Below are 57671 nucleotides of genomic sequence, written 5' to 3' on the forward strand. Positions count from 1 at the left end.
GTCTTTCTGTACGTATTTCTGCACTGCTTTGAGCTATTTCTTTTTTTGCTTTTTTTGCCTTAATCGTACTTTGTTTTACTTCTCTTTTCATATCAGAAATAATACGTCCCATTACTTTATTTGTACTGGCAGCATCTTTTTCACCATATGCCGTTTTGAATTGTTCGTGTTTTTCCTTAAAAGCTGCTAATTCCTGAATATCTCTTTCCAGATTTTTTTTCCCTTCCTGTATTTGCTTTGAATTTTGAGCTGCCTCTCTGGCATTTTGTGCATTAGTGACACTTATACAAAAAAAGGCAAGCGTAAGTAGCGTAATTATTTTCCTCATAATTATTGATATTAGTTAGACATGGGTTGACTCACTAGGTGAGATAATACTACTCCTGATCAAGCTCCAGCGCTGAAACATTTATAACTTACAAATCGTTTACCGAAAAACCAGGGGTAGTTTTCTCAATAAATTTAAGTCAATTTTACTATATATCAACTATTTAGAGCTTAATTAAAATGATTCTTAAATAGAGGTCTCTTTTTTTGTCTATTATACGAGTAAGACCTTGGATATAAACAAAGGTTTAATTAAGAAAGGGGAAAAAACTATTTGGAAATTTGATTTACATATTTCCCCATTACGATTGCAGTAATGACGACCAAATACATTTGTCCCATTAACCCTATTAAAATAGCTGCTTTTCTGGCCAGTTCTGTCAAAGGAACAATATCTCCATACCCAATAGTTAATAAAGTGATGTAGCTGTAATACATCATTTTTTCTGTAAGAGTTTTTGTAGCTATTTCTCCTGCAATATTATCATTAAAAGATCCTGGTATCACCATCTCTATGGATAAACAGATAAAAAAACCTATTAAACCTAAGGAAATATAACCGCTAATAAGACCGAGAATCACATTTTTACTAATGACAGCAGCATTCCATACCTGTTTGATCATTTCTATAGTTACTACAATATAAAAAAGAAAATATGCTCCTAATCTGACAAAATTGATCGTTTGACTATTTTGGTTTTTTATCATATTAAATCCAAAAACGAGCCCGGTCACGATAAGTAGGATCAGGAAGAACCACATCGTTTTTTTTCTTTTGGAAATTAAAATGATTCCGGCTGATAGATTAATTAAAAATAATATGGGAGATAATACGAGTTCAAAAAACACTGCAGGAACGACTAAGGAACCAAATAAAATTGCAATCTGACTAAAAAAGAAATTCTCAAATCTATATTTATATAATTTTTCCCACATATGGATACAAAATATGATATATTCTTATTGTTGTAAAAATACTACTTTCATTTTCATTCGCTCTTTTATTTTAGTGAGATCATTGACATAATATTTCTTTTTTCTTCATTGTATTTAAAAGTGCTTCTACATAGTTCCACAAAGTAGTAGATCCTGTATTCATATGTTCAATTTTGGCATAGATGGTATCATAAGGAACCGAGTACTCTACCCAACTCCCTCCGTCGTTAGATTCATTTTGTAAGACTGGCTGCAATCGATCAATTGCTTTTGCAAATGCAGCTTCCTTAGTTTGCCCGTATTCAAATTCTTTCCATAAGCTTATTAATTCTAATGCCTGATCCCGTGGCAATATTGAAAATATTCGAGTTGCTGCTCGTAATTCTTCTTCTGTATTATTGTGATTTTTTGTAGTATCGAATAAAAAAATATCACCAGCATCAATTTCTACCAGATCATGTATCAAGACCATTTTTAATACTTTCAACACATCTATTTCTTCATTTGCATGCTCTGCCAGTATTAACGTCATAAGTGCCAAATGCCAGCTGTGCTCTGCATCATTTTCATGTCGGTTACTGGCAAATAATTTTGTTTTTCTTGTAATATATTTTAATTGATCAATTTCCTTAATAAATGCAATCTGCTGTTTCAATCGTGTCATTCTTTTTGGTTTTTATTTATTTTTGATTGCAAATAAAACAATACAACCTTTTTTACAACAAGGACATTTGTCCGATAACACTATGTTACAAGAAAATCAAGACCTCATTTCATATATCTCCTTACTACAGAAAGAACATACTGAAATTAGTCTGGATTTAATCCCTCCAAAAAAAAATATTATAGAAGCCGGGAGGATGCAGCATAATGTTTTTATCCAAAAAGAAGGCATAACTAAATGTGTTCAGCTATTAGAGAATGGAACTGAATTTATTCAGGATTTTTTTGGTGTTGGAGGGTTATATGGAGAGATTGAATTGATCCATAATTCAGTTAGTAAATGTGCTGTTATTACCATTACAGATACATCTGTATATCGCATTCCTAAATCCCTTTTCTTAGAATTATTAGATCGCAATAGCGCATTTAATCGACTCATTATCGAAAGCCTGACTAAAAAAATTAGTTTTAAAGCAGATAGGCATTCTTTTCACCAATCACATCGCCTTTTTGACAATATTGTAAGGTTACAAAGTAACTTTCCATTATTCGATAGTAAAATATCCAAAGCTGACATTGCCAATTATTTAGGAATCACTCCTCGTAGCCTTACCCGAGTTCTATCTCAATTGTCTTCTGATAAATAAATTTCTATCTATAACTTTCCAACAACCATAGATGTAATAGCAACGGCATACATGTTTTAGTGCTGAAATACAATGGACATACAAAATAAAAGCCCTTATCCACAGATAAAGGCTTTTCAATCCTTACTAATCTATATTCCATATAGACTGAGAACATATCACATATGTTCTGATAATTAAAAATCGAACTTTGGGCAAAAAAAGGTGATTTTAATGGTCGGCAAGTAATACATATGAATTACTCGATACAGGAGAAACGCTGTAGGTTTTAACATTTCTCAATTTTTCTAAGTGTTTTTCAGCTTCCATAAAAGCTGTTTGCATAGCACTCAAATTAGAATTTTTCTTTACGGTGATTATTTTAGAGATAATATCTCCATTGGTATGCTCTATCGTCATTTTCCATCGTTTTACAGAATGAAAATTTTTAGAACTACTCTCCTTCTTCGTCTTCCCTTTTTCTCGTTCTAGCATCTCATGTTTCTCTGTATCTAATACTCGATTATTTTCTGAAGCTGCAGTCGCATAAAAACCTAAAAACAGCATAATTACAAATAGGAGTTTCATTTTAGTTGATGTTTTGATTTGTATGCTACGAATATACATATATATTTTTAATATTCAAATATTTCTTTAATAAAAATTTACTTGATTAATAAAAATTTATATGTATATTTGATCCTATGATTAATAAGAAGCTAAAAAAGCTCCTTAAAAAGAGTAAAGGAGCTAAGACGGTATATGGTATTTCAAAAGCTTTGGGGATAAGTCCTCAAGCCGGTGATTATGTTGTAAAGAAGAAAGATTTAGAAAGAGACTTCAAGAGATTAAAGGCAATTGCCGAATATATGGAAGTGGATATAAAGGAAATTATAGGATAATATGGGATGAACATTTACCCTTCAATTCAATTACTTCAAGTATATGTGTTCCGAGGTTTACTGAGAAATTAATATTTATTTTTTATCTACTTCCTGGTATAATTATTTATAACGGAATAGCTTATTTACTTTTATTGACAAAATATACACCTGTTAATAAGACAAAAGCTGCTACAGAAGATTGCATAGTGATTTGTTCGTTAAGAAAGTACCACCCCAGAAATAATGCTATCACGGGATTGACATAGGCTGCGGTTGCTACTTTTTCTGCGGATACATTTTTCAGCAAATAATTAAATGATGTAAAGGCTATAATACTTCCTAATGTGATAAGACCAAACATCGCCCAGGCTATGGATTGTTTCCAGATCAAGGGAGAGGTCCAGGATTCTCCAAAAAAGAAGCTTGTCAGCAATAATCCGCCTCCACCTAGAAGCATTTGGTATCCTGTATTAATCAAGAAATTAGAAGGTAATTCGACCTTAGCGACGTACAGACTCCCGTAGCTCCAGCTAATCACACAGGTAAAAATCATAAAAATAGGGATCCATGTTCCCTCCTGCTGAGTCAAACGGTCCTGGCTTACCAGAATATACATACCTATTATCCCCATTGCAATACCAATTAATGACATCGGTTTTATTTTTGAACGGTACAGTATCCGCATCAAAATTAAAACAACCAAAGGTTGTGAAGCAACCTCCAAAGCAGCCAAACCACTATCTACATATTTTAAGGCCCAGACCAGGACACCATTTCCATATGTGAGAAATAAGAAACCAGCCACCGTACAATGTAATAACTGCTTCTTACTTATAGCGAGAGAAACTCCTATGAGTTTTGCTAATAACAACAAAGAGATACCCGCAGTAATAAAACGGAATGCTGCTAAATAAAATGGTGGAATTTCTTCTACAATTACCTTATTTAATATATAGGTTGCTCCCCAGCATATATATACTGCAAAAAAAGCAAAAACGATTAATAAAGTATTTTGATAAACTTTCACTATTTATTTACGTAAATATTAGTTCGTTCGTTTTTTGAGAATTGATATAGCAAAAATAAGATTCTTTCAGACTATATAACTACTCCAGTTTATAGTTATTATGTAGGCCGGATTGGTTCTAAATATAGAACCAAAACCTGACCTTATTTTATCAAATAAACAGGAAGTAATATAAAACCTTACTTTGTGTAAGTTAATAAATGAGAAGTTATATTACTACAATGTTAATTATTGAAAATCAATAAATTACATTAAAAATATCATGGTTTTACAAACTATTTTTTATACATTTAATATAAATAAATACCACACTAGTAATAAGATATCTTGGGTACTTATTTATACAATTTTTTAAAACTTTCATTAACTTTTTAAAGCACAAAATAATATGTCTACAACTGTTTTAAGTCAGGAAGAAAAAAAAGCCTTTGTTTTGCCTCCAATTCACACTAAAGTAGGAGAACCTTTTTCTATTACTTTGGAAGATAATCCATCTACAGGATTTACACAAGCCTTGACAAAATTGCCAGCGCATATTGCGCTTATCGAAGATAAATATTTCCCGTCTAGTTCACATTTATTAGGAGCTCCGGGAACTAGAAAATTTACATTTGTTGCTCTGGAAACAGGAGAGGGTACTATAGCATTTAACAGTATCAAGTTTACACACCCTAAACCAACGGTAGCACCAAGAAACCCTATGCAAGAACGATTTGTTATTGTATCATAAAAATATCAGGGATTAATTAATTACCCCAATGCTTTATCTTTTAATAACAGGTGTTATATGTATGATATAACACCTGTTTTCTTTTTGTGTATATGGATTTTTATGACATTTGATAAGTATTCTACACTATTTGATATGTGTACGTTTCTTTAGTAAACAAGTATTCATGTTTATAATATAAAAGAGTGTAATTCTGTGTATCGATATCAATTTATCGATATTCGAGAAAGGTCTATTTTATAAACAAATACTCATCGTTAATATAGAATTTATTGAACGGTTATAGATTTTATGTTGCCTAATGGTATACTAAAGCTTATAGACAGCTACTTTATAGCTACTTTCTCATGGTGTTCTTTGTGTAAAAGATGCTATGATGACACCAATAGCTATAAAAGTAAAACTATGTGCGTTTTTTAAAATTCACTGTATGTTATGTGCTACTTATACATAGAGAGTAAAGAGGGTATAATGATTTATAAAATAGAACCTTCTGTTTGTTTCTGTTTTTAAAAACTACTTAGTTGATTAATTCTTCCTTTAAGTAACTCCAACTGAATATCTTTAAAGAATCTACGCTCATTCTTTTTGGTACTCATTATATTATCAATTTCACTGACATGGGACAATCCTAACGCATGACCTATTTCATGTGCTGTAGTATTGGTATACAAAAATTTATCTGTTATCAATACTCTGTCCTCTCCTCCTATTCCAGCAATTGCAAGAATGTTATCTCTTTTAATAATAAAAATACTCAGCTTTCCTTTTTTATGAAAAGAAGCGGTTTGATCTAAAAACACTTCTGTTTCTTTATACCTATTATCTCTGAGGTTAAACAATTCATCATTTATAAAATCTCTTGATTCGCCCTGTATCAATTCAATATTATACTTGTGAAAATACCCTTCGTTTAAATAATTCAAAAACTGGACTTCATCTAACTTATACATTGCATTGGTATAAAACCCTCCTGATGGTAGAACATATATAATATCAACTATTAATTTGTTTTCTATATTCTCCATTTGTATCAATTCTGTGGTTGATACATTCTCTTCTCCTTTACTACATGATAATAATAGTATTCCAATAAAAATTAATGATAATGTCTTCATAATGTAAGCTTGTTAATAGAAATTTCGGCATGGTGATTAAAATTTTGTACTTATAATAATTTTACTCATTCGTCATCAGTCATCAACATAGCCATACATCTTTTTCCCTTAACTTTACTAGAAGGCAATACTATGTCCCCACAAAAAATATTTTTTTTTGCGTATTTAAAATTGACCGTACGTATTATACAACCTTGTTATATCATGCGCTGACATGATACAAAACAATAGCTGATAATGATCCTGTTAATGTGGATACGAAATATTGGAGGGGGTATTATGTAAAGTAATAATATATCATTTGGGGAAATTACACATCTCAAAATCAATGACTCAAAATGTACGTAATTTGGATATATTTATTTTAGAGAAATTATCGTACTATGTAGAGTAATTACAATCTAAAGAGTACGTAAATAACATCTCAACTTTTAAAAAAATGAAGTGAAATAAGGTTTTCATAATGTGGTTTATTAGTAATTAGTATGTACGTGGTTTTATTCTATCTATAAATATGTTAAAAAATGGAGTACCAATAACTAAGAACCTAAACGTATGATTTTTGTGATATTTAAATATACAAAAAATCCATAAATAAAACAATATATAATTTATTGTTTTTTAGATAAATAACACTGTTCCTACGGTTAATAACCAAAAACAGACTATTAATGGTAAATAGCCTGTTTTTAATTAATAATTTTATACTAGTATTACTTTATTATAAAGGGTTTAATTATTTTTTTCCCTTTTGATGTTATTTCTAAGAAGTATATTCCTTCCGAGAATGCTTCGAGTATAATTTTATAGTTCGTAAATTTTTCTCTTTTTATTATTTTTCCTCTTGAGTTATATATTATATAAGATGTATTTCTGTCCAGTTTCTGAGATGTTTTTATATATAATGTATTATTAGTTATTGGATTCGGGTAAATTGTAATATCGGCTGTTGTATCAACCGGGATACTTCCTCCCTTTACAGCACTACTTAATGATGCCGAATTAATAGTGATCGGATAATCTTCGACCTCTCCATATGCGAATGTTTCGCATGCGGATGCCTGTCCATTATATTTCATAGCAACACGCATTCTGGTATTTCCTAATAAAGCCGTGGTCGGTATGGTAAAATTATATGAATGATTTGTACCATCTGATACATTTGCAGAAACAATCTCTTCTATGTTGTCAAATGTTCCGTTTTGATCAAAATCGATCCAAACATTCCAGTATTCTCTGTATGAGCGCCCTGTAAAACCAGCACTTAGAACGATTGTATTGGCTCCGGTTGTAACGGTTCCTATTTGATTTTCGAAATAAGCATACCCTCCATTAGCTCCGGTTGCATTAGAAATTCCTCCTATTTGTACTAAATCGATAAATTCATAATTAATATTGTTTCCTTTCGCATCGCAATAAATCAAAGAAGGTTCTGAGGTAGTAACCGATATCGTATTGCTTTTTTCTGAAACATTACCTGCTGCATCCATCGCTTTTACATAAAAAGAATATGAAGTATTTGCTGATAAACCAGTTATACTGTAATTTACATTTGTTGTTGTTGCTTCTGCTACATCATTTTTGAAAATAGTATACCCTGTCACTCCAATATTATCTGTAGAGGGCTGCCAGCTTAATTGTACTGATTCATGTGTAATGGCAGAAGATGATAAATTTGCAGGAACGCTGGGAGCTGTTATATCTGGAGTAACAGATTTTATATTAATATTATCTATCGCAATATCACTTCGCCAATTGGCACCTGTTTTTCCTCTGAATTGAATTTTAATTACGCTTCCTGCATAAGAAGTTAAGTCAATATTAGCTTGTTTCCAGGAATTTCCCTGATTTCCATTTTTACTCCATAGAGAAGAATAGGTACTTCCATCATCTGTACTAACCAGTAATTCCAAATCTCCAATAGCTCCTCCATACATATGGTATCCAAATTCTAAGGAAACTCCATTTAATGTTGACAGGTCTATACATGGGCTTGTCAATAAAGCTACTTTATTAGGACTCCCCGGAGGAGTAACATTCACAGAGGCCTCTGTATACATATAATAATTTCCGTCTTGCGCCGCAGAGGGTCCCGTGGAAGCCGAAGGGGTTCCTCCTGAATCTCTTGTCCAATCAATATCATCTCCTGTGCTATTTTCCCATACTCCCAATCCATTCTCGAAACTTTCCTGGTAAGGAAAAGTATGTATACCTGTACAGGCAGCTACTGATGTAGTCATAAACATGACAGAAGCACTATACGGTGAACTTATTCCTCCCTCGCAATTCACTCGTACCTGAACCTCATAAGAAGTTTCTGGTAGTAAATTAGTAATTGTAATTTCTGCTACAGTACTATTTTTAATTGTCCAGACCGTCGTCCCCTCTTTTCTATAACGCAGGTCATATGTTGCATCTGACGAAGCATTCCATTGAATGGTAGCAGCTGAGGATTGGATATTAGTAACTGTTATCCCATCAGGAGCTGTTGCATTTAAAGGGGTTAATTGCACATTTTTGATCGTTTTGCTTCCATCTGCAACCTGAACTCCTGTTACGGTAAGCGACTCATAGCACGGAGCTTCATATAATATACTGTACGTACCTGCTTTTATCAACCTGTAATAATCACCTCCCGGAAGTTCTGTCGGAACCCAGGAATCAAAACCTTCTTTTCCTATAATAGTTACCTTTGCAGCAATCGGCTCATTGGTGACTACATCCGTTACAGTTCCATGAATTCCATTTGTTACTTGTTTTAGAAAAGCGATAAGCGCTTCTTTATTGTAATTCCAGAAATTGACTAACTGACTGGCAGGAGGTGTTTTATTTGTAGATAATTCTACTGTTACCTCTCTCCCTTTTTTGAAATAAATCTGATAATCCTGTCTTCCCCCTTGTACTTCATACCAATTATATCCATTTGTTATTCCATTATTGCGATCATCAAAATAACCAGCCGGACTATCAGCCTGACAATGATCTCTATATTCTTCCGAAATATGCAAAAAATAATCTTTGTCAGGATGTGGGGCGGCATAAGTATCCCATGGATAATTAATTAATTCAATTCCTCCATGAAAATTGGCCGATAAGACAAAATGTTTTGAATCTGCAAAATTCATAAAAGCTATGGTTTCTGTCTGATAACTATTTCCATCAGGATGAGGACCATCTTCCGGATCAGGATAATTTCTATTGAGATCAACATTATTAGCATTCCCCCGAATTGCATTTGCTACAGAAGAATTATCCGGACTGTTTCTAAATGTTCCATCTGGATTCGCTAATGGGTTTATCCATACTTCAGTAGTATCTAATAATGTTTTTATTTCTGCATGTCTGGGATGTGAAGTATCGGTATATGCTTGTAGTAAGAAATCAATAAGATTGAGCATCATTGGATATCCTGCTATTTCATCTCCATGCATAGAAGAAGTGTACATTACTCTGGGTTCTTGCTCATTTGCATTGACATTATCAGATAATTTTACAAATAATAATGACTTGTCACCTTCAGTAGTACTTCCTATATTAACAACCTTACATAAATTTGGATTCGCTTGTGCAAAATTATTCATCATTCCCTCATAAGCTGCATAGGTTGGATATGCTGTTAGAGGGAAGGTTGCTGCTTTGGCCTTAACACTGGAAAGCATTTTTCTTTCTCCAATTTCATTATCCGCTTTAGTTACATAAAATTGTATTTTCTTTGTTAAAAAAGCATCGTATTGTTTTTGATTTGCCATTACTTTTACTACGTTAGTTTCTTCATCAAAATGAACAATAGATAATCCTTTGGTATACGATCTCAGTGTTGATTTTTCCTTAATTTTAAAAGACAGGATAACCTCTCCTTTTTTACTTAGATAATTTTCGGCTAATTTGTTGTAGTTCGTTTGTGCTGATACATACATACAGCATGTAAGCCACACAAACACGGCTAAAAGTGTTTTTGCCTTCATAGTTTTAAGAGTGTTTAGAAGTTTGTTGGTTTTATAAAAATCTATTAATTAATAGATTACTCATACAATGTAGTGTATTTTTTGTAGGAATTCAACTAAACACTACTTGTTAAATTAATTTTTAGACCTATTCAAAATACTTTTACCTTATATATTAATCCGATAATCGAGTGTTCTTACTACAGAATATATTTCAAAATTAACATTCATTCTTCGTGTAATATTTCTGTATAAATACCTGGTTTGTTTCTGTAGACTACTTTCTTTATTCGCTTTTTTATACTAAAAAAGCAGTACTAAAACAGTACTGCTTCTATATATATAATTATGTAATGTGCATTAAATTATTGCTGCTTCTAATTCATTGATTTTAGTATTTAAAATACTCATTATTTCTTCGTTAATTATTTTTCCATCGACAAAATTAGTATGAAATGACGGGATTGCTAAATCTGCTATAATATTTCCTCCTAAATGAGGAAAAGTAGTTTTTGCAGCTTGTAATACTGTAGCTCCCCCTCTACCACCTGGAGATGTTGATAAAAGTAACATCGGTTTATTTTTCCATACTTCTTTATGAATTCTGGATAACCAGTCAAAAGCATTTTTAAACCCTACAGCGTATGATCCATTGTGTTCTGCCAGCGAAATTACTATTGCATCAGCAGATTCTATCGTCCTATTCAGACGTACAGCCTCCTCGGGAATTCCTTGTTCTGTTTCCGTATCAATACTGTATAATGGCAATTCAAAATCATTCAAATCAACTACAGTAGTTGTAGCTGATGTAATTAAATTAGCTGCGTATGTTGCCAGTGTTTTATTTATCGAATTTTTACTATTACTTCCTCCTATTGCGATGATATTCTTCATTTAGTTTCCTTTTAATTTAATTATTAACTCTTTTAGCTTATTTGCTTCTTCTTTACTTAGATTTGTACTCATAGGCATATGAAAATCATTTACTTTTTTATCGAGCTTTTCCAAAAGTGCCAACCCTTTTTCTGTAATAACAATATCCATTTTTCTTCGATCTTCAGAACATAATTCTCTTCTGACTAAACCTCTAGAACTTAGTTTATCAACAATTCTTGTAACATTGCTAGACCGTTGGATCATATTTTCTAATATTTGATTCACTGATAAAGGAGTACCTCCAGCACCTCTTAATATTCTCAATACATTAAACTGAGGCTCATATATCTGATATTCCTTAAGTTCCCGGGAAATCTGATCTGTAAACCAATGCCCTGTTCTGATAATTTCTATTACCGCATTGAAATATTCATTCATAATACCTACATTATTTGTAGGTACAAATATAAAATTAAATTTTATGTAATTCTTTTTTTAATAACTATTTAACGTTTTTTAAAAAGCTTGAAATTAATGAGTTTCCCTTCTTTTTTGACCAAGAAAAAAGAAACCAAAGCTCCAAATATACCAAAGACAAAAGTAACTACAGAGTTAATAATAGCAAATGGATACGCTACAATGTTCTCTGCTTCTTTTTGCGGATCTAAACTTATCAAGAAATTCCAATAATCCACTGCTAAGCTATCATCTACGAAATAAACGATACTATCTAAAATAAAATAGATCAATATACTAATTCCTAAAACTAAAAATATTGCATTTCTTCGCTTACACCTTTTTGAAAATTGTTGCTTGAGCTGGTAAAAAAAAGGATTTAACCGCACGTAATTAATTAAAACAGTTAAGACTACTAAATATACTCCTGCAATAACAGACAGCAAGACTAATTCCCTGGTATTTAATCCGTTGATTTGCCATAAAAAGGTAGTTAAAAATGTCAGAGAAAACAAAGAAACACCGACCAGGATTCCTGTTTCAATAACATATACTAATTGTTTACTGATTTTATTTTTTTTCATGTCATTTTTTGGTTTAATGTTTTTAAAATAGATTTCGTGATCTTATCAAACCTCATATTTGTAGAGTTATCTAATACGACTACACACGCATTGGTTTTATGATTCTTAAGAATCAAAGAATTAGACGCTAACCAACTCCCGTTATGCCAGCTAACATCTCCAGCTAATACCCAACCGAAGCCGTAGTTTGATGGGGATCCGTTAGCTAGTACAGGAGCAATAAAGGCTTCTTTCATTTCTGAGGAATTCAACAAGTTATTTTTAGTCCAGATAGTGCTCCATTTTTCCATATCCGAAATACTGGAAAAAACGGCCCCATCTCCTGCTACACCATCAATCCAATTAGGAGTTATCTCTATTGGTTTACTTTTTAGAAAAGCTTCAAATCCTTTTGCTTTATCTTTTTCAAAATGTTCATCTGCTTCTGATAGTAAATTCCAAACTCTTGTTTCTTCTAAACCCAATGGCTGAAAAATAACATGCTTCATGTACTTCTCAAAAGAGTGTTTGGATACAATTTCTATTATTCTTGCTAAAACAATATAATTGGTATTGTTATAATAATATTCTTCTAGCGGATTTTTTATAATGTGATCCGGATATTGACATAGTAACTCGACCGCATCTTTTAATGACAAAACATACGAGGCTGTTTTTTTCTTTTTCTTTGCTAATTTTATATAATCAGCCCGTATCCCTGATGTCTGATTCAAAAGATGTCTGATAGTAACTTTAGGATAAGGAAAATCAGGAATGATTTGAGTTACACGTGTATCATAACTCAAATCATGTTTTTTAATCAACACCATAATCCCGAATGCTGTAAATTGTTTGGATACAGAAGCTAACCTAAACCTGGAATGCAGATGTAATTTTTCTTTTTTTAAATAAGATGTAAAACCAACTGCTTTTCTTAATAATGCCTCTCCTCGATCAACAATTAATATAGCACCATTAAATTTCTTTTCTTCAGTTAGTAAATCCAACCAATCCGAAATAGCCTCTACTACATCTTTTTCTTTTTTATGAAGCAACTTAGGTATATATAGTTCGTATACCCACAATATCCTAATTAATAACCCTATAAGAGCTATAACTAAGAGGATGATAAGAAAAATATTCATTAATATTTAAGGATTTGTTTTGAGTTTAGCTGTTAGTTTAATCTTACACCATTCGATAGTAGTATCAATCCACTTTAATAATTTGTCCCACTCCTTATTTGATAAGAAAAATCCTTGTAATAAGATAAATACAATTTGAAAATCATAAAGCATCATAAATATGCCTATCCCCGAGTGTAATAATATAGAACATACCATCATAGGATATTTGGTTTTCTTGAACCAGATAAGGAATGGATAGATCAGTTCTATCAAAATAGTTCCATAGGTAGACAGTGTAACAAATACTCCGCTTTGTACCAAGATGGAATTCCAGGAAGTTCCCTGAAAACGTTCAGACCCTAATACGTAATAAGTAGCCACTCCATTAAACCATACATCCGCATGAATTTTATGTACTGCTGAAACAAAATACACCAAACAGAAATGAGCACATAAAGAGTATCCAGCCAGATTCGATATAAAATTGGAGAACTTTTTAGCTTCTTCGTTTTTAAACTGCAATGGTTTTATACTAAACCGATTATACGAATCGATAAATATATAGTACAATACGACAAACTTCATAAGATTATCTCCCCCATTAAGTGTCAACCAGGCAAAGTTTTGAATGAGTTCTAAATGGATAAATAGTAAAATGGCAGTATATCTTTTTCCGATACCAAACAGAAAAAGAAGAATAACCAGAATATAAGAGAACATAAAGATCTCGAAATATTCCCTCATGACACCTGTATCTAGATTAAAATAATCTAATATAGCTGCTGGATCAGGATGTAAGAACGAATCTCCTTTATATAAAAGACCATTAAAATTCCATGTAATAATAATGTCTTTTAATAAGTAAAGCCCTATAAAAACCCTAAAAAAAGGCGCATAAAAGCTAAATCTATTTTCTTGACTAAATTGATTTATAAAGTTTTTCATTTTCTTTCAATTGTAAATTTATCACTCTTAAACACCAAACTCTCTTCATGTCCTGTGGGGGAATTCAATTTATTTCTATCTGCGAATTTTGGCATATCAATTTGTGTCATTTCAATTCTGACATAATAATTATTGATATCAATATGATTCTTCGCAGCTACAAAAACAGCATAGTTTTTTAATGTTTGAAAATTGGTTGTTGTCTGGGTATAAATCCTTCCCTTTTCTATTCTGATTTCATCAGTTACCTCTTCCATCTCTCCTACATCTTGTTGATAACTCAATGACTCATTAACAGCTACCAATCCATCAGATACACTATGCAATGAACTGGAGAGTACATAATCTAGTATATCTTCTGCTGAATTAAAAGGTGCTTTAGATGTTTTCATTCGCTGTAAAGGAGCGATAACCTCAAATGTTTTTGTGTCTGTAGAGTCTGATTTATTTTCAAAAACATAGTACAACCGATCATTGTACTTTGGCGGGGGAGCAAAGAACCCCCACTTTTGATACAAAAAGGTATCAAAAAATTCTTGCCCTTCTAGAAAGGATATTTTTATATAATTATCGGGTCCTACAAATAAAAGGGTTACTCCCCAATAGATTGCAAGACATCCTATTGCTATGTAAGAAAAAAAGTGTCTCATATCGTATGAGTATTATTGTTAGTAAACTTCCCCGTTGTATGATACGAGGTATTATATAAGAAATGAATATAAATTTCGAGAGAAATCCCGAACTATTTCACATCTTTACTATTGAGTAAAAACAAGCGGCTGTTAAAAAAACAGCCACCTGTCGTAGTCTTCAACAAATTATCCTAAAGAATGGATTTTTTGCTTTTTAAACACTTTTAGATCCTTAACATAATTGTTTTTGTGATCATTAACATTATCATATGCAAACATAATGTAAGTAGATGCTTGCATGATTACTTGCTCAATTCCTGGCAATTGTACTCTTGCTACCTCTCTGGTATACACAATAGCTCTACGTGTAGCTCTCGCCGTGAAACGCAATGCTGCTGCAAGAATCGCTGCTTGCTCAGGATTTTGATCATCAGCAGAAACATACGTAATAGTGTCTGCTGAGCCATAAAGATCATCACCTCCATTACTAAAGCTCATGAAGATGAACGCCATGGCTATCAATCCAATAGCCCCAAATGATTTGATTTTTTTCATGATTGAAAAAATTTAAAATGTGATTCCTACTCTATTAAAGGCTTTTCGGATTCCGCCTTAAATCAGATTGATATTAAGTTAAGTAGAGTAATATGCTTGCTATAGAGACATGATTAGGGGAGTAATTATGTCTATCAGGTAAGTAGGTTTATTTACTATGTCTCGAACTAAGAAAGTTCAATTCTTTATTTCAATGATAAGAGGTATAAAATTAAACTTAACTCTTTGATTTTAAAAACACCAAAACCTCAATTTTTATATGTAATATCCTTATTTTTAAAGTTTTACGTATTCAAAAAGCTTGTAAACATTGATAAAAAACAAAATATTAACCCTTTATTTTTAAAAAAAATAATTTTTCGGGTAGGGTATTTTCTTTTTCGGCTGTTATATCTGATAATTATTTATCAAAATGAAAAACAAAAACAAAAAATATGTATTGCGTACCCCTTAATAGGTGTCATTGTTTATTATAAAAATGTATCGTAAAAACATCCTGCACCCATTAGTAAGTATATGTTAAGTGAATCTCTATTTCTAAAAAACTAATTAGATAAATCACAAACTCATTTTAATTAAGCTTAACTATAAATTATGAAAAAAGTCGTATTTATTTTAGTCGTATTACTAGGACTACAAACGCAAGCTTCTAATGATAAGTATCGTTTATCATTGAGAGGCAATCCAGCCACTTCCATTGTTATAGGATGGAACCAGATTTCGGGTAGTAACCCTACAGTTTATTACGGGACTACAGACCACGGAACAAATTATGCTAATTACCCCAATTCCAAAACACCTGACCGAACTGTTTCATACAAAAGTATGAACAATAACTTTGCACGCTTAACAGGGCTACAACCTAATACTGCATATTATTTTGTCATCAGAGATAGCCAGGGAACCAGTGAACGTTTTTGGTTCAAAACGGCACCTTCTGATAACAGTCGATTATCTTTTATTGCCGGAGGGGATTCCAGAAATAACAGGACTCCAAGAAAAAATGCTAACAGGCTTGTTGCCAAACTAAAACCTCATGCTGTGCTCTTTGGAGGAGATATGACCAATAGAGACAGTAGCAGAGAGTGGGTTGAATGGTTTGATGATTGGCAATTAACCATTGCTAGTGATAAAAGGATGTTTCCTATTATAGCCACAAGAGGAAATCACGAAGGTAGCAACAATAGTGTTTACAATCTTTTTGATACGCCTTCATCCAGTGTCTATTATGCGATTACATTTGGTAATAACCTAATCAGAGCCTATACGCTCAATACTCAGATATCTATTTCTGGAAGTCAAACGACATGGTTAAAAGGGGACTTGAATGCAAACCCCAATGTAATTTGGAAAATGGCACAATACCATAAACCAATGCGACCTCATGTGGCAGGGAAATCAGAGGGAAATAGTCAATATAGCAATTGGGCAAAATTGTTTTATGACAAAAATGTAAAACTGGTAGTAGAATGTGACTCACATACTGTAAAAACTACCTGGCCAGTACGCCCTACTACGGCTTCTGGTAATGATGAAGGATTTGTTAGAGATGATCAAAAAGGTACAGTATACGTTGGTGAAGGTTGTTGGGGTGCCCCCTTAAGAACTAACAATGATAACAAGTCCTGGACACGAAGTTCTGCACGATTCAATCAGTTTAAATGGATTTTTGTCGATACCGAAAAAATAGAAACAAGAACTATAAAGGTAGACAACGCCTCTTCTGTTTCTTCGGTATCTAATGCCAATGTTTTCCAAATACCAGCCAACCTAGATATCTGGAATCCATCGACAGGAAGTGTTGTAACAATCACAAAAAGCACAACAGGAGGTGATACACAAGCACCTTCTACTCCCAGAAACTTAACTGTTTCATCAGTAACAGCTACTAGTGTCTCTCTTAGTTGGTCAGCCGCTACAGATAACGTAGGTGTCACTGGATATGACATATACAAAGGAAGTACAAAAGTAGCTACTGCTACTGGTACATCAACAACTGTAAGTGGTCTTACTGCTAACACCTCTTATCAGTTCAAGATAAAGGCAAAAGATGCAGCAGGAAATACTTCTGGGTATAGTAATACGGTGAATGCTACTACTTCTGATAGTGGAGGTTCTATTTATTGTGCCGCAAAAAGTAATAACACTTCTGATGAACATATAAGCAATGTCAAAGTAGGAACTGTATCCAAATCTTCTGGAGCAGGCACTGGGTATAGTGATCACACCGCTACTGTTTTTACTGCAAGAAAAGGAGCTTCTGTTTCTATAGAAATTACAGCGAGTTGGGCAGGAAGAAAATACAGTGAGGCATACGGAGTATGGATCGATTATAATCAGGATGGAGATTTCAAAGACTCTGGAGAAAAAGTATGGACTAAATCTGCCACTCAGACCTCTCCTGTAAGTGGTACCTTTACAATTCCTGCCACTGCTAAAACAGGTAAAACACGAGCTCGTGTTATTATGAGGTATAATACTGTTCCATCAGACTGTGGTACTTTTGATTACGGAGAAGTAGAAGACTATACTTTGAATATTAGCAGTAACGGATCTGGAGGAGATACTCAAGCTCCATCAGCTCCTACCGGATTAACTAGTACAAATGTTTCTTCATCTAGTGTTTCGCTAAACTGGAATGCTTCTACAGATAATGTTGGGGTAACTGGATATGATGTATATAACGGAAATTCAAAAGTTAGCAGTGTTAGCGGTACTTCTGCTATTGTTGGAAACCTTACAGCAAGTACTGCTTATCAATTCAAAGTAAAAGCAACTGATGCTGCTGGAAATGCCTCGGGCTATAGTAATACCGTATCCGTTACGACCTCAGGATCAGGAGGAGGTAATTGCAGTGGAATCCCGCAATATGTTGCAGGTACTGCTTATAGCAATGGAGAAATCGTACAAAATTCAGGAGATAAGTATGAATGTAAGGTATCTGGATGGTGTTCTTCCAGTGCCGCCTGGGCATATAGTCCTGGTAGCGGTCAATATTGGAGTCAAGCCTGGACTAAAATAGGAGCTTGTACAGCTGCTCGCACTAAGTCTGCATCTGTTTCTCTGGGTAAGAAAGGAGTATCTATCTATCCTAACCCATTCAAAAACAATTTTACAGTATACATATCTCAGAAACTTGATAAAGCACATATAACTATATACAACCTTCAGGGGAAATTAGTATATCGTAATGCACAACGAGTAGTTGCTAATCAGCTTACCATTCATACAGACCAAATGCGATCTGGAATTTATTTCTTAGAAATAAAGGATAGTAATGGTCTGATTAGAACAACCAAAAAGATACACAAAAAATAATGCTTTTAAACAACCCTTTTTTTGAGTTCCGACTTAGAAAAGTTTTCATAGAAGTCCATGGTATACCCCAAAACTTGCATACTAAGTAATGAAGCTTATTAATTAGGGTTGTTCTTCTTACAGCTAATATTATTTTACTGATAAAAATATACTGCATCGCAACAAACCCCTTAAGCAGTATACTAGAGATAAATGTTCCTCTCGATTATTAGGTAAACCACCTTGGTGAAAGTACGAGGCATTTACATTTCAATTATCGAGTAAAATCAAAAAAAGGCTTCTCAAAAGAGAAGCCTTTTTAACTAATATGCATTCGTATTATGAAATTCTACTATGTATAATCAGTAGATCGTCTTACTAGTGTCGACATATTAAAATTTATATCCCACTCCAAGACCAAACAACCAGGGATTAATATCAACATCTGCACCTACTGTTGCGCCAAGAGCAGAAGTTGCATCGACAGTTACATCTGTCTGTAAAAAGATTTTCTTTACATCTACATTCAGAAACCATTTATCGGTTAGATCGTAATCAATACCTGCTTGTAGTGCGAAACCAAAACTATTATCATAATCAACGTCATTGGCTACATCTCCTTCATCAACACCATAAAAAATAGTATAGTTAACCCCGGCACCTACATATGGCTTTACTACTAATTCTGTAAAATGGTATTGAAGGGTTAATGTCGGTGGTAATAACCATACATGTCCCAGGTCAATATCTCCTGGCGCAGTCGAAATAGCTTCTACATTATGTTTTGTAGTCCCCAATATTAATTCCGCAGCGATATTCTTTGTGAAAAAATAAGTAATATCCACTTCTGGAATAACCGAAGTAGAAATATCTACATTCCCTCCTATAGTTTCTATAGTTGCACTTTCATCGGGATTAACAACTACTCCTCTAACTCTAATCTGCCACTTACTATAATCCAATCCTTCTTTCTTATCTTCCTGAGAATATCCAGAAAAAACAAATGTAACAACCACCAATAAACTTACCAATACTTCCTTCATTGTGTATTATTTTTTAAATTAATTTTTGACCAAATTATTATCATAATCCTTGTTATTTTATGACAAATATCATGACTACGCCTCTGCCCTAAATGGTAATATGAAGGAATGAAAATGAAAGTATTTAGAAATACTTGTAAATCAACAATAAACGACCTTTTTATCTTAAATAAATAAGTTTATATTAAAATTCATAATGTTATGTTAAATTAATCTTTAACTTAATAACTAAGCTACATTATAAAACGTGGATATAGTATTCTTACACACTTTTTGCTCTTTTGCTTTTTCTTAGAACAATCATGCATAACACCAATTGCAATACTAGTGCCAATCCATTAGTAATCCAAAGGGCTTCTGCTTTAAACCGGACTCCATATAAAGCCCAAAAACCATAAACGAATACCCAACCTATTACGTAGCCAGCTGATAAGCTACTTTTTTCTTTCGATTTATATTCTTTAGAAATCTGTATTGCGGTGATAATCGAAACAGAAAAACCAACTATTAACCCCATTACTTCAAACGCAGAAGCGGGAATTTCATAAAACACATTCATTCATTTATACTTTTTTAACTATTCTACAAGGATTTCCTACAGCTATAGTGTTATCAGGGATATTTTTGGTCACCACTGAACCTGCTCCTATAGTAACATTATTTCCAATGGTCACCCCTGGTAAAATAGTACTATTCCCTCCTATCCAGACATTATCCCCTATTGTTACCGGTTTGCCATAAGTAGTAAATGTAGCTTGATCTTTCGTTGGGTTCTTTACTAACCTTTCATCAGGATTCACTGGATGTGTTGCCGTGTAAATCTGAACCGCCGGGGCTATCAAAACATTTTTTCCGATGGTTATTTTATTAACATCTAATAAAACACAATTCATATTTATTAATGAATTTTCTCCTAAGCTGATATTTTCTCCATAATCACAGAAAAAAGGAGATTCTACCCATACTCCTTCTGAGATGTTTCCTAATAAGTCTGATAAGATTGCTTTTCGGGTTTCCAGATCTCTAGAATCAAGAGTGTTAAGTTTTGATAATAGTTTTCTCGCTTTATGATGCATTTCTAACAATTCCGGATCCCTGGAATTATATATCTTTCCTGCCAACATTTTTTGTTTTTCCGTAGTACTCATTACTTACTCATATATAATATTACAACGGCAAAAATAGAAGCTATTCTTTACATTTTATTTTACCTATGTTAAAAAGTACGGTGGGATCTCAATCTACTTAATGTAACTTGAGTTACGCCTAAAAAGGAAGCTATATACCCTAATTTTATTCGCTGAAAAATATCTGATTTTTCCGCTACAAAATGATCATAACGTTCCTTAGCGGATTGCGTAGCCAATGCGATATGACGTAATTCCAAATCTAAGAAAGCCTTTTGGTGGATTACACGAGACCAATTAGCGATTTCTATATTAGTATGATACAATTCATTTAGCTCCTGTACAGGAATTGCATAAATAATAGAATCTTCTAATAAGTCTACATACTCAAAACCTGGTCTGTTTTCATAACAACTGAGCATCGAAAAAGCAAGTTCCCCTTCTTTACTAAACCAGGTAGTTGTTTCTTCTCCATCAAGAATAATAAATGAACGAGTAAGTCCTTTTTCTATAAAATAATAGTTTTTATCTAACGTCCCTCCCTCAATTAAAAGATGTTTCTTGGGAAGTTCTAATTTAGTCATCTTGCTCGTCAACAATTCAATAGAAGAGGAACTTACCGGGTAGGCTGTTTTATTACTGTGTATAATGGTATTCAATGGGAAAATATAATATTTAAAATAAGAATTAAATCTAGTGTAGCTATTATCTTTTTAAAATGAATTATTTTTATTAAAAAAAGTTAAAACAAGAAAACAAAATGCATCATTTAACATATTTTAACAACTATATTATTGATTTTTAATGATTTATTTGCAAAAAATAAATTTTTTAGTTTCCTTTGAACAAACATTAATCATTTTTAATTGTTTTAATAGCTAAACGAAGAGAGAATAACACTAATCATTTTCATAGTAGACTTCTCTCTTTTTTATTTTACATTTTTCTAGCCAGTCAATATTAGTTACAATTAACTTCACCACACTACTTTTAAAGATATTTTTAACATCTATCACCTCAAATAGTGTAACTATCTTATCCGTAAATATTACTTTTTAATCATAAAAGTGTGTACGAAAACGTTTTCGCGTTGTAGAAAAACTTCATATTCAAAATATTTTTTCAAAAAAATTGAACTTCAACACATTAAAACTTTGAGATCTTCACTTTTTTTCTACTTTAGCTCCCATATTACACCCATAACAATATGAATATAATACCCACCAAGTATCTTATTACCTTATTCTTGCTTATTACCATAAACATGCAAGGATTCCAAAATAAAGATCCTTTAACTCAAGAACAATTAACTACGGCTTTAGACTCTGTTGAGTATTGGATAGAAAATGATTATATCACCAGAGCATTAAAAGAAATTGACAAAGTAGAAAGTGCTGCTGTACTTAGCAGAAATCAGCATTTTATAGCCAGAGCATACCGATTGAGAAGTGCTGTAGCTCTTTATGTAAACGACTATAAAACCTTTAAATCATATTTGGATAAAGCTTCTGATTGGCAGGACACAGTTCAGGATCCTTATGGAGAGGTTTTTGTCAATAACCTTAAAGGGCTTTATTACAAAAAAGTAACAAAGGATCTTGACCAAGCCATTGTATACTTTAATAAAGCAGTAGAAGCGGGAAATAAACCAGCATATGAAGAACAAATAATTGATATCTATTTTAACTTAACCTCTATACTATACAGCAAGAAGGAATGGGATGCCTGCTATAAGATGTCTCAAAAAGCGATACGGTTAGCCGAAAAATACACCAAAAACAGTCGGCTGGTTCGCCTCTATTACTATTGTGGAGTAGCTTGCGCCAATACAGACAGATTTGATGAAGCATTAGACTATTATAAGAAAGGAGAGCAAATAGCACTTCAGGAAATAGATACAGCAAAAACAGTAAATAAAACCAATTATGTAATTTATCTATCTGGTTTAGCAAATTTATACGATCGTAAAAAGGATTATAAAGTAGCTAATCAGTTTTATCAAAAGTACTTTGTAGAATTAGCACATCAGAATAATGCTTTTCTCGAAAAGTATAGCAATATGATGAAATCGTATAAAAATCTACAATTACGAGAAAAAGAAAGCGAAAAAATGTTGGTAGAATATCAATACCAGCAAACGCAACTAAAACTCAATAAATATCTGATATTTTTGGGGATTGGGATTATTATTGCCCTGATCTTTGTCATCTTACTTCAATACACCAACTCTAAGCTAAAAACAGAGAATAATAAGCTTCTCAAACAAAAAAATGCGGAACTACAGCTAGCAAAAGAGAAAGTAGAAGATGCTTACGCTAAAAAAACATTGTTTGTCAACAATATCACACATGAATTAAGAACCCCTCTTCATGCGATAACAGGTATTGCTCACTTACTGGAGCAAGAAAACACAAATAGAGAACAACATAAGAGACACTTGAAGATATTACAGTTTTCTGGTAAATATTTGCTTCGTTTTGTAAACGATATTATAGATATCAATACTACAGAAACTTCTGAAAAAACCACCTTAAAAAAAGTAGATATTGATGTAAATAAATTCATCAATACAATTAGAGAATCTATCAGTTATTTTATTACAGGAGAATACAATAACAGCTTTGATTTTGTCATTGATAAAGCACTTCCCAAAACGATTATTAGCGATCCCGATTCTTTAGCTAGAGTAATTATTTCCTTATTATCTCACGTCGCAAAAAACACTGAAAATGGAAACATATTGTTAGCCATCAAAAGTCTCGATACCGATACTTCTGATTGCAGAATCCTGTTTAGTACTAACTGTAAAAACTTATACCTTCCTGAAGAGAGAATTCAGGAATTAAAAAAATCTTTTACAGAAGGGAATTCTGCCATTTTTACTGCATTGTCAGATAAGCATAACCATTCTGCAGTTGAATTAGTAATGGCTAATAAATTATTGTTACAATTCGACAGTTCTCTAGATTTATCTTCGGATAAGGAAAATGGAAGTACTTTCTCTTTTATTGTAGATTTTGCATCGCCTGATAAAAAAATAAAAAAGAAAGAGGAAGTCATTGTTAATAAAGATGGAGTTAAAATTCTAATTGTAGAAGATAATCGTATCAATCAATTAATAACCTGTAAAATAATTAACAATTTTGGGTATTATTGCGAGGTGGTTTCTAATGGATATGAAGCACTCGAAAAAACAGAACAAGAATCATACGATCTAATTTTAATGGATATTATGATGGATGGGATCGATGGTTTTGAGACGACCCGTAGAATCAGAAAAAAAGGAATTAATACCCCTATCATTGCACTAACGGCAATCTCCAAGGAAGAAAACAAACACTTCTTTGAGGAAGTAGGAATTAATACTGTAATTAATAAACCTTTTGAACCTTCTATGCTCCGTATCCAAATAGAAAACTCATTGACCTAAATTTATCACTGTATTCAGAAAAAAATGCACTATTTTAATATCTAATATTACTCAACCATCCCCGTTGAAGGTATCATTTCTATATCATTAATCATAAAAGCAGTTATTTCTTATAATAATGGTATAGAGATGGTACACCTAAGTATGATTTTCTACTTCTTTTTGAAGAACAACAGAAGGAATAATGTATCCGTATAAAAAGGATTGAAATCAGGAAACAACACTAAGTTTACTTTCAGCATCATTTACCCCTAGAAATAAAGAGATTTCTACTTACTAAGTATATCTCCAAAAACAGGATGTTTACACTGCTTTTTTGTATCACTAAAAGAACTCCTTAAGGGGATTACCATTTAATTTTCAATTAATTACCATATCGTTTTCTTTGATATAATTATTACATTAATCATAGCAAACTAATAAACTCACTTTTAAAACCATACATATTATGAATTCTTTAAAACCCATTATCATTTTATTATGCATTCTTGCATTTATACCATCAAATGCTCAAGTACATATCGGTCAGGGGGTCACCTCTCCTAATGACTGGGTAGATTACACCTCTTTAGGGATTTACGTAGATGTAAATACCAGTGCTTGCAAATTCAAAACAACTCCTCACTACCTGGTTACCATTGAATCTATTACTAATTCAGGCTATCATTGGTACACAGGTGGAGTTCCTGCTATTTATAATCCTACTCCTACTGGTTTTAGAGTATATCTGAGATGGATAGACCACCCAAGTGATTTACCTTCAATAGGAGGACTAGGATTCCCCAATCCACTAAGAGCAGATGCTGCAAAAAACAGAGGATGGGTAATTCGGTGGACAGGAATAGAGCAACGAGATTGCGCTCCTGGATCCTTACCCTCACGTACTATCGAAACTTCTGGTAATGCTTTTGGAAAAACAACTACTAAACAGCTTGATCAACCAGAAATCAAAGTTAGTCCGAATCCTTCTAAGAATAGCATAGAAATTATGGTATCAGATATGACATTAGAAAAAATAGAAATATATAATCACAATGGGCTTCTTCTTTTAACTTCTTCAATAAAAACAATAGATATTAGCCAACTTCCCGAAGGGAATTATATAGCAAAAATATACACAGAAACAGGAAGCTATAGCAAACAATTTATAAAATAAATGTGATCCCCTTGATAAGGTTCACTAGTCATATTTTGAAAAAGAGAAGTGGTTATTTACTGAGTCCGTTACACCTGTTTTTAGGTGGTGGACTCAGTTTATTATATCGATCTTAAAAAAGTAAACTTACTTAATGCGGTACTTAAAAGTTGTTTGCAAAATATGATTACTGCGGTGATTTGAATTACCGATAGGTCCATGGTCATTCATATACCCTATCCCTAAACTTCCTCCTTTAATAAGTGGATATGATAATCCTACGTAGAACCAATTCTGATTCAATGACCTTGGAACAATTCCCTTTTCTGTAAGTAACCATACTTCATCAAAAACGGCAAGCTTAAGCTTTTTATCTTCTGTAACAGTCACTAAAGGAATTGTCCAGCTCAATCGGTATCGAAATCTATTAGAAAACTCTGTATCACCGATAGAAAAACCCCCAGTATTATCTTGCAAAACAGTTTCTATAAAACGATGTTCCATACGAAATCTGTGTTTTACTGAAGACTTTCCATATACACTAGACAAAACCACTTCTTCCCAAACATTATTCTCCTGGAAATCTATTGTTTCCCTGTAATTTTTAATATAGGAATATCCTCCTCCAATTTTCACTCCTTTGGTTACTTTATAATGTATAGACGGACGAGCGATAAACTGCTGCCAATCAGAAAAAAAGTTTGTTCTCCGAAAATGAAGCTCATTTTCTACATAGAATTTAGGACTGATCATATAATCTACAATTAGAGAATTCCAGGCACTGTAACTTTTAATATCTTCTTGTGCAAATGAAATTAAAGGAACGAGTACTAAAACGTACTTAAAAATAGATTTCATAAAAGTGGTGTTTTGTGATATATTTAGTCTACTAAGATTAAAAAATAGTTTGGAATTAAGCCCTTCAAATGAAAAAACTTTCAATTATCGGATACTCTCCTTCCCCTACTGAATATCAATAGTATTAACATTTCAAATTTACTAGTATTTATTGTTTTCGAAATATTTTTCAAATGTATTTTTTTTTAAACATAGTAATAGTAAATGGACTATTTATATCTAGAGTATTACATAAGTTTTATAATATTTTGTGTTTTATTTAAGAAAAAACACGCACTTTCTCTGTAATATTACAACAACAATGTTTGTATACGATTGCAATAATGAAAAATCATTATAATAGTTAATCACAGATAAAAAAACATCATCAATCATAATAATAAACCAATTCGATTGTAATATCTGAAAAATGCAGATTCATAGTTCTATATGAAAGTACTAAGTATATCATATTACAATTAATCATTATGTAAATTTCATGGGGAAGAAACTACATTATCAAAAAAAAGGAACATCAAATATGTATTCACAATGGCAGGTGTTCGATTATATTCAATACACACATTTTGGAAAAAAATAACTAGTAAGGTTTCTGGTTTTCTTATACTAAGAACCATCTATTGCTAACATCGCCAATCAACGTGTTATAAGTCAATGATTTGCCTAACAGTTGGAAAAAATCAAACGATAGAATCCATTTTTATTACACAATTAACAACCAATCAAACCTCGTAATTAGGATTCGTTACGAGGTTTACACCCAGTCAACAAGTTAAAAACCAATACATTAAAACATTTACAATGTTGTGCAAAAAATAAAACTAATAGTATTTAAGTATAATTTAACATGGATATTTTCTATATTAATAGTAATACTATTAGTTTTGCCACAAATTATATTATTATGGATCAATTACTTTCTAATTTAAAGATTAGTATCGCCGATAAAATATATAGTAAAGACCCTGAATCTTCCGATTTAGGGAAAAGAATTATTGAGCACAGCATTCTTTTAATTGATGAAATTGGCTTTGATAATTTTACTTTCAAAAAGCTCGGAACCAAAATAGGATCGAATGAAAGTTCTATTTATAGATATTTCGATAATAAACATAAGTTATTACTATATCTTACATCTTGGTATTGGGGATGGATTGAGTATCACCTGGTATTTGCGACACACAGTATTACAGATCCTATTGAAAAGCTAAAAAAGGCTATAGAAATTGTTACCAAAACAACCCGGCAAGATTCATCATTTACACATGTTAACGAGGTGATTCTAAACAAAATAGTCATTAATGAATATTCTAAATCATACCTAACCAAAGAAGTTGATGAGGAAAATAAAGAAGGGTATTTCGTCATATACAAAAGACTTGTTACCCGAATAAAAGACATGATCACCGCTGTAAACCCAGCGTATGAGTTTTCTTCCAGTCTTGCCAGTACTATTATAGAAGGAGCCTTACATCAACATTTTTTAAAGGAGCATTTCGCGTCACTTACAGATTGTTCTGATAAAGTATCCCCAACTATTTTTTTTACAAACCTTGCTTTAAAAACATTAGAAAAATAACGAATGAATAAAAAAATAATGACTGCGTGGCAACGCTTAATAGGCTTAATGAAGTTAGAAAAAAAAGATATCATTCAGATATTTTATTATGCAGTATTTTCCGGGCTGGTGAGTTTATCCCTTCCTTTGGGAATTCAAGCTATTATTAACCTGATGCAGGGAGCACAAATAAGTACTTCCTGGATCGTTTTAGTCGCTTTGGTTACTATTGGAGTGGCATTTGCAGGAGCTCTGCAATTAATGCAAATGCGAATTATTGAAACCATACAACAACGTATTTTTACCAGAGCATCTTTTGAGTTTGCATATCGCTTTCCTAAAATAAAAATGAGTGAACTCCGCAACTATTATCCTCCGGAGTTAGCAAACCGATTCTTTGATACACTAACTGTACAAAAGGGGTTTACCAAAATACTAATAGATGTTCCTACGACCATCTTACAGATTACTTTTGGTCTTATATTACTATCCTTCTATCATACTTTTTTCATTATTTATGGAATATCACTCCTCTTTTTGGTATATATTGTATTTAAACTTACAGCTCAAAGAGGATTAGAAACAAGCCTAAAAGAATCTAAAAACAAATATAAAGTCGCACATTGGATCCAGGAAATAGCCAGAACTGTTATTAGTTTTAAATCCTCTGGAAAAACCAATTTGGCGATTACCAAAAATGATAGCTTAGTCAGTGATTATTTAAAAGCCAGAGAAAGCCATTTCAAAATATTGATGATTCAATTTATACAAATGGTTGGTTTTAAAGTATTAGTTACTGCCGGATTACTAATTGTCGGAGGTATTCTGGTGCTTAATCAGGAAATGAATATCGGACAGTTTGTTGCTGCTGAGATTATAATACTATTAATCATCAGTTCTGTAGAGAAACTTATTTTAGGGCTTGAATCCTTTTATGATGTACTAACCTCTCTGGAAAAAATCGGTCAGGTAGTAGATAAAGAATTAGAGAACCAAGAAGGGGTAAAACCAACCTTTACTGCTGCGGATTTCTCTGTAGAATTAGATAGTGTATCTTATTTGGTTCCTGATAAAGAGGAACATATTTTACAGAATATAAACTTAAAAATAAACACTAAAAGTAGAATTCTTATTCAGGGAGAAAGTGGTTCCGGAAAATCGAGCTTACTCCGGGTAATTGCAGGAATTATTGAACCTACAAAAGGTAAAATGTATGTAAACAGTTTGTCTTTGAATGGAATAAGTCTTAATTATTACAGAGGAAACCTGGGATTATCACTATCTGAAGAAACTCCATTTGAAGGGAGTATTCTGGAAAACATCACTTTTGGAGATCCTTCAATCACAGAAGAAACCGTTCTATGGACGTTAGAAAAAACCGGACTTATTGATTTTGTAAAAGAGCAACCCAAAGGATTACATACAATTTTATATCCAGAAGGAAAACAAATGTCTAACACCGTCGCAAAGAAAATTGTATTAGCCAGAGCAATTGCTCAAAAACCAAAATTGATCATCTTGGAAGATCCTTTTGATCAGTTTGACGCAGAAGAAGCCAATAGATTAATCACCTTTTTGATAGATAAGAAAAACCCTTGGGGATTAGTCATTGTTAGTAAAAATCGACTATGGAATTCTTGCTGCTCTACATTGGTAACTTTAAAAAGTGGAAAAATAACCGGATAATTTAGTTCATCATGCTTAATATTTCTAATAACAAAATACATAACGATATTGATTTATCGGTATACAAATCCGGTAAAAAAGTATTTCACAAAAGATATTATAAGACCTTTAATCGATTTTTAATTGCTTTTTCGGTTATACTACTGATCACTTTATTTATGCCCTGGACGCAAAATATTAGTGGAAAAGGGTACCTTACTACTCTAAAACCTGATCAAAGACCACAAACGATTCAATCGGTAATTCCTGGTAGAATAGAAAAATGGTATGTAAAAGAAGGTGACCATGTAAAAAAAGGAGATACCATCCTATTTATCTCAGAGATAAAAAGTGAATATTTCGATCCGAATCTGATGCAACGAACAGGCCAGCAGATTAAGGCAAAATCATTATCGGTAGACTCTTATAAAGGAAAAGTAGATGCGCTGGAACGTCAGATTTCCGCGCTGATTAGTGCTCGGACATTAAAACTAAAACAGAGTAGAAATAAGCTGCAACAAAGCATTCTAAAATCCAAAAGTGACAGTATTAATCTCGAAGCAGCAAAAACCAATATTACAATTGCTCAACGCCAGTTTGATCGTACCGTTTCCCTGGAAAAAGAAGGTCTTAAAGCCTTAAAAGATGTAGAAGCCAAGCGATTAAAACTACAAGAAACAGAAGCTAAATTGGTAAGTGTGGAAAACAAATACCTGGCAAGTAAAAATGAAGTTATAAACGCACAATTAGAAATAAACAGAATACAAGCAGAATATACCGATAAGATTTCTAAAGCCCAAAGCAATCGTTTTACAGCGCAATCTAGTCAGTTAGATACAGAAGCACAGGTGTCTAAACTGGAAAACTCTTTTAGTAATTACGAAATCAGGAATACTATGCAATATGTAACTGCCCCGTTTGATGGGTTTATTAATAAGGCATTACGGGCAGGTATAGGAGAAACCTTTAAAGCAGGAGAAAAACTCCTCAGTATTATGCCACAACAATATGAACTGGCTGTAGAAACTTATGTAGAACCTATTGATCTACCACTCATTCACTTAGGAGAAAAAGTACGGATACAATTTGATGGGTGGCCAGCCATCATATTTAGCGGTTGGCCTAATGTATCTTATGGTACCTACGGAGGAACCGTAGTCGCTATCGAAAATTTTATTAGTGCCAATGGAAAATACAGAATTCTCTTATCTCCGGATAAAGATGATCACCAATGGCCAGAGGCATTACGAGTAGGATCAGGAGCCAAAACAATTGCACTGTTAGAAGATGTTCCCATCTGGTTCGAAGTATGGAGGAAAATTAACAGCTTCCCTCCTAACTTCTATCAACCAACATCACAAAAAGAAGCCGATAAAAAGAAGAAGTAAGAATGAGAATTAGTATACTACTTATTATTAGCATGCTCAGCAGTAGCCTGACTGCTCAGAAAGATCATATTCTCACTTTTAGAGAGTATCTGGGCTACATTATAAAGTACCACCCCGTTGTAAAGCAAGCAGACTTAAAACTAGATATAGGGCAAGCTAAACTAATGAAAGCAAGAGGGGCTTTTGATCCAAAACTGGAAGTTGATTATAAAAGAAAGCGGTTCAAAGAAAAAACCTATTACGATAAATTAAATGCAACCTTCAAAATCCCTACCTGGTATGGAATTGAATTAAAAGCAAATTTTGAGGAAAATGATGGAATATATTTAAATCCGGAAGCAACTGTGCCTACTGATGGATTATATAATGCCGGAATCTCCTTCTCATTGGCGCAAGGGCTATTGATCAATGAACGAATGGCTTCATTAAAAAAAGCAAAATTCTTCAAGAAACAAGCAAAAGCCGATAGAGACCTTCTTGTCAATCAAATCATATTTGATGCCGCTGTAGCGTACTTTGACTGGTTAAAAACCTACAATGAAATGCTTATATACAAGCAATATGTAGACAATGCAACATTGCGTTTTAAAGGAATCAAAAAAAGTGCTGAATTAGGAGAAAAGGCTACAATAGATACAGTAGAAGCAGGAATAACTGTACAAAACAGAACATTAAGCCTGGAGCAAGCCAGAGTAAAATGGAACAAATACAGTCTAAATCTAGCTACCTATTTATGGATTAATGATAACATTCCATTAGAATTACAAGAGGAAATCATTCCTGATATCAATACCGGAGAACAATTAGATATCACCTTTAATACCTTATCAACTCCAGATACAATTGATGTAGCAAATCATCCCAAAGTCAAATCTTTAGAATACAAATACAAAAGCTTGATTATTGACAAGCGTTTAAAGACTAATAAATTATTACCAAAAATAGATCTGGAATATAATTTCTTATCCGAAACACCTGATCAATTCGCTTCCTTTAATACTGTTAATTATAAAAGTGGGATAAAAATTCGTTTTCCGTTATTTCTCAGAAAAGAACGAGCTGATCTCAAACTCGCAAAAGCTAAATTACAGGATACCAAACTGAAAATGAATCTTACCTCTCTAAAAATAAAGAATAAAATCGCTGCGATCCGACAGGAATTAAACTCTTTCGTACTTCAAAATGAATTAATTGATAAGGTTGTTGATGATTATACCATATTGCTAAAAGCAGAAGAGCGAAAATTCTCTTTAGGTGAAAGCTCTCTCTTCCTTATAAACTCCAGAGAGAAAAGTTTAATTAGTGCCAAACTAAAGGCTAATAAAATGGAAAATAAATATTTCACTACCAAAGCCACACTATTTAATAGCATGGCTGGTAATGTTACACTTCAATAAAAAATTAAGAAACTAGTACTAATGAAGTAGGTTTTTAAGCATGAATTTCTGCGGCTAAGATCTTAGCCGCTCTTTCTACTTCTTCTTTCGTAGTATATTTTCCTACTGAGAACCGGAATGTTCCTTTGGCATATGACATATCGGGTAAAACTGCTTTTAAAATTTCAGAATCTATTGTTTTTCCACTGTGACAAGCAGAGCCCACTGAAAGCCCTATGACCTCCTTACACCGTTCTAATAATTTTCGGGCATCTACATTCCGAAAACTTATATTCAATGTATTGGGGAGTGTATTAATAGCTGTTCCGTTAACAACAAAGTTTAATTGCTCTTTTAACAAAGCTGTTTTTAGATGGCTTTTTATATCCGATAGGTATTGTTGATTATATTCCAATTGTTTCATCGCCAATTCACTTGCTTTCCCTAATCCAACAATATAGGGTACATTTTCAGTACCAGGACGAATCCCAAATTCATGTCCGGCTCCAAACATAATTTTTTTTAGATGAATTCCCTTTCGTACATATAAAGCTCCTACTCCTTTTGGAGCATACATCTTATGCCCGGCTACTGAAAGTAAATCAATGTGCATCTTTTCTACATCTACCGGTATTTTTCCAAGGCTTTGCGCCGCATCTGTATGAAAAACTACATGATTTCTTTGGGCTATTTCTCCTATCTGCCGAATTGGTTGTATCGCTCCGGTTTCGTTATTCGCATGCATAATACTAATAAGAATTGTTGTTGGTTTAATAGCTTTTTCTAGCATGTGTATATCAATAATTCCTTTAGTATCTACCGGTAGATAAGTCACTTCAAAACCAGTTTTTTCTAAAGATTTACATACTTCTAATACAGCAGGGTGCTCAATAGAAGATGTAATAATATGGTTGCCCTGGCTTCTATAAAAATGTGCTGCTCCAATAATTGCATAGTTATTCGCTTCTGTTCCTCCGCTGGTGAACACAATTTCTTCTGCGGTAGCATGCAATAAATCAGCCACTTGTTTCCTTGCTGTATCTACAGCTATTTTAGCTATTCTACCTAACGAATGTGCACTGGAAGGGTTCCCATAACGCTCTAACAAATACGGCATCATCGCCTCAACTACTTCCGGATCATGAGGAGTAGATGCATTATAATCCAGATAAATAAAATCTTCTTTTTTCATTCGCTATTTATGTCATTCTTATTTTTAATAGTATTCCTGATAATACAGTAAGTCCTCCTATAAATAGAAGAGTACTATCCATTTCAAAAAAATAGGTCAAAGCGATGGTTAATAAAGCTCCAAAAGCATAACCTAAATCCCTCCATAATCGGAAAACACCTATACTCTGAGCCCGTTGTACTGGATTTGTAAAACTTGCCAAAGCCGATAAAAAGGTTGGATATACAATTGCCGTACCTACTCCTAATACAAATGCCAGAAAATAAAACTGAAACAAAGTAGTCGCCCAAAACATACCCAATAAAGAAATCCCTTGTAAGATCATCCCGGCAAACAACATCTTCTTTTTATTATATATATCTGATAATTTTCCTGTAAGCAATTGTCCTATTCCCCATACTGCTGGATAAATAGCAACAATAACTGCGATCTCTTTTATATGAAACCCTTTATTAGCTAATATCACAGGTAATATTCCCCAAACCATTCCATCATTGAGGTTATTGACAAATCCAGCCTGAGTGATCGATCCTAAGTTCTTGTTTTGCCATGTGGTTTCCCATACGATATTATTCAATAAAGGGACATCGCTATGAACCGCTTCTTTATGTACATGAGAAACTGTATCCTTAATAAATAAAACACTCAATATCAACCCTAGAATGACAAAGAAAACACCTTGATAAAATGGATAAGGTCGAACTCCATATTCCGCAGCGATCCAACCTGTTGTAAATGCTACAATTGCAATAGAAAAATAACCAAAAGACTCATTTAATCCCATCGCCAACCCCCTATCTTTTTCTCCTACTAAATCTATCTTCATAACTACAGTACTTGACCAGGTAAGTCCTTGATTAACTCCTAACAACACATTCGCAAATACAATCCAGTTCCAATGACTTGCTACCATAAGGATATAGGGAATAGGAATTGCTATCAACCAACCAATAATCAATAAATTCTTTCTCCCAAGTTTATTTGCCAAAGCACCTGTAAAATAATTTGTAATTGCTTTGGTAATCCCGAAAACAATAATAAATGATAGAATTGCAGTAGTAGAAACAAGACCAAAATCTTCCTTTGCCAATTGAGGCAAAATTGTCCTTTCCAGTCCAACCATTCCTCCTACAAAAGCATTCACCACTAATAACAAAGTAAATTGTTTCCAGTTTTCCTTTAATCCCAAACGTACATTCGTATCTTTCATCATTATATTGTTTTTATGAAATTGCACAACGATTAGCCCCTGCTTCCAAACCAATTAACTCCCGCTCTTTTATGTCTCCTTTATAATTAAGTGCCACGATTTTCTCATAATTAGGAGGAGTTAATGGGATATTAGCTAATAACGCCTGTACAAAAAGTTGCTTCTCTAATGTTAACAAAGGGACTGTATCAATTATATTTCCCAACGAATTGGCAATTGTTTTTCCATCAAAACTAACAGGTTCACTTATGTGTCCGGGGAATACAATTATATCCTTAGATAAGCTCAATATTTTTTGTAGAGAATCATATAATATTCCTGCTTTTATTTTTGCTTGATCAGTATTTGCTTTTAAGTCGGGTCTCCCTACTCCTTTGGTAAATAATGTATCTCCGCTAAAAAGATATTTTTCTTGTAGCAAATAACTAAAACTATCCGAAGTGTGTCCAGGAGTCGCTATTGCTTGTATGTTCGTCAAACCAAATGAAATTAATTGCTGATCCTGTATCTTTTCATATGGATACTGAAGAGCTGTATTAGGAGGCATTAACAATTGTGCTTTTACTGTTGTAGCTAACCGTTTAGCTCTCGAGAAATGATCCGCATGAATATGCGTATCCAGCACATGGGTAATCTTCCAATTATTATTTTTAGCTATACTAATATATACTTCGATATCCAAGGATGGGTCAATTACCAAGGCTTCCCCATCACTCCCTATTATATAAGATAAACATCCTTTTCCTGTTCTTCTCACCTGAATAATTTTTAGGTGTTTATCTTCTGTAATAGCAGTATTCCAGGCACGAGTCCAACTTCTCATTCCTCCTTCGAGAGAATATACTTTTACTCCTTTTTTTCGTAACTGTTCCATAGCTATAAGACTTGTTTTCCCTGCAGCACAAACGGTTACCACTGTTTCATCTTTTAGAAAATCCATCGTTGAAAACACATCTTCTTTTCCCGATTTTAATTGATGATATACATCTACATGTACACTTCCAGGAATTTTCCATTCTTCTCGCTCCTCTAAAGGACGTATATCGATAACCTGTATACGTTCCTTATTCTCAAGCTTTGTTCGTAATTCTTCTACACTGATTAAAGTATCTGTCATTGCATTTATTCGTTTTAATTAACTGGTAATCCTTTATATTCCCAACTTAATACGTCTTCTTCTAACCGGATTGCATCATATCCTTTTTCTTTTAGTAGTAATACGGCTTCATCTGCAAAAACACATAAAGGTCCCCGGCAATAGACGACTATTTGTTTTTCTTTAGGCAAGTGTCGTATATGATCTGAAATTTTTTCTACCGGAACAGAAACCGCATTTGCAATAGCTGCTTTTTTGAATTCTTTTTCAGGTCGAACATCTAAAAAACAAATATCTGTTAGCTTATGTTCTTTTAACAATTCATCAATGGTAATCGAAGGTACTTCTGCGAATGTTTGTTTTTTAAATGTTTCCAGCGTAGATTTTACTTCTAAACTATTCGTAAGTCCAAAATTCTGCAGCGCATTCCATAGCTTATGAACATCTGTATTAGGTAAACTATAAATAACATAATGTCCTTTCTTATGAGACGTAACTAATTTGGATTTCTTTAAAACCTGCAAATGCTGTGATGCATTGGCAATACTAATATTCAATTCTGTAGCGATCTGATCTACAGAATAATCTCCCTGGGATAGAATATTCACAATCCGCAATCGATATGGATTAGATAATGCTTTCCCTATGGTAGCGATTTCCTGATATATGGCTTGCTTAAAAAACTGTTTGTCCATTTTAATTCAATTATTCAACAAATCTATTGAATAATTGAATTTATATATTATTACATTCATAAATTTTACTTATGGTACTATATAATAAGCTTATGCTATTCATTTTTTTATCTTTACAATATTTCCAGAAATTTGCCTTATCAATTCTTTCTATACGTGACCTTTACTGAATATAAAATACCTGCACCTTATGATACTTTTCTAAAAAGTATATATGCATTTGAATGTATAGAAATCAACCGGCAACAACTTTTTTTACCAGACGGAAATCCTGAATTGACAATTGCGACCACTCCTATATGGGTAAGTCATCAAGAATCTCCCATTATTCTTCCTAATACTGCACTTTTTTGGGGACAGCTACAGTTTTCCGGAAAAATACTTGCTCATAAGCCTTATAAAGTCTTTGGTATTAAATTTCAACCCTGGGTACTTTATTTTTTATCTCATAATTCTACTAAAGAGTTGGTTGATCGTATTCTCCCGGCAAAAGAAGTCTTCTCTACTGATTTTATGAATAAGGTATTTTATATGGCATCTTGTACCTCTTCTATGCAGTTAACACATGCATTAATAGATGTACACTATCAGTTTCAGTCTGATTTTTCTTCTAAAAATGATCATATTAAACACAATCTTACCGCATTTATAAAAAATATAGAGGACTCCAGAGGGAGTAAAAAAATTCTTGATTTTATTCCTCAATACAAACAATCACAAAGAACATTAGAAAATGATTTTTCAAAATATATCGGGATCAGACCAAAAGTGTTTCAATCTATTGTCCGTTTAAGAAAATCTGGGGTAGAAATAAAAAAAGGAAAAAAAATCCTGGATACTGCTTTGGATCTCGGGTATTATGACCAGGCACATTTCAACAAGGATTTTAAACGACTAATTTCCAAGACCCCAAGACAATATTTAAAAGAAAAAAACCTGGTACTCAGTACTGTTTGATTTCGTTTTTTTACAATTTTTTATAAAAGAATCTTCTCAATTTCGTCTTTGTTAATTTTTAAAACACAGATGATATGCTGCACTTAGAAAAATATTTCCCAAGAGTCCCTCTTGGTTTTTTTCCGTCTCCCATTCATAAATTACATCGACTATCAAAAGAACTGGGGGTTAATATATGGGCTAAAAGAGATGATGTTTCCAGCGGCTTGGCTTATGGAGGAAACAAAGTAAGGAAACTAGAGTGGCTTGCTGCGGATGCGATTCGCAAAGGCTGTGATACACTTGTTTCTATCGGAGGGGTACAATCCAACCATACCAGACAAGTAACTGCTGTAGCGGCTTCACTAGGACTTCAATCCTATACTGTACAAGAAACATGGGCAGAGTGGAAAGATCCAATATATGACAAAGTTGGAAACATCTTACTCACTAAACTCATGGGAGGAAATCTTATTATGGATGGGTATGGGTATTCTACTTCCATTAAAAAAAGCTGGGAAAATGCTATGGAGGCAGTAAGACGTAAAGGAGGAATTCCTTATGCAATACCAGCAGGAGCTTCCGACCACCCACTAGGGGGATTAGGATATGCTAACTTTGCTGATGAAATAGCAATGCAAGAAAAAAAGATGAATCATTTTTTTGATACCATTGTCACCGCAACCTGTACTGGTTCTACGCAAGCAGGAATGATTGTTGGATTTGCACATCAGAAAAAAAACAGACGTATTATCGGGATAGATACTGCAGATAATAAAGAAATGACCCAAAAAGCAGTCTCCAAAATCTGTCATAACACTGTTAAAACAATTAAGGACCACGGAGGTGTAGTAATTCCTTTTTCTGAAGAAATGATTGAGATTAATGAAAACTATAGTTACCCTGCATATGGTATTCCTAATGAAGAAACCATCAAAAACATTCAATGGGTAGCGACACTAGAAGCCATGCTTACAGACCCAGTCTACGAAGGAAAATCTATTTCTGGTTTAATATCAATGTGTCGCAGTGGGGAAATTCCTAAAAATGCTACTGTTTTATATGTTCATCTAGGAGGAACTCCTGCTGTAAATGCATATTACAAAGCTTTTGAAACTCCATCTTATATACATACTTTAGGAAAAGAAGCCAGAGCTTCTTAGTATAAAAAAGCTCTCTATATAGCACACAATAGAGAGCTTTTTTATTATGCCCTACTACATTCATCACACGTACCTTTTATCATCATGGTAACCTCAGATACCTGATAATGATTAGGTACTTGTATCTTTGGTATTTGACAATTCGTAAGGCAGGAAGTCTTTTTGCATTTTAAACAATGAAAATGTAAATGTGTATCATCATGAGAAGGGGCTACCGCATTCTGATTACATCTTGCATACTTAGGAATACCTGATCCATCATCTATTTGATGAACAAGCTGAGCTTCTTCAAATATTTTTATTGTTCGATATAAAGTAGCTCTATCCATACTGGCAAAACAACTTTCTAAATCCGAAAGACTGACAGCTTTCTTTTCTGTTGATAAATAATTATATACCAGTATTCGATTAGTTGTAGGTCGAATCCCTATCTTTTTTAGTACAATAGCGGACATAAAATCAATATTAAAACCCCCCATTAATGAACATGTTCTGCTTCGCTTTTTTTCATTTCCGCTATGATATAATACGCTCCATTATGAGCAAACAATTTTCCTTGATCTGCTTCCTGTATAACTGTTAAAGCCACCATCCCATCTTGCTTCTTTTTTATCAGAATCTCTGTGGGAGTAAACTTCCATTTATTTCCTACTTTTTCTGCCTTAAAAGCAAAGGTTTTTCCATTTTCTTCAAATATTGCTCCTTCAGGAAGTACCTTTTCCAAAACATTATCTGTTACAATTTTAGCACTCACATACATTCCTGGTAATAAGTTATGATCCTTATTCTCTATCTCTGCATGAACATGTAAAGCCTTAGGTTCTTGTTCAAAAGATTTTCCTACAGAATATATTTTTGCTACCAATTCCTTATCTCCTGCTGCTTTAACCTGTAATCGAACTGTTTGATCATTCTTTACATGCTTTATATCTTTTTCAAAAACCATGAGATCGGCATGGATATGTTCTGTATTGACAATTTCCATCAAAGATGTTTGAGGTTGCACGTATTGTCCTGATTTAACAAATACTTTCTCTACAAAACCATCAATAGGACTTCTAACCGGGGCTTGCTGGCTAATCCCTCCCTTTCTTACAGTAGCCGGGGATATTCCTAATAATTGTAATTGACTTTCATAACCTTTTACCTTTCCCCGGGCACTGGACCATGCTGCTTTTGCTTGTTGATAATCTCTCCCTGATCCAACTTCTGCATCATACAGTTTCTTTTGTCGTTCAAAATCCTGTTTCAAAAATGTAAGCTTATTATACACTTCGATATAATCTGTTTGCAGGCTTATAATATCTGGATGTGCAATATAAGCCACCACAGTTCCTTTGTTTACTTTGTCTCCTTCAATAACATTGATTTTGGAAATATTTGCTCCTATATAAGTGGTCACTACTGCTTCGTTTTGCGGTGGCACACCTAATTCTCCATTAGCTTCTATATATCCTCCCACAGCTTGGGTTTTGATACTATCAATAACAATGTCCAATACCTGCACCTGAGCTTCTGTAAGCTGTACTACTTCTTCATGTGTATGTGCTTCTTTTTCCTGACCGGAGTGCTCATGAGTTCCTTCTTCATGTGTATGCCCATGATCATTTTTCTTTTGCTCCTTATTACAGCTCCAAAATCCTCCTATTATTATAATAGTTAATATTAATTTATATACTACTTTATATTGTTTTTTCATCATGTTATTTCTTATTGGTTTTTAAAAAATAAGCTAACTGGAATTTAGTTTCCATATAGGTTTGCAATGTTCTCCAACCATCAATTTCTAATTGGATGGCATCTTTAATACTTTGAAGAAAGGAAATGTAATCAATTGCTCCTTCCTTATACGATAATATCAAACCTTTTTGTTGTTCTGTTGCTAATGGAATAGCTTCTTCTTTATAATACTTCCACTGTTTCTGTAGTAATGTATATTGCGCTACTGCTGTAAAATAATCTGTTTGAAATTGCTGTGCTTTTTCCGTATTGGCAGCTATTACTACTTCAGAATCAATCTTCTTTGCCTTGACCATACTTTTAGTTTTATTAAATATCAAAGGAAGCCTAATTCCAAGTTGGTAACTATAAAAACCAGTTTGCCCATCAATTTTTTGCATTCCATATTGTGCAATGAACTTAGGATAGAATTTACTTTTCTCTACTTTATTTTCTGCTTTTTTTACTGATATTTCCTGTCCCAGATACTCCAGTACAGGGTGCGATTCTAAAGCAGTCTTTAATAATATTTCCTGATCCCATTCTGCTATAGCTATTTCTGATACTTCAAAATCCGTATCGTCAAAAAGCCATTGATTGAGTCTTTTCAGATCAATTATATATTGCTGATACGCTGTTTCTTTTTGTAAGCGAATTAATCGTCCCTGATTAGAAGTAGTCTTATATGATAATCTAGAAATAGCTTTGGTCTGATATCGAAGGTTCACTGCCTTTTCTAAACGGGAAAAAACAGAGTCAATCCGCTTGTATGCTTTAAAAAGTTGCTTAGAAGTATAGGCTCTTACCCAGGCTGTTTTAACTTGCCTTTCTAATTCTAATTCATTTATCCCTTTTGATAAATCAACTAGTTTAATACGTTCATTGACTAACTTATTTTTAGAAGAAATTCCAAAGACATCTATATTATTCTGCCCGACACCAAAAGTAGTATATACTCCGGGAGCATTGTTTCCCAGCTCTTCTCCTCCAGTAAACAATTGTGTTTCTCCCAGATCCCAGGTCGCAGATCGCAGTGTTTTTTCTTTGTCCAATTGTAATTGACTCGCTTTCATTCGCGGATGATTCTTCAAGGCTAGTTCTACTGCCTCATCAATAGAGATTTCCTGACGAGGAAGCTGCTCCTGAGCTGTTATAGTTCCTATTCCGAATAATAAAAACACTCCAGCAATCAGCGTAGATGGCTTTCCTTTTAACAATCGTTTTTCTTCATGTTCTTCTATCCATTTATAAAGAATAGGAATAATAAACAAGGTCAGTAAAGTAGCTGTTAACAACCCTCCAATTACAACTGTAGCCAAAGGTCGCTGCACTTCTGCTCCTGATGAAGTGGATAGTGCCATTGGTAAAAAACCTAAAATATCGGTCAGTGCTGTAAGCAATATCGGTCGAATTCTCCTTTTGGTTCCCAATCGAATGCGTTCATCAATAGTAAATACACCTTCTTCTTTTAACTCATTAAAGCCACTAATCAACACCAATCCATTTAGTACTGCGACTCCAAAAAGAACAATAAAACCAACTCCTGCAGAAATACTAAAAGGCATATCTCTGATGACCAAAGAAAAAATTCCTCCAATAGTAGCTAAAGGAATTGCTATATAAATCATCAGTGTTTGCTTTAATGATTTTAATGCAAAGAAAATCAGCATAAAAATCAACCCTAGAGAAACCGGTACTACCATTTTCAGCTTTCGGGTTGCCCTTTCCAGGTTCTCAAAGGCTCCTCCATAGCGAATATAATACCCTGCCGGAATATCAATTTGTGTCTCAATTTTTTCCTGAATCTCTTCTACCAATGATTTTACATCACGACCTCTGACATTGATCCCTACGTATATACGACGGTTGGTGTTATCCCTACTTATTTGCATCGGTCCTTTTTCATAACCAATCGTAGCTACTTCTTTCAGGGGAATCTGTGTACCATCCGGCAGAGAAATAAACAGTTTTTGTACATGTGAAAGATCATTCCTCAGTGTTTCCTTTAAGCGTACAACTAAATCAAATCGTTTTTCACCTTCAAAAATTGTTCCTGCTACTCCTCCTGCAAAAGCAGTTTGCACATAACGATTCAATTCACTGATTTGCAAACCATATTGTGCAATTTTATGCCGATCATAGTTAATTGTTATCTGGGGTTGCCCTGTGGTAGCTTCCACTTTCATATCAGCTACTCCTTCTACAGCTGCAATCATTTTTCCAATTTCGACAGCTTTTTCTGCCAATAACGTCATATCTTCTCCATATAACTTTACTGCAATGTCCTCCCTAACTCCCGTTATCAGCTCGTTAAATCGCATTTCTATCGGTTGTGTAAACTCGTAATTCACTCCCGGAATCTGACTCACCTCTGTTTTTATTAATTCGATAAGTTCTTCCTTAGAAGTTGCTGATGTCCATTCTGACTTGGGTTTGAGAATAACAAATACATCCGCCAGATCCATCGGCATAGGATCTGTAGGAACATCTGCAACCCCTATCCTACTGATTACGTCCTCTACTTCGGGAAAACGATTTTTGATCAGTTTTTCTATTTTTGTAGTAGTATTAATCGTTTCTGATAAAGCACTTCCCGGTTTTAAAATAGCATGAAAAGCAATATCTCCCTCATCTAGCTGAGGAATAAATTCTCCTCCCATTCTAAGAAATAACATCCCAGAAATTCCAAGCACCAAGACTGATAATAATACAATCAGTTTCCCTTTTTTTAATACTGAGGTTATTATTTTTTCATAAGCTGTCTCCAACCACAAGACCACTTTATCTCCCCAACTCTTTCTTTCTTTAGCAAGTACTTTTAGAAAAAGAGAGGTGATCATTGGTACATAGGTTAGACATAAAAGCATTGCCCCAATCATAGCAAATCCAAAGGTTAGTGCCATGGGAATAAACATTTTCCCTTCAATACCTTCCAGAGCTAAAATCGGCAAGAAAACAATCAAAATTATGAACTGTCCAAAGAAGGCTGTATTCATCATCTTAGAAGATGCCTGAAACGTTAATGAATTGGTATCTTCCCGGGAAACTTCTTTCTTTTTTCCCAATCTTTTATATAATAAAAATACAGTGCTCTCTACAATAATAACAGCTCCATCGACAATAATCCCAAAGTCAATAGCTCCTAAACTCATCAAGTTGGCCCAAACACCAAAAGCATTCATTAATATAAAGGCAAATAATAACGATAACGGAATTGTAGAAGCTACAATTAGCCCTCCTCTCCAGTTCCCTAAAAAGAAAACGAGTATAAAGATAACGATCAATGCTCCTTCTAAGAGGTTTTTTCTTACTGTACTAGTGGTGTCTGAAATCAAGGTACTACGATCCAAAAAGGGTTTAATTCGAACGCCTTCCGGCAGAGATTTCTGGATTGCTTCGATGCGTTCTCTCACATTTCTTATAACGTCATCTGTACTCGCTCCTTTTAGCATCAGTATCATTCCTCCTACAGCTTCTCCTTCTCCGTTTTTAGTCAATGCTCCATAACGAATAGCATTCCCATAACGAACTTCTCCCACATCTTCTATCGTAATAGGGATTCCATTTTGATTGGTAATTACTATTTTCTTAATATCATCAATAGAACGGATCAACCCTTCTCCCCGTATAAAATTAGCCTGATGGTTTTTCTCTATATAAGCTCCCCCAGTATTTTGGTTGTTATTCTCCAGCGCCTCATAAACCTCATTGATAGTAATCCCTATAGCCTTGAGGTCAGCAGGATTAATCGCTACCTCGTATTGTTTGGCACTTCCTCCAAAGGCATTGACCTCTACTACTCCTGGAACCATTGCCATTTGTCTTCGTATAATCCAATCTTGTATTGTTCGCAATTCGGTAACAGAATATTGATCTTTAAAATCAGAGGCTACTTCCAGGGTGTATTGATAAATTTCTCCTAATCCTGTAGAAATTGGTCCCATAAAGGGTTCTCCAATTTCCTTAGGAATTTTTGATTTGATCTCCCCTAGCTTTTCTGCAACCAGCTGCCTGGGGAGATACGTATCCATATCATCGCTAAAAACGACTGTTACTACAGACAGTCCAAAACGAGAAATGGAACGTATTTCTGTAACATCCGGAAGGTTTGCAACAGCAACTTCTACCGGATACGTTATAAATTGTTCTATATCTTCTGTTCCCAAATTGGGAGCTTGTGTTATAATCTGAACCTGATTGTTCGTAATATCGGGAACCGCATCCAGAGGAACATTCTTGATGCTATATATTCCACCAACAATCAGCACAAGTGTAAACAATCCAATAACAAACTTGTTATGAATCGAATAATTGATTAATCGGTTAATCATAGTATAATATTAGATATCTAACGGCTATATTACTAATAAGCAGTTGGATAGAAATTTATAAAACAGCGTATACCTCTTTTATAAAAAAAGATGTACTTGCCTGCGAAAAGACATTTCTAATAACTTATACTAAACTCTGGGAGGTTGTAAAATATTATAAAGATGAGGTGTTGTCACAGTGTCTACATATAGCGGAGGTGCTATCATAAAAGACTCATTCACCAACGTATAACTAATAGTTTCAAAATCTGCTATCTGAGTGTGACAACATTGGCAATAACAAAAAGGAGAGCAAAAGTCTTCTGCTTCTGTATCTGGGTGCGTATCTTTTGATTCAAGTGTAACTACATCACTATCATGTATTTCCCCATCATTACAGGTAACAAATGACAAACTACATATATAAATAGACAATATGACTGCTAAGTAATTCACATTACAAATGTAGAAATAATTTTGTGCACTGGATGTGCAAAAGAGTCTTTAAATTGTTAAAACCATAAGAATTAATTGCTAAAAAAACTCCGATTTGAAGTAATCGGAGTTTTTATACTAAGAACATGTCTGTTTGTTTTTAGTCTTTTAATGGTTGTTTTACCCGTATCGTTTCTTCTACTTGTTTTTCGATTTTTTGTTTATCTCCTACAATAACAAGTGTCATTTGCTCTGGTTTGATATATTTTTTCATCATTTCCTGCACCTGTTTCGGGGTAACCGCATGTATATTCTCTACTCGTTTAGCCAAGTAAGAATCATCCAATTCATGCATATCCTGAAATATCAACTGTCCAATGATTCCTCCTGGAGTAGAGTTTCTTAAAACAAAAGTACCGGCTTCGTAGTTTTTTATAGCGGTTAATTCGTCTTCACTAGGTGCTTCATCTTGTAACAGACGAATTTCTTTATTTATTTCTTTCAGAGAAGCTCCGGTATGTTGCGTAGTAACATCTGCCCTTTCATACCAAACCGCAGATTTATATCCATTATCGATCGAACTTCCAGGAGAATAAGTATATCCTTTATCTTCTCTTATATTACTGGTTATTCTAGATCCAAAAGCACCTCCTAATATTGTATTGGTAATATCTAAAGCGGTATAATCCGGATGAGATGGATCCACTACGGGTAATCCGTAATAAAGTGTTGATTGCGGAGCACCTGGGCGGTCTATAATTTTTACCTGATGAGCTGTAACAGCCTCAGCGACAGGATACATGACAGCAGGACCTTCTTTCCAGCTTTCAAACGCTTTTTTAATAGCTGTAGTTACTTGCTGTTCATCAAACTTTCCTGCGATATATACCGTGGTTCTTTTGGCTCCTATATTCGCCTCATAAAAAGCTTTGACTTTTTCTATTGAGTAGCCTTCAATCATAGCATTGGTCGGATACACTCTTCCGTATGGGTGATCTGGATAAATTGACGCATAAAAATCTTTTGACGCCTGAGCTGTTGGTCGTGCCATACTCACAGACAAGTCTCTTTTCATATTACTTTTGATACGATCAACCTCAGATGCCGGCCATCCCGGGTGCATCAGTACATCTGCCATTACAGCAATAGCATCTGGAGCAAATTCGCCTAATATCGATGCATTTAGCGACATTCGTTCTGATCTTACTCCTATATTAAGATTCCCTCCCATAGAAGCCATCTTATCGGCAATTTGTTTTGCATTCAGAGTAGTACTTCCTTCTTCGAGTAAATCAGCCATAAAATCTGCTAACCATACTTCTTCTTCCTGCTCATGTATATTTCCAGTTTTAATACTAATGGTGATAGTAGCCTTAGGAATCTCTCCATATGGGATAGTTACTATTTTCAACCCATTATCTAAAGTAATTACTCCTTTTTTAGGAATAGAAAAACCTTTAGGAGTTCCTCCTTCTGGCGGAAGTTCTTTCTCTTGTGCATTAACACTAATACACAATATGACTATTAGAATTGATATAATACGTTTCATCAGTTTGTCTTTTTGTTATTAGCTAATAATGGATTCACGGTTAATATGGTACGATTAGAAGATCGTAAGTACTCTTTTATGGTCTTGTTCATAACCTCAGGAGTAATTTTTTTGAATTCTCCTTCTATAGAATTAATACGATATGGATCATCATCAAACAAAGCAAAAGAACACAATAAATCAGCACGTCCTACCCCAAAAAATCCACCTAAATCATCGTATAAGGAAGATCGCATTTTGACTAACGCTTTATCGATCATTTCCTGTGTAATTCCTTCATTTATTGTCGTCATCACTTCCTCTACAGCGGCTAATACCTGTTCTTTAGAGGTTTCATTATCATAGGTAAAATTATACATCCACAACATAGGACCATTATAATTAAACATATTTCCCAGGTAATTAATTCCACCTCCAACTCTAGAGGTGATTCCTTTTTCATTAACTAATTTTTGAGTCAACAAGCTATTATCTCCTTGCACTAATATCTGATCTAATAATCCCATGGCATAATACGCTGGAGTATTTCGTTCCGGCATGTGGTATGCTATTGCAATAGCAGGTTTATTTGCTAAGGAATCATTTTTGACAAAACTTTTTTCTTTTTCTTGTCTTGGTTCTGAGATATCAGCCTTGACAGGAAGATCTGATGTAGGGATCGCTCCAAAATATTTTTCTATCCATTGTTTAGTCTCTTTTATATCAAAATCTCCGACTACAGATATCGCTGCATTATTAGGGGCATAATACGTCTTAAAAAAAGAAGCGACATCTTCTAAATTTGCAGCATCTAAATCTTTTAAATCTCCATAAAAATTATGGGCATTATACCAATTTGTATTAGCATATTGTGGCATATCCAGCCATGGGAAACCGCCATAAGGTTGATTTAACACATTTACTTTTACTTCATTTTTTACTACTCCTTGCTGATTGGTTAAGTTTTCTTGTGTAATTGCTAAGCCCTTCATCCTATCAGCTTCTGCCCATAGCATGGTTTCTAATTTATGTGCTGGTACAATCTCAAAATAATTAGTAAAATCAAATCGTGTCGAACCATTAAGAACGCCTCCATTCTTTTCTACCAATTTGATGAATTCCATTTTTCCCAGGTTTTTAGACCCTTGAAACATCATATGTTCAAACAAGTGTGCAAATCCTGTTCTGTCTTTGGGTTCTATCCTAAAACCTATATTATAATAGACTGCTACAACAGCAGTTGGTGCTGTATGATCTTGTGAGAGGATCACTTTTAGACCATTTTTTAATGTGTAATACTCTACTGGCACCTGAAATCCTCGTTTGTTCTCAGGGACTTCCATTTTTTCTTCTTCCTTTTTTTCCTTTGGTGAACAGCCTATAATTAACAGGCACATCAGGAAAAAAAAGAATGGTTTGTTTCTATTGTTCATACTAAATAATTATTAATTAGTGTGTTTATACCGTAATTACATAGGACGAAAAAAAACGTAAAGTGTTACATAATTCGCAATAAAACACTTTTTAAAATATAATTATCTCATTTTTATCCCGGTAAAAACATATAAAAAACACAAATCTATCATAATAATAAATTATAATAAAGATCAAAAATTGGTATTTTGGGGAGCAAATTCTAGTAAATAATTTTGCAGCACTAATGTTAAAAATAATTTCATAATGAAATCTAATGATAAGCCATTAATTGTAATTACAGGTGCTAGTTCTGGAATAGGAGCTGCTACTGCTCAATTATTTTCTGAAAAAAAACACCCTTTATTACTCATAGCTAGAAGAATTGAAAAATTAGAGAATTTACAATTACCTAACACCTTATGTAAGCAAGTGGATGTTACTTCTTATGACCAATTACAAGAAGCTATTATCGAAGCAGAAACTCTTTTTGGTCCTGCTGATGCTATTATTAATAATGCAGGGGTCATGTTACTAGGAGATATTGCTACTCAAGATCCATTGGAATGGAAGAAAATGTTTGATGTAAATATTCTGGGAGTATTACATGGAATGCAGGCGGTGTTACCAGGAATGAAAGAAAGACAACGAGGAACAATCATCAATATTAGTTCTATAGCTGGTCGAAAAACGTTTCCTAATCACGCTGCTTATTGCGGAACAAAATTCGGAGTACATGCGATTACAGAAAATGCCAGAGAAGAAGCTGCCTTACATAATGTACGTATGGTAACCATCGCACCGGGAGCAGTGGAAACTGAACTTTTATCACATACTACTTCTCAGGAAATTAAAGATGGATATGATTCATGGAAAAAAGAAATGGGAGGAGTACTCTCTCCTATTTATATAGCATCATCTATATGGTATGCCTATAATCAACCCCAAGGAGTAAATATTAGAGAAATTGTATTAGCTGCCACCAAGCAACAGCCATAGAAATATTCCCCAAACTGAATATTTTAAGTACATCGTCTGATTTTTTTGCTTTAATGCCCCAAAATTGGGGCTTTTTTTATTTCCTTGATTCAAAACGCCCATTATTCAATAATGAAAAAACATTCACAAAAAGCTATTATCACTAAAAAATAATAACTAAAAAACAATAAATAATAAGACATTCATAAAAAAAATAGCCTTTACACAAAAAATAAACAAAAAAAATATTTAAAAAAACTATTATAAATCACATATTCCGAACCATTACTCAGTATGTCTTCAAATATTCGATTCTCAGCGATGATAAAATCTATATAATATATGTATTTAATAAATTTATATTATACTTCTGATATCATCTTATATTACCTCCTTTTTCTATACATTACAGATTAGATCACAACTCTGGTCTCTCTAAAAGTAAATCCAACTTTTAGAGAAGTTTCACCACATTTATATTGGATTTGATTACATCTATTTCAAATCCATTAATTTTCTTTTTCTGAAGCATCGTTTTCATGTCAGTAAGAGGTTTTAGTAAAACAAGGTTCTATTCTCATTTAATAATCTGCAGTGTTCTCTGTAAATTCCTTTTATTGTTTCAGGTAATTGATTAGGTACTTTCTATAACTCATCACTACAAAAGATATGGGAGCAAGTTTGTGTATCCTAATACAAAAAAGACAGGATGTACATCCTGTCTTAACTAACTATCAATTAACCACTGAAATTGTTTCTCGGCTAAAAAACAAGTTCTTCATTTGCTCCGTTTAGAGATTCTATAATATCCCAATGAGCATCTGTTTTCCCGTCCGCTCGTACTCTTAGCAAATCGAATACTTTTTCATTCATTGCTTCTTGGGTTTGTCCGGGATGTACAATAAAATGATTCAACTGAACAATAAAATCCCCTTCCGCGATGATAATTTTATTTTCTACATTAAATGATGCTCCATCCGCACGTATATAATCAAACCAGTCTTTTAACTGTTCTCTTCCATTTCCTATAAACGGATTATGTTGCTCATATGTAGTATGCCTGGTTTCCTCTACAATACTATAATCTAATTCGTTAAACATCTCTTCATCTTTTTTCCTGAAAACTTCCTTAAATTTTCTTCCTGAAGTTGCGGTATAATCTACAGAAGCTCCATCAAACATAGTATTCCCATTTGGTGTTGTTTCTGGGTGTGATTGTAGATTCCCCCAATGTTCTACGATTCTTCCATCTTGTAATCGGAATAATTCTCCTCTGGCAATACGCTCATCTCCAAACGTTTCTTCTACATGTAAGAAAACAAAGTCTTCTTCTTCAATAATTCTATGGATCGTTATCTTGTGATCCGAGTTTGTTCTTACCCTATTTCTGGCATAAGATCGAAGCCCCCGAATACTAAAATTAGCCGTTATCTGATGTTCTTTATATTCCTCGGAGAGATAGGTTTCTAAATTTTCCTGATTGATTGAATATAATGTATTATAAAATTGTTCTACTAGTTCTTTTTGACTTAGCTCCGTATTAGTTTCATCTGCATCAGAACATGCAGTCATAATAGCTAGTACAATTACTAAGAAAAATGGGGTCCATATTATTTTCTTCATCACATTTTGTGTTATTAATTATAACTACAAAAATAGATACCGATATTCTGATGAAAAATTAACTAGTTAAAGAAATTACCCTTGTAATAATTCTTTTTGGATCAAACTATATGCGGTTGGTGTAATTCCAAGATAAGAAGCTATATGATATTGAGAAATTCTTTGAAACACCCATGGTTGCCGTTCTTTAAAAGACTTAAAACGTTCTTTAGCATTCATGGTATCTCTTTTAATCAAAAGACTATTCAGAAAAGTAATTCGTTTTTCAGCTAATACTCTAAAATAAGTTTCAAACTGACGATTGTATTCGAACAATTCCATTTTCTTTTTATAAGTCAGTCCATACACTGTCATATTTTCAATAGCCTGTATATTCATTTTGGAAGGTGTATGATAAAAAAAGCTTTCTACATCTGTTTCCCAGCCATCTTCTCTGGAGAATCCTATATTTTTTTCTTTTCCATCAAAATTATAATACACCCTACAACATCCTTTTATAATTCTGAATGCTTCGAAAGCGACCTGTCCTTCTTTTAATAAATAGCTGTTTTTCGGAAATTCTTTTCTATTAAAATAGGTACTCACGTACTTCCACTCTGTTTCTGTCAGTGTTACGTGTTCCTTAAATATATCAGAAATAATTTTTTCCATTACTTTTTATATTAGCAATACTTCATATACAGCAGTGGCATTATGATTTTTCGTATCAAAACTTTCACTAAGAACTACCTAATTTCCTTACTAAAAGAGTAGAATTAAAATAAGATTTTTTTTAACCAATTACTATTATTTCGTATAATTATTCTGGAGGATATCCATGAATTTCTTCAAACATTCTATCGAAGTTTTCCCGAATATATGAGTTTAATTTCTTGCGATAATCATCCCTTAACCAATCCAAAAAGTTGTATGTACTTCGGCTAATACATTTAGCATATGCTTGAATTCGATGATTGATATCATCTCCTAATAATTTGGCGAGTGCCAATGCATCATATACGTCTTCACTATTCTCTACACAGATCTTAGTATGCTGAATTATTGATCGTTCCAGTAGCACCTTGGAAGATTCTCCTTTTCTAACAGATTCTGTATATGCTTTTTTCATATCATAATACACGTCTTCTGACTTGGCAAACTCCTTACGGATTTCTTCTGGCATCTGATACCCAAAATTCCCTTCAATCTCTTCATCATTCAGTAGTGTATCCAGATAATAATTCGGGGAGCCAAAAATTTTCTGCCAATCTAAATCTGATCCCCAAGGACCAAATCGATAAAAATTGTTCCCTAGATCAATAACAGTAAAAGTCTTTTTATCTTTCCAGATTCTGGAACCACGACCAATCATCTGATAATACAGAGTCAATGATTTAGTCGCTCTATTCAGAATAATCGTATTTACACTAGGTTCATCAAAACCAGTGGTCAAGATGCTTACAGAAGTTAAAATAGCATCCGGGGTTTCTTTAAACCATTGAAGAATATCTTTTCGTTCTTTCTTACTCGCTGTATTATCCAAATGTGCAATAGGGTACCCTGCCTGTCTAAAGGTATCATACACATGCAGAGAGGTATTAATCCCATTATTGAATATCAGTGTTTTTTTCCCTTTAGAACGCTCTTCATATGCCTGCAACAACTTCCCTAGCATACTGCTATTTGTATACAAATCTTCAGAGGATTTTACCGTATAATCCCCATTTGATCCTACGACCAGAGATGTTAATCCAACATTATAAGAATATGTTTCTGCTTTGGCTAAAAACTCATTTTTGATCAATGATTCAATTGTTTCTCCCACAATTAGCTCATTGTAATTCTCATTCATTGGTAATTTTACATTAGAACTCAATGGCGTTGCTGTTACACCGAGTATAAATGACCTATCAAAGAATTTAAATAGTTTAGTGAATGAGTTATAATGTGCCTCATCAATGATCACCAGCCCTATATCAGAAATATCTAGCTTATCTTCATTTAGCCTGTTATTAAGGGTTTCCACCATGGCTACAAAACAACTATAATTCCCCTGATCATCCAGGTTGGCAGTACTATCAACCACTTTATTCTGTACTCCAAACCCGGTAAGCATTGCTGCTGTCTGCTTACAAAGTTCAATACGATGTGTGAGTACGACTACTTTCTTATTATAATGTTTGAGGTATTGTCTTACTATTTCAGAGAAGATTACTGTTTTTCCTCCACCGGTAGGTAATTGATATAACAGATGGTAATTTTCGGGGGCATCTTCAAACGCTTTAAAAATACTATGAATAGCTCCTTTTTGATAGCTATATAGATCTTTTCCTATTTTACCCTCTTCTGATTCTGTACTAGTAATGGTCTCCGACATATAAACGCTTTTGCTATTTTTGGGCTGCAAAAGTAAGGTCTTTTTTGGGTATTTAACAATTATTTATTAGGAAAATATCAGAAACATATTATTTTAACATTATTACACGTTATTTAACAACAAATTACAAGATATACCTATATCTTCATTCCTAACAAATCTGTAAATAGCCTACAATAATATTTGTCAAAACCAAGTATAAAAAATTGGCTATATTATAAAAATATAGCCAACAACGTTTTAAACCCGTTAAGCAATAAGAAGCTGCCTGTACACTAAAACTTTATATACGAAATGATGTAATTAGAACTTAACTAACTTAATATATCAACAAAATAACAACTTTATAAGTTCTCACTCAACGTGTATTCGTATTCTAAAGACAGCTTCTTTATCACTAAACTCACTAACTAAAAATAATATCTTTATTCAGAGAATTTATTAGATAATTCCTGTAATTCTTTTCCTTTAGCCATCATGTATTCAGTGAATTTCTGTACATCATCTCCAGATAGGTTTGCAGTTAATTCCTGAGACTTCGTTGCTAATTCCTGTCCTTTTTCTCCCAAAGCTCCTAAAGCAGTAACATTTTTACTTTCTGCTGCTTTTCTGTATTCTGCTATATACGCTTCGTATGCCTTTACATATTCCTGTACTTTTTCATTACTAAAACTAGGAACATTAGTTGCAGCAGTTTCTTCTTTCTTTTCCTCTTTCTTCTCTTCTTTTGTTTCCTCTACTTTTTCAGTTGTAGTATCTGCATTTTCTGTTTTAGCTTCGTTCTTACAAGACGTAGCAAATACTACTGCAACGATCAATGCTAAGTTTAATACTGTTTTTTTCATAATATTTAGTTTCTTTTTAGATGGTATATAACCGTGATTTATATTAACAGTGCAAAGATGATGGATCCTTCAGGATGTCAAAACACCGAATTAAGTGAAAACGCATTACCCTGTTTTCAGGGTAGTGCATTTATATCTTTCTAACAAGAATCTCCCAAAAAGGTTATACACAACAAAAAAAGCTGTTAACTATTCTTAAAAACCCCATCAAAATCACAAAAAGCAGTTAAAACGAAGTACGTGTAAAATATATTTTATCCGGGACGTTTTGACAATACACAAACTTTACAATAATTATGAAAAAAACAAACCTGATGAAGGCAGGCTTTATCGCTTTGCTTTCTATTTCACTGTTCAATTGTGAAAAAGACGTCGAATTCCAAAAAGACATTCAAACCAACGATTCTAAGAGCTTACACATTTGTATGGAAAAGTGGGACACTGCATTAAACACGAAAGCCGCAAGTACTAAAAATGTACAATGGAAACCAGGACAAACCATTCGCGTAAAATTCTTAAACGGAAACAGTTACGTACAATCAAAAGTAAAAAAATATGCAAAAGAATGGGAAAAATATGCTAATATAAAATTTGATTTTGTCGCAGCTTCCAGCAATGCCAATATTAAAATTACTTTTAAGGAAGGTGCCTATGCCGATGATGCCGGATCCTGGTCTTATTTAGGAACAGAAGCAAACTACCAAAGTCGTAGCATGCACTATGGATGGTTTAATGACAATACTTCTGAAGAGGATTTTAGAGCCACCACAATTCATGAATTTGGACATGCGCTTGGATTAATCCACGAACACCAAAACCCTGTTGCAGAAATCAACTGGGATAAAGAAGCTGTATATGCCTACTATGCGGGACCACCAAACAACTGGTCAAAAGCAGAAGTTGATCATAACCTGTTCAAACGTCATAGTAAAAACTCTACTAATTACAGTACCTATGATCCAGAGTCTATTATGCACTACTCTATTTCAGCTAAGCATACGTTAGATGGTTTCTCAGTAGGATACAACTCCAGATTATCTGCTACAGATAAATCATTTATCGCCTCTATTTATCCGGGAAAAGACATAAACCCAGGGAATTCTTGTGATGGGATACCTGTTTGGAGCATATTTACGTCCTATAACATAGGGGATAAAGTGCAACACAAAGGAAATCTGTTTGAAAAAATTCCAGGTGATTGGAAACTTCTTGGACCTTGTGACAATAGTGGTTCAACTACCAAAAAACAAGATAACATCATCTATCCAGGATCATAAATAAACATATATTCTTAACCTACCCGGGGTAACTTCCCCGGACTAGTACTAATTACTAGTTATACAATTAAAGGAGTGCTTGATGATTCAAGGGCTCCTTTATTATTAATTCACATATTTTCAAGGAATTGACAGGTCTTTTTTTAAAGTTTCGAAAGGATATAATTTGGTCAGTATACAATGGAGTACACAATCAACCTGATAAAGTAAAAAATACGATGTAAACTATCATTAACAAAATAGACTTCAGTAAATTTTCTGGATACCAGCATATGATACTATATAAAAATATTTTTTAAATTCGAAATAGCTATAGGTGCATTCATCTCTATAATAAGATAAAAAATACGATGTTTCATTTTGAAAACAATTATGGCTTATTTGTAGGAGCTTTAACTACCAATGAATTTCATAAACATTATGCATTACAGCTAAGTGTTTCTACACATTCCAATATGCGTATGACTAGAAAAGGAGCATTGCAAACCTACGCAGACTCTTTTTATATTGCTTCTAATACATTACATCAGTTAATCAGCCCAGAGCCTCAGTTAACCATACTAATTAATCCCCTAAGTCCATTAGGACATCAATTCTATTTGAATTACAAAACATTAAAAGTTACTTCTCTGGAGTCTTCTCTTAAAAAAGAATTAGTTCATATTCTTCACCGTCTACAAACAAAAAAAATAACATTCAACACATTCTGTTTACATATCAAAGATCGCATGTATCAATACCAATGTGATTGTGAAGATCAGTATCATCTAAAAGATGATAGAATTCGTAACACATTACTTCTTTTTGAAGAAAATTTTGAAAAAATATATAGCCTGGAAGAAATTGCCGAACTATCCAATCTATCAACTTCCCGGTTTCTTCACTTGTTCAAAGATGTTACAGGTCTTAATTTCAGAAGGTATCAACTCTGGAATAAAATGATCAAGTCATTACCATATCTGATAACACATTCTATAACTGACACAGCACATACATTTGGTTTTACCGATAGTTCGCATTATACGAGAACATTTAAAGAAACATTTGGAGTAACTCCTAAGTTTATGTTTCAAAAAGAATAGCCAGTTTATACAATTTTAAATTTAGATTCCTTCGCAACTTTGTCCGGTAATATGAATAAAAGTATTATTCATCATATCTGGTAATCTATTCCTGCAAAGCTAAAAACAATGAAGAACTATCTAAAAGAAACCAAAATTCTAAATTATTCGAACCTGCATATACAACAGCTGATAAAGAATCGCAATTGGAAGGACTTAAGTACGGTAAAAAGAGTAAAGGCTATTTATAATTACGTAAGAGATGATATAAAATTTGGCTATAACAGTGCTGATGATATCCCTTCTTCAGAGGTTTTAAAAAACGGATATGGTCAATGTAACACAAAAGCCAGTTTATTAATGGCCCTCTTACGTGCAACTGGAATTCCTAACAGAATACACGGATTTACTATTGACAAAAAATTACAAAAAGGGGCTTTAAATGGTATTTGGTATGTCCTTTCGCCTAGAAATATTTTACATAGTTGGGTAGAAGTATACTTAAACGAACAATGGTACTTTCTAGAAGGAGTGATTCTGGATAAGGAATACATAAAAAAACTACAGAAAAAAAACAGTCAATGCAAAACTTCCTTCTGTGGTTATGGAGTGGCTACAGATAATTTTGAAAACCCGCCCATAGAATGGAATGTAAACAATACGTATATTCAGGATAAAGGAATCAATCAGGATTTCGGCACATTTGATAGCCCGGATGAATTCTACACTAAACATCAGCAAAAATTGAATCTTTTTAAACAATTCATTTTTCGTAATATTGTAAGACACAGAATGAATACAAATGTAGAAAGAATTAGAAGTGGATTATACTAATGATTCATGCCAGCAAAATAAGTGTAAAACGAATCTGTATAGTATACTGATTTCCAACATACAATCAAAACATAAGTAGTCCCTGTCCTCAAACTGGAAATGGAAATACAACATTATTGGAAAAATAACGAAATTAAAAAAGTAACATTTCCGATACTTCTAAGAATAGGAAAAATAAACAGATAAAATTATAGAAACTTATGATTTACCTAACCATGATGATTTTTGTACAAGAAGGAAAAGAGTATATATTCCATCAGTTCGAAGAGTTTTCCATTCCTCTGTTGGCAGACTATATCGGAAAACTCATCTATCGTATCCGCCCCGACAAAAGTGCATATATTTCTTATCAGGAAGAAATCCCTTATGAAATTCATTTCTTATCCTTCGAATCAGATACAGACTTTAAAAATTTCACAAAAGACAAACGAAGAAAAAGCTTTTTACATCTCAAAGAGGAATCGATTCGTTACAGTTATCTGGTTAAAGGGAATAAACTTTCATAAAATATCATACGACTCTCCTTCGTCAATCATCCAAATAATATATTCTTCTGATCAAATGCATATGAACCTACATCATTTTTTTATATTCTTCCTGTTATTAATCCCATTTACACTTCTTTCGCAAACTCGTTTATACAATATATCTGAGGTTAAAATTACCAAGCCCTATGAACAAATAAGCCCGTTGGGAAAATACAGATATGATAGT

At 33.4% G+C, this 57671-nt stretch carries 51 protein-coding genes (2 of these 51 cut by a window edge); 18 read left to right on the plus strand and 33 right to left on the minus strand.

Annotated features, from left to right (window positions below; all coding sequences use genetic code 11):
* The 3 genes from ACFSTE_RS18250 to ACFSTE_RS18260 form a co-directional block, all read right to left on the minus strand.
* A protein-coding gene (locus ACFSTE_RS18250; RefSeq protein WP_378254895.1) for a hypothetical protein crosses the window boundary here: on the minus strand, positions 1-328 show its 5' portion. It extends 401 nt beyond the left edge of the window; only the first 328 of its 729 coding nucleotides appear in the window; the start codon lies at positions 326-328; its stop codon lies beyond the left edge, outside the window.
* Between the two features lie 269 nt (positions 329-597).
* On the minus strand, positions 598-1263 hold the full coding sequence (locus ACFSTE_RS18255) for a potassium channel family protein (RefSeq protein WP_176030229.1): 666 nt from the start codon (positions 1261-1263) through the stop codon (positions 598-600).
* 79 nt (positions 1264-1342) lie between these two features.
* Positions 1343-1927, minus strand: coding sequence for an HD domain-containing protein (locus ACFSTE_RS18260; RefSeq protein ID WP_176030228.1), 585 nt, complete (start codon positions 1925-1927; stop codon positions 1343-1345).
* Between the two features lie 82 nt (positions 1928-2009).
* Here ACFSTE_RS18260 and ACFSTE_RS18265 point away from each other — a divergent pair, with 82 nt between their 5' ends.
* Positions 2010-2573 carry a Crp/Fnr family transcriptional regulator gene (locus ACFSTE_RS18265; protein WP_378254898.1) on the plus strand — a complete coding sequence of 188 codons (564 nt, stop codon included), beginning with the start codon at positions 2010-2012 and terminating at the stop codon, positions 2571-2573.
* A 210-nt stretch (positions 2574-2783) separates the two neighbouring features.
* On the opposite strand, the gene ACFSTE_RS18270 is transcribed toward ACFSTE_RS18265, so the two are convergent.
* Positions 2784-3140, minus strand: coding sequence for a hypothetical protein (locus ACFSTE_RS18270; RefSeq protein ID WP_378254900.1), 357 nt, complete (start codon positions 3138-3140; stop codon positions 2784-2786).
* Between the two features lie 116 nt (positions 3141-3256).
* Here ACFSTE_RS18270 and ACFSTE_RS18275 point away from each other — a divergent pair, with 116 nt between their 5' ends.
* A complete protein-coding gene (locus tag ACFSTE_RS18275) occupies positions 3257-3454 on the plus strand; it encodes a hypothetical protein (protein ID WP_176030225.1) in 198 nt (65 codons plus the stop codon).
* Between the two features lie 121 nt (positions 3455-3575).
* Here the strand turns inward: ACFSTE_RS18275 and ACFSTE_RS18280 are convergent, their stop codons facing one another.
* The gene (locus tag ACFSTE_RS18280; RefSeq protein WP_378254902.1) at positions 3576-4463 is read right to left on the minus strand and encodes an EamA family transporter; all 888 of its coding nucleotides are present in this window, start codon (positions 4461-4463) and stop codon (positions 3576-3578) included.
* Positions 4464-4851: 388 nt separating this feature from the next.
* Between ACFSTE_RS18280 and ACFSTE_RS18285 the strand changes: the two genes are divergently transcribed.
* On the plus strand, positions 4852-5193 hold the full coding sequence (locus ACFSTE_RS18285) for a protease inhibitor I42 family protein (RefSeq protein WP_378254904.1): 342 nt from the start codon (positions 4852-4854) through the stop codon (positions 5191-5193).
* A gap of 509 nt (positions 5194-5702) precedes the next feature.
* Here the strand turns inward: ACFSTE_RS18285 and ACFSTE_RS18290 are convergent.
* From ACFSTE_RS18290 to ACFSTE_RS18330, 9 genes are all read right to left on the minus strand, one after another.
* Entirely contained in the window at positions 5703-6311 is a 609-nt protein-coding gene (locus ACFSTE_RS18290; protein WP_176030222.1) for a matrixin family metalloprotease, read from the minus strand.
* A gap of 713 nt (positions 6312-7024) precedes the next feature.
* A complete protein-coding gene (locus ACFSTE_RS18295; RefSeq protein WP_378298333.1) occupies positions 7025-10276 on the minus strand; it encodes a M14 family zinc carboxypeptidase in 3252 nt (1083 codons plus the stop codon).
* 339 nt (positions 10277-10615) lie between these two features.
* The gene (locus tag ACFSTE_RS18300; RefSeq protein WP_176030220.1) at positions 10616-11149 is read right to left on the minus strand and encodes an NADPH-dependent FMN reductase; all 534 of its coding nucleotides are present in this window, start codon (positions 11147-11149) and stop codon (positions 10616-10618) included.
* Positions 11150-11569 (minus strand): MarR family winged helix-turn-helix transcriptional regulator, encoded by a 420-nt coding sequence (locus tag ACFSTE_RS18305; protein WP_176030219.1) that lies wholly within the window; start codon positions 11567-11569, stop codon positions 11150-11152.
* A gap of 68 nt (positions 11570-11637) precedes the next feature.
* Positions 11638-12171: a hypothetical protein gene (locus ACFSTE_RS18310; RefSeq protein ID WP_378298335.1), complete on the minus strand. Its 534-nt coding sequence runs from the start codon at positions 12169-12171 to the stop codon at positions 11638-11640.
* Entirely contained in the window at positions 12168-13295 is a 1128-nt protein-coding gene (locus ACFSTE_RS18315; protein WP_378298337.1) for a serine hydrolase domain-containing protein, read from the minus strand. Before ACFSTE_RS18315 ends, ACFSTE_RS18310 begins: the two co-directional genes overlap by 4 nt.
* Before the next feature lie 6 nt (positions 13296-13301).
* Positions 13302-14222: a hypothetical protein gene (locus ACFSTE_RS18320; protein ID WP_176030216.1), complete on the minus strand. Its 921-nt coding sequence runs from the start codon at positions 14220-14222 to the stop codon at positions 13302-13304.
* A complete protein-coding gene (locus ACFSTE_RS18325) occupies positions 14219-14872 on the minus strand; it encodes a hypothetical protein (RefSeq protein ID WP_176030215.1) in 654 nt (217 codons plus the stop codon). Before ACFSTE_RS18325 ends, ACFSTE_RS18320 begins: the two co-directional genes overlap by 4 nt.
* Positions 14873-15040: 168 nt before the next feature.
* Positions 15041-15409 (minus strand): hypothetical protein, encoded by a 369-nt coding sequence (locus ACFSTE_RS18330; protein ID WP_176030214.1) that lies wholly within the window; start codon positions 15407-15409, stop codon positions 15041-15043.
* A 594-nt stretch (positions 15410-16003) separates the two neighbouring features.
* On the opposite strand from ACFSTE_RS18330, the gene ACFSTE_RS18335 reads away from it, so the two are divergent.
* Entirely contained in the window at positions 16004-18727 is a 2724-nt protein-coding gene (locus ACFSTE_RS18335) for a fibronectin type III domain-containing protein (protein ID WP_378254923.1), read from the plus strand.
* A gap of 371 nt (positions 18728-19098) precedes the next feature.
* On the opposite strand, the gene ACFSTE_RS18340 is transcribed toward ACFSTE_RS18335, so the two are convergent.
* The 4 genes from ACFSTE_RS18340 to ACFSTE_RS18355 all read right to left on the minus strand — a co-directional run bounded on the left by ACFSTE_RS18340 (position 19099) and on the right by ACFSTE_RS18355 (position 21535).
* On the minus strand, positions 19099-19749 hold the full coding sequence (locus ACFSTE_RS18340) for an OmpW/AlkL family protein (RefSeq protein WP_378254925.1): 651 nt from the start codon (positions 19747-19749) through the stop codon (positions 19099-19101).
* 262 nt (positions 19750-20011) lie between these two features.
* Positions 20012-20308: a hypothetical protein gene (locus tag ACFSTE_RS18345; protein WP_378254927.1), complete on the minus strand. Its 297-nt coding sequence runs from the start codon at positions 20306-20308 to the stop codon at positions 20012-20014.
* A gap of 4 nt (positions 20309-20312) precedes the next feature.
* A complete protein-coding gene (locus ACFSTE_RS18350) occupies positions 20313-20897 on the minus strand; it encodes a sugar O-acetyltransferase (protein WP_378254929.1) in 585 nt (194 codons plus the stop codon).
* Positions 20898-20965: 68 nt separating this feature from the next.
* Entirely contained in the window at positions 20966-21535 is a 570-nt protein-coding gene (locus tag ACFSTE_RS18355; protein ID WP_378254931.1) for a Crp/Fnr family transcriptional regulator, read from the minus strand.
* Positions 21536-22083: 548 nt separating this feature from the next.
* Between ACFSTE_RS18355 and ACFSTE_RS18360 the strand changes: the two genes are divergently transcribed.
* Together ACFSTE_RS18360 and ACFSTE_RS18365 are read left to right on the plus strand one after the other, a co-directional pair.
* A complete protein-coding gene (locus tag ACFSTE_RS18360; RefSeq protein WP_176030208.1) occupies positions 22084-24306 on the plus strand; it encodes a response regulator in 2223 nt (740 codons plus the stop codon).
* A 448-nt stretch (positions 24307-24754) separates the two neighbouring features.
* A complete protein-coding gene (locus tag ACFSTE_RS18365) occupies positions 24755-25462 on the plus strand; it encodes a T9SS type A sorting domain-containing protein (protein ID WP_378254934.1) in 708 nt (235 codons plus the stop codon).
* A gap of 126 nt (positions 25463-25588) precedes the next feature.
* On the opposite strand, the gene ACFSTE_RS18370 is transcribed toward ACFSTE_RS18365, so the two are convergent.
* Positions 25589-26299 carry a DUF2490 domain-containing protein gene (locus ACFSTE_RS18370; RefSeq protein ID WP_378254936.1) on the minus strand — a complete coding sequence of 237 codons (711 nt, stop codon included), beginning with the start codon at positions 26297-26299 and terminating at the stop codon, positions 25589-25591.
* 904 nt (positions 26300-27203) lie between these two features.
* On the opposite strand from ACFSTE_RS18370, the gene ACFSTE_RS18375 reads away from it, so the two are divergent.
* The 4 genes from ACFSTE_RS18375 to ACFSTE_RS18390 are packed head-to-tail and all read left to right on the plus strand — an operon-like array spanning position 27204 to position 32307.
* Positions 27204-27878, plus strand: a complete 675-nt coding sequence (locus tag ACFSTE_RS18375; protein WP_176031155.1) for a TetR/AcrR family transcriptional regulator — start codon at positions 27204-27206, stop codon at positions 27876-27878.
* 3 nt (positions 27879-27881) lie between these two features.
* Complete coding sequence (locus ACFSTE_RS18380; RefSeq protein ID WP_176030205.1) at positions 27882-29543, plus strand: peptidase domain-containing ABC transporter; 1662 nt, start codon at positions 27882-27884, stop codon at positions 29541-29543.
* Between the two features lie 11 nt (positions 29544-29554).
* The gene (locus ACFSTE_RS18385; RefSeq protein WP_378254938.1) at positions 29555-30910 is read left to right on the plus strand and encodes an HlyD family secretion protein; all 1356 of its coding nucleotides are present in this window, start codon (positions 29555-29557) and stop codon (positions 30908-30910) included.
* Between the two features lie 2 nt (positions 30911-30912).
* On the plus strand, positions 30913-32307 hold the full coding sequence (locus tag ACFSTE_RS18390) for a TolC family protein (RefSeq protein WP_176030203.1): 1395 nt from the start codon (positions 30913-30915) through the stop codon (positions 32305-32307).
* Positions 32308-32341: 34 nt separating this feature from the next.
* Here the strand turns inward: ACFSTE_RS18390 and ACFSTE_RS18395 are convergent, their stop codons facing one another.
* The 4 genes from ACFSTE_RS18395 to ACFSTE_RS18410 are packed head-to-tail and all read right to left on the minus strand — an operon-like array spanning position 32342 to position 36479.
* Positions 32342-33478, minus strand: coding sequence for a cysteine desulfurase family protein (locus tag ACFSTE_RS18395; protein ID WP_378254940.1), 1137 nt, complete (start codon positions 33476-33478; stop codon positions 32342-32344).
* Positions 33479-33485: 7 nt separating this feature from the next.
* Positions 33486-34691, minus strand: a complete 1206-nt coding sequence (locus ACFSTE_RS18400; protein ID WP_254884035.1) for an MFS transporter — start codon at positions 34689-34691, stop codon at positions 33486-33488.
* A gap of 10 nt (positions 34692-34701) precedes the next feature.
* The gene (locus tag ACFSTE_RS18405; protein ID WP_378254942.1) at positions 34702-35805 is read right to left on the minus strand and encodes an MBL fold metallo-hydrolase; all 1104 of its coding nucleotides are present in this window, start codon (positions 35803-35805) and stop codon (positions 34702-34704) included.
* Between the two features lie 14 nt (positions 35806-35819).
* Entirely contained in the window at positions 35820-36479 is a 660-nt protein-coding gene (locus tag ACFSTE_RS18410) for an ArsR/SmtB family transcription factor (protein WP_378254944.1), read from the minus strand.
* A 156-nt stretch (positions 36480-36635) separates the two neighbouring features.
* Here ACFSTE_RS18410 and ACFSTE_RS18415 point away from each other — a divergent pair, with 156 nt between their 5' ends.
* Both ACFSTE_RS18415 and ACFSTE_RS18420 read left to right on the plus strand, forming a co-directional pair.
* A complete protein-coding gene (locus tag ACFSTE_RS18415; protein ID WP_176030199.1) occupies positions 36636-37436 on the plus strand; it encodes a helix-turn-helix domain-containing protein in 801 nt (266 codons plus the stop codon).
* A gap of 74 nt (positions 37437-37510) precedes the next feature.
* Complete coding sequence (locus ACFSTE_RS18420; RefSeq protein WP_378254946.1) at positions 37511-38578, plus strand: 1-aminocyclopropane-1-carboxylate deaminase; 1068 nt, start codon at positions 37511-37513, stop codon at positions 38576-38578.
* Positions 38579-38622: 44 nt separating this feature from the next.
* On the opposite strand, the gene ACFSTE_RS18425 is transcribed toward ACFSTE_RS18420, so the two are convergent.
* From ACFSTE_RS18425 to ACFSTE_RS18450, 6 genes are all read right to left on the minus strand, one after another.
* Complete coding sequence (locus ACFSTE_RS18425; protein ID WP_378254948.1) at positions 38623-39033, minus strand: Fur family transcriptional regulator; 411 nt, start codon at positions 39031-39033, stop codon at positions 38623-38625.
* A 23-nt stretch (positions 39034-39056) separates the two neighbouring features.
* Entirely contained in the window at positions 39057-40280 is a 1224-nt protein-coding gene (locus ACFSTE_RS18430; RefSeq protein WP_378254950.1) for an efflux RND transporter periplasmic adaptor subunit, read from the minus strand.
* A 1-nt stretch (position 40281) separates the two neighbouring features.
* Positions 40282-44628, minus strand: a complete 4347-nt coding sequence (locus tag ACFSTE_RS18435; protein WP_378254952.1) for a CusA/CzcA family heavy metal efflux RND transporter — start codon at positions 44626-44628, stop codon at positions 40282-40284.
* A gap of 129 nt (positions 44629-44757) precedes the next feature.
* Positions 44758-45063, minus strand: coding sequence for a DUF6660 family protein (locus ACFSTE_RS18440; RefSeq protein WP_176030194.1), 306 nt, complete (start codon positions 45061-45063; stop codon positions 44758-44760).
* A gap of 139 nt (positions 45064-45202) precedes the next feature.
* Positions 45203-46591 carry a M16 family metallopeptidase gene (locus ACFSTE_RS18445; protein WP_378254955.1) on the minus strand — a complete coding sequence of 463 codons (1389 nt, stop codon included), beginning with the start codon at positions 46589-46591 and terminating at the stop codon, positions 45203-45205.
* Entirely contained in the window at positions 46591-48003 is a 1413-nt protein-coding gene (locus ACFSTE_RS18450; protein ID WP_254884034.1) for a M16 family metallopeptidase, read from the minus strand. Before ACFSTE_RS18450 ends, ACFSTE_RS18445 begins: the two co-directional genes overlap by 1 nt.
* A 247-nt stretch (positions 48004-48250) precedes the next feature.
* Between ACFSTE_RS18450 and ACFSTE_RS18455 the strand changes: the two genes are divergently transcribed.
* On the plus strand, positions 48251-48982 hold the full coding sequence (locus ACFSTE_RS18455) for an SDR family oxidoreductase (protein WP_378254957.1): 732 nt from the start codon (positions 48251-48253) through the stop codon (positions 48980-48982).
* A 741-nt stretch (positions 48983-49723) separates the two neighbouring features.
* Here the strand turns inward: ACFSTE_RS18455 and ACFSTE_RS18460 are convergent.
* From ACFSTE_RS18460 to ACFSTE_RS18475, 4 genes are all read right to left on the minus strand, one after another.
* Positions 49724-50584, minus strand: coding sequence for a nuclear transport factor 2 family protein (locus ACFSTE_RS18460; protein ID WP_378254959.1), 861 nt, complete (start codon positions 50582-50584; stop codon positions 49724-49726).
* Positions 50585-50659: 75 nt separating this feature from the next.
* Positions 50660-51235 carry a Crp/Fnr family transcriptional regulator gene (locus tag ACFSTE_RS18465; protein ID WP_378254961.1) on the minus strand — a complete coding sequence of 192 codons (576 nt, stop codon included), beginning with the start codon at positions 51233-51235 and terminating at the stop codon, positions 50660-50662.
* 148 nt (positions 51236-51383) lie between these two features.
* Positions 51384-52940 carry a DEAD/DEAH box helicase gene (locus ACFSTE_RS18470; RefSeq protein WP_176030189.1) on the minus strand — a complete coding sequence of 519 codons (1557 nt, stop codon included), beginning with the start codon at positions 52938-52940 and terminating at the stop codon, positions 51384-51386.
* A gap of 425 nt (positions 52941-53365) precedes the next feature.
* Positions 53366-53785: a hypothetical protein gene (locus ACFSTE_RS18475; protein WP_176030188.1), complete on the minus strand. Its 420-nt coding sequence runs from the start codon at positions 53783-53785 to the stop codon at positions 53366-53368.
* A 296-nt stretch (positions 53786-54081) separates the two neighbouring features.
* On the opposite strand from ACFSTE_RS18475, the gene ACFSTE_RS18480 reads away from it, so the two are divergent.
* The 5 genes from ACFSTE_RS18480 to ACFSTE_RS18500 all read left to right on the plus strand — a co-directional run.
* Complete coding sequence (locus tag ACFSTE_RS18480) at positions 54082-55062, plus strand: M12 family metallopeptidase (RefSeq protein WP_176030187.1); 981 nt, start codon at positions 54082-54084, stop codon at positions 55060-55062.
* 350 nt (positions 55063-55412) lie between these two features.
* Positions 55413-56144 carry a helix-turn-helix transcriptional regulator gene (locus ACFSTE_RS18485; protein WP_378254964.1) on the plus strand — a complete coding sequence of 244 codons (732 nt, stop codon included), beginning with the start codon at positions 55413-55415 and terminating at the stop codon, positions 56142-56144.
* Between the two features lie 108 nt (positions 56145-56252).
* Positions 56253-56957 (plus strand): transglutaminase-like domain-containing protein, encoded by a 705-nt coding sequence (locus ACFSTE_RS18490; protein WP_378254966.1) that lies wholly within the window; start codon positions 56253-56255, stop codon positions 56955-56957.
* A gap of 200 nt (positions 56958-57157) precedes the next feature.
* Complete coding sequence (locus ACFSTE_RS18495; protein ID WP_378254968.1) at positions 57158-57463, plus strand: hypothetical protein; 306 nt, start codon at positions 57158-57160, stop codon at positions 57461-57463.
* A 61-nt stretch (positions 57464-57524) separates the two neighbouring features.
* Positions 57525-57671: the 5' end (the start) of an alpha/beta hydrolase family protein gene (locus ACFSTE_RS18500; RefSeq protein ID WP_378254970.1), read on the plus strand. The gene runs 816 nt beyond the window's last position; 147 of the gene's 963 nt are visible here — the first part of the coding sequence; the start codon lies at positions 57525-57527; its stop codon lies off the right edge, out of view.

Origin of the sequence: Aquimarina hainanensis, from assembly GCF_042684685.1 — a bacterium.
Taxonomy (GTDB): domain Bacteria; phylum Bacteroidota; class Bacteroidia; order Flavobacteriales; family Flavobacteriaceae; genus Aquimarina; species Aquimarina hainanensis.

Excerpts from the sequence above, each read along its gene's own strand:
- ACFSTE_RS18375 (WP_176031155.1), top strand. The coding sequence starts at position 27,204 with ATGGATCAATTACTTTCTAATTTAAAGATTAGTATCGCCGATAAAATA.
- ACFSTE_RS18260 (WP_176030228.1), bottom strand. The coding sequence starts at position 1,927 with ATGACACGATTGAAACAGCAGATTGCATTTATTAAGGAAATTGATCAA.
- ACFSTE_RS18300 (WP_176030220.1), bottom strand. The coding sequence starts at position 11,149 with ATGAAGAATATCATCGCAATAGGAGGAAGTAATAGTAAAAATTCGATA.
- ACFSTE_RS18445 (WP_378254955.1), bottom strand. The coding sequence starts at position 46,591 with ATGAAACGTATTATATCAATTCTAATAGTCATATTGTGTATTAGTGTT.
- ACFSTE_RS18480 (WP_176030187.1), top strand. The coding sequence starts at position 54,082 with ATGAAAAAAACAAACCTGATGAAGGCAGGCTTTATCGCTTTGCTTTCT.
- ACFSTE_RS18350 (WP_378254929.1), bottom strand. The coding sequence starts at position 20,897 with ATGAGTACTACGGAAAAACAAAAAATGTTGGCAGGAAAGATATATAAT.
- ACFSTE_RS18405 (WP_378254942.1), bottom strand. The coding sequence starts at position 35,805 with ATGACAGATACTTTAATCAGTGTAGAAGAATTACGAACAAAGCTTGAG.
- ACFSTE_RS18310 (WP_378298335.1), bottom strand. The coding sequence starts at position 12,171 with ATGAAAAAAAATAAAATCAGTAAACAATTAGTATATGTTATTGAAACA.
- ACFSTE_RS18295 (WP_378298333.1), bottom strand. The coding sequence starts at position 10,276 with ATGAAGGCAAAAACACTTTTAGCCGTGTTTGTGTGGCTTACATGCTGT.
- ACFSTE_RS18470 (WP_176030189.1), bottom strand. The coding sequence starts at position 52,940 with ATGTCGGAGACCATTACTAGTACAGAATCAGAAGAGGGTAAAATAGGA.
- ACFSTE_RS18320 (WP_176030216.1), bottom strand. The coding sequence starts at position 14,222 with ATGAAAAACTTTATAAATCAATTTAGTCAAGAAAATAGATTTAGCTTT.
- ACFSTE_RS18285 (WP_378254904.1), top strand. The coding sequence starts at position 4,852 with ATGTCTACAACTGTTTTAAGTCAGGAAGAAAAAAAAGCCTTTGTTTTG.
- ACFSTE_RS18430 (WP_378254950.1), bottom strand. The coding sequence starts at position 40,280 with ATGATGAAAAAACAATATAAAGTAGTATATAAATTAATATTAACTATT.
- ACFSTE_RS18340 (WP_378254925.1), bottom strand. The coding sequence starts at position 19,749 with ATGAAGGAAGTATTGGTAAGTTTATTGGTGGTTGTTACATTTGTTTTT.
- ACFSTE_RS18495 (WP_378254968.1), top strand. The coding sequence starts at position 57,158 with ATGATTTACCTAACCATGATGATTTTTGTACAAGAAGGAAAAGAGTAT.
- ACFSTE_RS18380 (WP_176030205.1), top strand. The coding sequence starts at position 27,882 with ATGAATAAAAAAATAATGACTGCGTGGCAACGCTTAATAGGCTTAATG.
- ACFSTE_RS18475 (WP_176030188.1), bottom strand. The coding sequence starts at position 53,785 with ATGAAAAAAACAGTATTAAACTTAGCATTGATCGTTGCAGTAGTATTT.
- ACFSTE_RS18270 (WP_378254900.1), bottom strand. The coding sequence starts at position 3,140 with ATGAAACTCCTATTTGTAATTATGCTGTTTTTAGGTTTTTATGCGACT.
- ACFSTE_RS18370 (WP_378254936.1), bottom strand. The coding sequence starts at position 26,299 with ATGAAATCTATTTTTAAGTACGTTTTAGTACTCGTTCCTTTAATTTCA.
- ACFSTE_RS18390 (WP_176030203.1), top strand. The coding sequence starts at position 30,913 with ATGAGAATTAGTATACTACTTATTATTAGCATGCTCAGCAGTAGCCTG.
- ACFSTE_RS18315 (WP_378298337.1), bottom strand. The coding sequence starts at position 13,295 with ATGAATATTTTTCTTATCATCCTCTTAGTTATAGCTCTTATAGGGTTA.
- ACFSTE_RS18450 (WP_254884034.1), bottom strand. The coding sequence starts at position 48,003 with ATGAACAATAGAAACAAACCATTCTTTTTTTTCCTGATGTGCCTGTTA.
- ACFSTE_RS18425 (WP_378254948.1), bottom strand. The coding sequence starts at position 39,033 with ATGTCCGCTATTGTACTAAAAAAGATAGGGATTCGACCTACAACTAAT.
- ACFSTE_RS18465 (WP_378254961.1), bottom strand. The coding sequence starts at position 51,235 with ATGGAAAAAATTATTTCTGATATATTTAAGGAACACGTAACACTGACA.
- ACFSTE_RS18455 (WP_378254957.1), top strand. The coding sequence starts at position 48,251 with ATGAAATCTAATGATAAGCCATTAATTGTAATTACAGGTGCTAGTTCT.
- ACFSTE_RS18490 (WP_378254966.1), top strand. The coding sequence starts at position 56,253 with ATGAAGAACTATCTAAAAGAAACCAAAATTCTAAATTATTCGAACCTG.
- ACFSTE_RS18365 (WP_378254934.1), top strand. The coding sequence starts at position 24,755 with ATGAATTCTTTAAAACCCATTATCATTTTATTATGCATTCTTGCATTT.
- ACFSTE_RS18360 (WP_176030208.1), top strand. The coding sequence starts at position 22,084 with ATGAATATAATACCCACCAAGTATCTTATTACCTTATTCTTGCTTATT.
- ACFSTE_RS18335 (WP_378254923.1), top strand. The coding sequence starts at position 16,004 with ATGAAAAAAGTCGTATTTATTTTAGTCGTATTACTAGGACTACAAACG.
- ACFSTE_RS18255 (WP_176030229.1), bottom strand. The coding sequence starts at position 1,263 with ATGTGGGAAAAATTATATAAATATAGATTTGAGAATTTCTTTTTTAGT.
- ACFSTE_RS18330 (WP_176030214.1), bottom strand. The coding sequence starts at position 15,409 with ATGAAAAAAATCAAATCATTTGGGGCTATTGGATTGATAGCCATGGCG.
- ACFSTE_RS18460 (WP_378254959.1), bottom strand. The coding sequence starts at position 50,584 with ATGAAGAAAATAATATGGACCCCATTTTTCTTAGTAATTGTACTAGCT.
- ACFSTE_RS18485 (WP_378254964.1), top strand. The coding sequence starts at position 55,413 with ATGTTTCATTTTGAAAACAATTATGGCTTATTTGTAGGAGCTTTAACT.
- ACFSTE_RS18325 (WP_176030215.1), bottom strand. The coding sequence starts at position 14,872 with ATGAGACACTTTTTTTCTTACATAGCAATAGGATGTCTTGCAATCTAT.
- ACFSTE_RS18395 (WP_378254940.1), bottom strand. The coding sequence starts at position 33,478 with ATGAAAAAAGAAGATTTTATTTATCTGGATTATAATGCATCTACTCCT.
- ACFSTE_RS18305 (WP_176030219.1), bottom strand. The coding sequence starts at position 11,569 with ATGAATGAATATTTCAATGCGGTAATAGAAATTATCAGAACAGGGCAT.
- ACFSTE_RS18290 (WP_176030222.1), bottom strand. The coding sequence starts at position 6,311 with ATGAAGACATTATCATTAATTTTTATTGGAATACTATTATTATCATGT.
- ACFSTE_RS18400 (WP_254884035.1), bottom strand. The coding sequence starts at position 34,691 with ATGATGAAAGATACGAATGTACGTTTGGGATTAAAGGAAAACTGGAAA.
- ACFSTE_RS18385 (WP_378254938.1), top strand. The coding sequence starts at position 29,555 with ATGCTTAATATTTCTAATAACAAAATACATAACGATATTGATTTATCG.
- ACFSTE_RS18275 (WP_176030225.1), top strand. The coding sequence starts at position 3,257 with ATGATTAATAAGAAGCTAAAAAAGCTCCTTAAAAAGAGTAAAGGAGCT.
- ACFSTE_RS18435 (WP_378254952.1), bottom strand. The coding sequence starts at position 44,628 with ATGATTAACCGATTAATCAATTATTCGATTCATAACAAGTTTGTTATT.
- ACFSTE_RS18420 (WP_378254946.1), top strand. The coding sequence starts at position 37,511 with ATGCTGCACTTAGAAAAATATTTCCCAAGAGTCCCTCTTGGTTTTTTT.
- ACFSTE_RS18410 (WP_378254944.1), bottom strand. The coding sequence starts at position 36,479 with ATGGACAAACAGTTTTTTAAGCAAGCCATATATCAGGAAATCGCTACC.
- ACFSTE_RS18345 (WP_378254927.1), bottom strand. The coding sequence starts at position 20,308 with ATGAATGTGTTTTATGAAATTCCCGCTTCTGCGTTTGAAGTAATGGGG.
- ACFSTE_RS18265 (WP_378254898.1), top strand. The coding sequence starts at position 2,010 with ATGTTACAAGAAAATCAAGACCTCATTTCATATATCTCCTTACTACAG.